The following is a 57,671-nucleotide window of genomic DNA, read 5'->3' as shown; positions in this document are numbered from 1 at the left end:
ATGATCCAGTAAGTTCTTGAAAAATAAGTGATCGTTTTTTGTGTCCAGCTTTTAAAAACAGCTAATATGGCTTTATAGCAATAAAAATCTAAAAGTATAACGAAAAAACAAAGTATAGTAAGCAGTCCGGTACGCCCCATTTCAATTAAATTGATAGCAGATTTAAAAATAAAAACCGAAAATAAACTTAAAGTAACTTATTTTAGTAAGATACTCTGTCATATTGTTGCATAATTTTTTAACAGCCTATATAAAATAAAGTTTTAGATATGAATAAGATCCTTGTTGTTTTGCTTTTGATCACCCTTAAAGTTAGTGCCCAAAGCCCGAAAGATAAAGAAGCTATATTAAATGTGCTTGAACAACAGCGTTTGGCATGGAATAAAGGCGATGTAGAAAAATATATGCAAGGTTATTGGAAAAGCGATAGCCTGCTGTTTGTAGGGAAAAATGGACCAACATATGGCTGGCAAAAAACACTGGATAATTATAAAAAAGGCTACCCTGATAAGGCAGCCATGGGCGTTTTAACTTTCGGCATTAAAAAGGTTGAATTTTTAGCCAAAGACAAGGCCTTTGTATTAGGAAGTTGGCATCTGCAACGCGAAAAAGATGAACCTAAAGGTTATTTTACACTTATTCTTAAGAAGATAGATGGTCTTTGGAAAGTTGTTGTAGATCACTCTTCTTAATCAAAAGATACCTGTACCTGTATTTTCTTGATTTCGCATAAGGCCGCATCCCAAAGATTTATCCTTTCTTGCAGGGCATTTTGGACAGCGGTTAATGCCTCCTTCCAGTAAGCTTCATTAGCAGCACATAATTCAGAAGTCATTTCTAAAGCCAGATGACTATGATGATCCCCGTCAACCTCTATATGCCGATCTAAGTAATATTTAAAAATGGCAACTTGGTTATGATTGTCTGAGTTTAAATCATTAACCATACTGTAGAACATGTTAGGTATAAGATCTTCACGTCCGAAAGTGAAAGCGGCAGCTATATTGTGGATTTTGTTCTGATGAATAATGTTAAATGTCGCATTTACAAATTTCTGCGCGGCAGCAGGTACATCAGCAATTGTATAAGCTTCAGCAAAAGATTTGCCATCCTTTAGAGCTTCTATGAAACTTAATATGGGCTGAGTATTGGCTCCTGCCTGTTCCATGGCTTCTATATAAAGCTCGAAATGGCTTTTTACTTTGCCTTTCTCATCTAAATCAGATTCTTCTCCAGCTACAATTTCATTGATCAATTGTCTGGTTTTGGCTTTGCCCACTGGAAACCAGGGTAAAGAAGTACATGTTAAATTAATCTGTAAAGCTTTAAGTAAAGACATAAAATCCCAAACGGCAAAAACATGATGCTCCATAAAAATTTTAAGTTTATCTAAGCTATTGATCTCTTTATAGATTTCATGGTTTACAATCTGCGATTTTAGATCAGCAGTTAGCTGATTGATCTTTTCTATCTGTATATTCATTTATGTTAAATAAGGATTAAAAACTAGGTATTGCCTGTTGTTTATAATAAAAATCTTTTTCCTCATCTGTTATCGTTCTGATTACCCGGCAGGGGTTACCTGCGGCAAATACATTTTCGGGGATATCTTTTGTAACTATGCTGCCTGTTCCAATAACGCTGCCAGAACCAATAGTTACGCCCGGATTGATACATACATTACCACAGATCCATACATTGTGGCCAATAGTAATAGGTTGTGCCCATTCTACTTGTTGATTGCGCAGGTGATGGTGCATGGGGTGGCCAGCGGTAAATAAACTTACATTAGGTGCAATAAAAACATTATCACCAATGTTTACGGGAGCACAATCTAAAATAGTGAGGTTAAAATTGGCGTAGAAATTTTGGCCGATGGAAATATTATATCCATAATCGCAATTAAACGGCGGCTCTACATAGAACATGGTCTCGGTATGTCCAAACAACTGTTTAATAATAGATTTACGTTGTTTAAAGCTTTTTGGTGGCAGGCGGTTAAATTCATAAATCAGTTCGCGGGCTTTTAACCTGTCGGCAGATAATTGCTTATCAAAGGGATGGTAGGGCAGCCCAGCTATCATTTTCTCTTTTTCGGTTAAAGGAGGTGTTTCCATGTAGAATTTTGAGGCAATTTTAGCAAAATAAAGCTGATGTCAATCTACAAGAGCTATGTTTTTACGATATTATTGCTTTAACGGGAATGTTACAGAACGGGAAATCCTGTAAAGCTATTATATGATGCTGTAGGGATAAGTCTATACAGCTTTTTTAAACATTAATCCTATTCAAGTACCGAACATCATAAAAGGGTTAATTAATTGGCTTTTTCTTACTACTTTTGCCCACCAAGTATTTTATTATTAGTATGAAACAAACCGCATTAACAGAAAAGCATATACAGTTAGGAGCCAAGATGGTTCCGTTTGCAGGTTACAATATGCCTGTACAGTACGAAGGGATTAACGTTGAACATGCAACCGTTAGAAATGCCGTAGGCGTTTTTGATGTGAGCCACATGGGCGAATTCATTTTAAAAGGTGAAAATGCATTAGATTTAATACAACGTGTTACCAGTAACGATGCTTCTAAGTTATATGACGGCAAAATCCAATATTCATGCTTGCCAAATGAAACAGGCGGCATTGTTGACGATTTGTTGGTTTACAAACTGGATGATAAAACCTATATGTTGGTTGTAAATGCTTCGAACATTGAAAAAGATTGGAACTGGATCCAAAAATTCAACACCAATAATGTTGAGATGCATAACATATCTGATCAAACCTCATTATTGGCCATTCAAGGCCCTAAAGCTGCAGATGCTTTGCAGAGCCTTACAGATATGGATCTTGCTTCTATGGAATACTATACCTTTAAGAAAGGTACTTTTGCAGGAGTAGATAATGTATTGGTATCGGCAACAGGCTATACAGGAGCAGGAGGATTTGAGATTTATTTTGAAAATCAGTATGCAGACAAAATTTGGGATGCAATTTTTGAAGCAGGAGCAGAATATGGCATAAAACCTATTGGCCTTGGTGCTCGTGATACACTTCGCTTAGAAATGGGTTTCTGCTTATACGGCAATGATATAGATGATACCACATCACCGATAGAAGCAGGTTTAGGATGGATTACCAAATTTACGAAGCCCTTTACCAATTCTGAAGCTCTACAAGCACAGAAAGAAGCAGGCGTTAGCCGTAAGTTGATCGGCTTTGAAATGATCGATAGAGGTATTCCTCGTCATGATTATATTGTGGTAGATGCAGAAGGTAATGCGATTGGTAAAGTAACCTCTGGTACGCAATCTCCATCTTTACAAAAAGCGATAGGAATAGCTTATGTAGCTAAAGAATTTGCCAAAGAAGGTACTGAAATCTATATTGATATCAGAAACAACAAGGTAAAAGCCAAAGTTGTTAAATTCCCTTTTTACAAATAAGAATTTATAAAAGGGTGCCTAATTTCTGTGCTCTTTGCATGAACTTATTCAGGCACCCTTTTAATCATAATTATCATATATGCCTAAAATAGAAGTTTGTTTAACCCCTGCATTACTACATCTTTATGATATAGAAAACAGTATTGTTGTGGTAATCGATATCTTAAGAGCAACATCTTCTATTACGTATGGTTTTGAGAACGGCGCTACCGCTATTATCCCGGTAATGGATGTAGAAGACTGTGAAACCTATAGAGATTTAGGTTATCTGTTGGCCGCAGAGCGAAATGGTGAAGTGGTAACAGGTTTTGATTTTGGTAACTCGCCTTTCTCCTACACAAAAGAAAAGGTAGAAAACCAAACGATTGTATTGACCACAACCAATGGTACAAAAGCCATGCGTATGGCACAAGAACGAGCATATGAAGTAATTGTAGGTTCTTTCTTGAACATAACGGCAGTATGCAATTATTTGAAACAGCAAAATAAAGATGTTTTATTATTGTGTGCCGGATGGAAAGATAATTTTAACCTAGAAGATACTTTGTTTGCCGGAGCAGTGGTAGCTCAGCTTACAGATGGTTTTGCCTTGGCTGATGATGCAGGCGTGGCTGCTTTAGATATGTATGAGCAGGCCAAAACAGATTTGCGTGGCTATCTTAGAAAATCTTCACATAGTCACAGGTTAATTAAATTAAATATCGAAGAGGATGTGCAGTTTTGCCTAAAACCCGATCTGTGCACAGCTATACCCGTACTGAGAAACGAAAAACTGGTTCGTTTAACTTAATGCTTTCTCAATTCACTTAGCAATTCCTGTAAACTTTCACTTTCTTTCATAGCCCGTAAAGTACTGTCAAAGGCAAGCCAATAAATGGTTTCAGCTTTTTTGGTATCAAAAGTACTGATATCGCCCAAGCCTTTAGGCTCTATAAGCAAGTTGCATAATTTAGCCTTACGTTCCATGTCGTGGTTAATAGACATAAGTCCGGCTCTCTGCATCAGCTTTGAAATGCTGTGTATTTCTTCAGCTCTATTTAAATGGTTGCACGAAGAACCGATGATATAATCGCAGTTGTTTAGTAAAGGTTCTATCGGGAAATTGTTCAATACACCACCATCAACATACATTTCATCGTTGATCATGATGGGTTTAAAAATACCTGGAATACAGCTTGATGCTAATACAGCTGGTGTTAATGGCCCTTCGGTAAAATAGCTGATGTGCCCCTCACTAAAATTGGTTGCACAAATAGTTAATTCTACAGGTAGATCCTCTATGTTTTGGTAAGGGATATATTGTTCAAATATGGTTTTGGTGTGTTCAATACTAATCAGACCTAAAGAACCTAAAGCCGGTCTTACAAATTTAAGCAATCGCGTTCTGAGAAAAATATTTAGCCCTTCTTCAGGATCAATACCGGCACAATAGAAAGCTCCGGCAATAGAACCTGCACTGGTTCCACATACATGTGTAAATTTAATTCCCGCATCGTCAAAGGCTTTTAAAACACCCAAATGCGCAATGCCTCTTACACCTCCGCCACTTAGTACAATTCCTATTTTCATGTTCAGTAATTTTATCAGGTTATCAATGTTAGCCTTTAGGTTTATACTTAGAATCGCTCAGTATTTTTTGCGCATCTTTTTCGGCCATTAACTGGTTCAACGTTACATCCGGATGTTGTTTCATGTATTGTTTTACGATCTGCCATCCAATCCATACCCCTAATTTAGGTGCAGATTCACGTTTTTCTCCAATGCCCGGTGTAAATGGACCATCGCTCAGATAAACTTGGATCTTACTGTAATCGGTATTATACAACAGGTTGTTTTCCATAAAATAGGCCCAAACTTCGGGTTCAAAGGTTTTACACCAAGCTAATTGTTGCGTGGTATATCCAATTTTAACACTATCTGGAGTAGTTTCGGGCAGAACCTGTTCCATAAAATATAAGATTTTGCCATTATAGATCATTTTAGAGAGGAGAGACCTGTCCTGATCCTGTTCTTTGATCAGGTTTTCGCGTACATAATATTCGCTAACCCGGGGCACAATATAATCAGGTGTAAATTTTCTGGTAAGGTACTGCGGAAGGCTTTCTATCAATGCCCCGTAGAATTTACTGTCTTTACCCAAAAACATATCTAGACCAATACCTAAATAATTATCGCCAATAGGGGTTTGATAAGCAAAGCCCGAAACAAAAGCAATGAAACGTGGAATTTCTGCTTTAGGATAATAATATTTTATGTATTTGAAAGTTTGGGTAAGTTCCTCATTAACTTTATTCAGGTTCGGAAATACGCTGTCAACCTCCTGTGTAAGATCTGTATAAGCTTTATTTTTATACAAGCTTTCAAGTACTGTCGGGCCGGTGTACGATGAATTGCCTACCATCTGGTGAATAAAATCATCATAAAAAGAGCCATATTTTTTTTCTAAAAAAGCATTGGTCGCTAAGATATCTTTCTCTTTCCCAGCATAGAGGTCGCGGTCAAACCTTTCTACCTTAATAGCTAATTGTATGTTGTTTACATCGGGCTTTTTGTTGTTTTTGCATGAAAAAAAAACGATAGCACAAAGAAAAAATAAATAACTTTGCCAGTTAATAGACTTTTTTATTATCATAAAACAAAGATAAAAACAACTCACATGAAAAAAATAGTATTTGCATTTCTACTGACAATCGCTTCTGTTGCAACTTATGCGCAATCATTTAGGTTAGGTTTAACCGCGCATCCAAATTTTGGTTTCTTAAAAGCAGAAAATGGTAAAGGTGATGGATTAACTGTAGGCTTCTCTTATGGTTTAATGGGCGATTTTGAATTTGCAGAAAATTACTGCTTTGCTACAGGTTTAACCGTAACCAGTATCAATGGTGCTGCTAAAATTCTAAATTTTCAGCCTTATTATGCGTCAGTTAGCAGTAGCGGTTCTAAAGAATACAATGTAAAATACAAAATGCAATATATAGAAGTACCTCTCTCACTTAAACTGAAAACAGACGAGCTGAAAGGTTTAAAATGGTACGGACAATTTGGTTTATCTAATGATTTTGCCATAAGAGCCAAGCAAGATGTATCTTCTAACAATACAGTACTGGCCGATGATGCCAAAGCAGATAAACAGACACGTTTTTACAGAGCAGGTATGATCATTGGCGGTGGTGCCGAATATAAAATTGATGGTAAAACCAGCCTTACAGGTGGCTTAACCTATAACAACGGTTTAACCAATATAGCAAAAGGAGACAACGGCAGTGTACGTAACCATTACGTAGCGCTTAACATTGGCGTATTCTTTTAATCTTTTAGCATCTTACATATGAAAATAGCGTTGGCGCAGATCAATTACCACATTGGTAATTTTGAGCTGAATACAAAAAAGATAATCGACCATATTTACCTTTCTAAAGGGAAAGGAGCTGATTTGGTGGTTTTTGCTGAACTTGCTGTATGCGGTTATCCGCCACGCGATTTTCTGGAATTTGAAGACTTTATAGCACTTTGTGAGAGAAGTGCTTTAGAAATTGCTGCACATTGTAAAGATATAGCCTGCATTATCGGGTTGCCTGTAAAGAACGAAGTTTTAGCAGGAAAAGATTTGTTTAATGCGGCTTATTTCATTGCTGATGGGGCAATTAAACAGGTGGTAAAGAAAACCCTGTTGCCCACTTATGATGTGTTTGACGAGTACAGGTATTTTGAACCAAATGCGCAGTTTAACTGTGTGGAGTTTAAAGGGCAGAAAATAGCTTTAACCATTTGCGAGGATCTATGGAACATCAATGATAACCCCATGTACATCTCATGCCCAATGGACGAGTTGATTTTACAACAACCCGATCTAATGATCAACATTGCGGCATCTCCTTTTGATTACCACCATGATGAAGACCGCATCAAAGTACTTTCAGACAATGCCAAAAAATATAAACTGCCACTTTTTTATGTGAACCAGGTAGGGGCACAAACAGAGCTTATCTTTGATGGCGGATCTCTGGTTTTTGATCAGGAAGGCGAACTCAAGGCAGAGATGAAATATTTTGAAGAAGACCTGCAGGTTTTTGAAGTGGGAGAGGTTGAAAATGTAAAAAATAAATATCCGGCTCCAGCCAGAGACAGCGATATTAAACAGATACACGATGCCTTGGTCTTGGGAATCAAAGATTACTTTCAAAAATCTGGTTTTAGCAAAGCGGTTTTAGGTTTGTCTGGAGGAATAGATTCGGCTGTAGTTTGTGCGCTGGCTTGCGAAGCTTTGGGCGCAGAAAATGTAATGGCTGTGCTCATGCCTTCTAAATATTCGAGCGACCATTCGGTTAAAGACGCACTTGATCTTGTAAATAACATAGGCTGTAAGCATGAGATCATTGAAATTAAAGCCGCAACTGAAGCTTTTGACCAGATGCTGGCCAAACCTTTTGAGGGCTTAGCTTTTAACGTTACAGAAGAAAACATTCAGGCCAGATGCAGAGGAATAGTGGTAATGGCCATGTCTAATAAATTTGGTTATATCTTATTAAATACCTCCAATAAAAGCGAGTGCGCGGTAGGTTATGGTACTTTGTACGGCGATATGTGCGGTGCCATGAGCGTATTGGGCGATGTGTATAAAACGCAGGTTTTTGAACTGGCCAGATTTATCAATGCAGAAAGAGAGATCATTCCCGTAAATACCATTGTAAAACCTCCTTCGGCAGAATTAAGGCCTAACCAGAAAGATTCTGATTCTTTGCCAGACTATGGTATCTTAGATCGTATCTTATTTCAGCATATTGAGAAAAAGCAAGGCGCCAAAGCTATTATAGCGCAAGGTTTTGATGAAACCTTAGTAAAGCGTATCTTAAAAATGGTAAATGTTGCAGAGTTTAAACGCTACCAAACACCACCTATTTTAAGAGTTTCGAGCAAAGCTTTTGGTATGGGCAGGCGTATGCCTATAGTAGGCAGGTATATGGATTAAAGTTCAAACCAAAGCAACCAATCAGTTACACAAGGTTTTTTACCCCTTTAAGAAGTTTATTTATGCTATTTTTGTGTCGTTAAGATGTAGTTCATTACATGAGTTTGGCGCAAAATTACATAGCAAGAATTGTTGCACGAGAGACCGATCCAATCAATCAGGCACGTATTCTTATGCTCTTTTACCTGATCATCGCTTATACATTCTTTTCGCTCTGCCTAATTTTTGCCTATGCTTATAATCATCAGAATCTACAGCTAACCAGGGCAAGCATTATATTCTGTTCTGCCATTCTACTTTTGGTGGCAATATATTTTGCCAATATCTGGAAACCGGTAACACATACAATTTTAATTCTACTTACGATTTTAGGCGTATGGGGTAACCTCATGATATTTGTACATGGCGTTAATGTGGCAACCCTGCAATACATTTGGCTGGCGTCGGCATTGGGTTTTTACATGCTAGGATCTAGATGGGGCTGGTTCTATGCAATTGTTAATATCATACCCGTATTGATAGATGGAGCATTTACCAATAAGAGTTATTTCTTTTTGAGCAGCATGCCTCAGGCAGTTACCCGGCCGGTACATATATTTGTAATTACCTTTGATTTTTTCCTGATTATTTTTCTGCATTACTTTTTCTTTAAATCGTTTAAGCGAAATTTCGTTAAACTGAACGATACAAAAAATGAATTGAATGCGGCCAATAAAAAACTGAACCGAACCCTCACAGAAGTAGAGCAGCTTGCTAACGCAAGGATGAATTTTCTTTCAACCATGTCGCATGAGCTGAGAACGCCTTTAAACGGCGTAATTGGTTTAACCAATGCTTTATTATCACAGGATCCCCGTAAAGATCAAGAAGAAACCCTTTCAATTCTGAAATTCTCTGCAGAAAATCTTTTAACGCTGGTTAACGACATCCTTGATTTTAACAAGTTGGATTCAGAAAAGGTGGAACTGGAAAATACACCCTTTAATTTAGCCTGGCTGGTCGAGAATATTTATGCAAGTATTAAAATAAAAGCTTTAGAAAAACAGCTAGACTTTAAACTGGAAATAGCAGAAGATTTAAAGAATAAACGCCTGTATGGAGACCCTACCCGTTTAACCCAGGTCTTGCTCAATCTTTTGAACAATGCCATAAAATTTACGGAAAAAGGCTTCGTAAAGCTAAGTTGTGTTAACTTAGAGCAGAGCAATAATCAGGTAAAAGTAGGTTTTATTATAGAAGATACCGGTATTGGTATAGAAGAAAGCCGCCAGAAAAGTGTTTTTGAGGCCTTTGCACAAGCTTCGGCCAGTATCAACAGAAATTACGGCGGTACGGGCTTAGGATTATCCATTGTAAAGAAAGTACTGGATCTTTATGATACATCCATACAGCTCAAAAGTAATTTAGGTAAGGGTACTACATTTAGTTTTAACATAACATTTCCATTTGAGACTATGGCTTTAGACGATAACAATAATGGCTTACAGCAAGGTTTATCTAAAAATGATCTTTCGGCATTAAAGATATTGGTGGTAGAAGATAATGCCATTAATATACTGGTGATGAGGAAAACCTTAAATAAGCATGGCATAGAGCCCGATGTGGCCGAAAATGGTAAGATTGCATTAGATATGCTTGGCAGAAACCATTACGATGTTATTCTGATGGATTTGCATATGCCCGAAATGGGAGGTTATGAAGCTACGCAACTGATCAGAGCGCTTACCGACCCGATAAAAGCCAATGTGCCAATCATTGCACTTACAGCTACAGTAAGTAACCAGGTAATAGAAGAAGTATTGAGTGTAGGTATGAACGGTTATTTGTCAAAACCTTTTCACCCACAGGATCTGTTTACGGCTTTACAGAAATTTATACAAGAATAAGGCTATAAAGGAAACTCTACGTAAAAGATGGTTCCACCTTTAGGATTGTCTTCAAGCCATATTTTGCCACCGTGACTTTCAATAATCTGTTTACTGATAGATAACCCTATGCCAAAAGGTTGTTCGCCCGCTGTACCTAAACGCTTGGCATCAGTAAACATCTCAAATATCTTTTGCTTGTTCTTTTCTGGTACGCCAATTCCTTGATCTATTACAGCTATACGTACACTGTTGTTTAAGCGCTCTAATACCACATTGATTACAGTTTGAAATGGACTGAATTTGATGGCATTTACGATAAGGTTATTGAACACACGCCAGATCTTCTCTTTGCCCGCTAAAATAGAAACCGGGCCAGAGCTTGTAAACTTAATTTTTTGCTGTTTCTCATCGGCTTTGTATTGCAGTAGCTCACAACATTGATGCAGTAACTGGTTCAGATCTGTATCTTCTTTAACAGTAACCTCGTTCTCTATAGCCAGACCCGAATTTAAGAGCTGGTTCATCATTTCAATAGAATTTTCGCCCGAGCTGGCAATTAAGCCCAACATTTCTTTGTCTTCTTCAGAAAAGTGATCTTCTTCCAATAAAAGTCTGGCAACACCTACAATACCCCCAATCGGGTTTTTCAGGTCGTGCGCCATAACTTTCATCATTTTAGCATAATCCTTGTTGCGCTGCTCCAGGTTTTTCATCGTTTCCTCAAGTGCTTTGCTGTGTGCTGTGGCCGCATTTTGAGCCCTTTTTGCTTGCTTGGCATTGGTTAGCGACAATACAATGATAGGAATGAGCATACAAACAAACATGAGCGCACCTACTAAGTAAAGGCTCTTGCTTTCGTTGGTTTTTTCTAAATATTTTAGGTATTCCTGATTTTGCAGAAATTGAAATTTTTGAGCTACATCTACTTTGTGCACTGCATTGTTGATGCGGTTAAGCGTATCAGAAGCCAGTTTGTAGTTCTGTAGGTTCTCAACCGCTTCTTTGTATTTCTTTTGTACCAATAAAATTTCACTTTTGGCCTGGTAAAATTTAACTTTATTGGCAGAAAGATTTGCGGAATCTGAATTAATGATTTTATAAGCTACATTAAGAATGGAATCGGCCTTGCCAATGTTCCCAGTTCGGGTATAAGTCTTGGCCAGTTTTAAGAAAGCTGTTATTTTAACCGGTTTTAGAGAGCCATTGTTAATATTTACGCATTGCTCAAGGTATTTTACAGCTAAAGGATAATTTCCTTTTTTGAGGTATAAGCCGCCTAAATTATCGAGTGCTACAATTTTAGAGTTGTTATATTGCTGTTCGCCAATAGAGCCAGTTTTTCCCTCTTCTTCTATGTACTTAATGTTCTTTTGATAGAAAAAGAGCGCACTGTCTAACATCTGGGCCTGCTCATAAGAAAAACCTGTATTATTCAAACAACCTTGTATAATATAAAAGCGAGTAGATGGTGTAAGATCCTTAGCATTTAATACCGTTTCATAAGCCTCTTTCTGATACTTTGCAGATAACGCAAATTTGCCCTGCGTATAATAGATTTGGGACATTTTAGAAATAAAATCGCTGTAATTAAAAGGATCTTTTTCTTTATCAGCCAATGATTTGGTTTTGAAATAGAATTCAAGAGCCGTATCATACTGCTTATTTAAAATAAGAATATCACCTTTGAGCATGAGCGCCTTGATAAATTGCGTTTTATATTTTTCCTGCATACGGGGCTGCTGAAAAATGCTTAACAGGCTGTCTGTATAGAGATTAACTGTATTTTTTTTGGTTGAAAGCGCGATGTTGGTTTTATAAATATAATATTGGGTCAGATTATCGATGTCTGAAGAAGCGAAATGAGGCTTTAGCGAATCGAGAATATGATTTACCCGGCTTAAGTCTCCAGACATATAAACGCTGTCCACTCTTTTCATTACTTCTGATACTGAAGCAGGAGTATGATTATCGTCATTGCTGTCTTGAGAATCGCAACTCAAAAAACTGATGCAGATGTTAAAAAGAAAAAATAATTTAGCTAAACTTAATACAAAGCTTTTAGATGAAAAATGAGTTAAAACACCTTCTAAACAGGTAAATCTATACTTTTTCAATAATGTAAAGGTATATTATAAATATTCCCAAAAGTATCAAACTTTTATCAATTAACTTAAGGCGGGAATAAGTAAATATAAATATACAATCTTTAAGAATGTTAAATGGCTTAAGTTTTTTGGTTCTGTAAATAGCATCAATTAAAAAAGGTACCTGAAAGCTCTGTATTTACACAAGAATTAAAGACACATTTACCGAGTCCCTTTCTTGCATAAACATTTTTAGGCTTTCAGCTACCTTTTTATGCTTAAGCTAGATGTTTTTAACGCAGATTATCCTTTACATCTTTTTTAATTTCGTTGTATTCTACTTTAGCCTTGGCCATTTCTAAATTGGCTTTATCTTTAAGTTCAGTAACCTTATCATCAGCTCTGTCTTGCATATCTTCCATTTTATCTTTGGCTTGGTCAGTAAGATGCTGAGACCTGTCTTTGATTTCATCCCATTTGTCTTCAGCTTTATCTTTAAGCTCTTCTAATTTATCTTTAGCCTGATCGGCCAGATCTGCAGTCTTATCTTTTACATCTTCCCATTTATCCTGAACCTGGTCTTTAACCTGTTCAAATTTGTTTTTAAGATTGTCCATAAAACCTTTTTGTGGTTCTTGATTTTGATTTTCCATAATACTTTCTCCTTAATTCTAATGTCTTATAATGAAACAACATCAACCTGGGTAAAGTTGTTTGTGAATTTTCAGTTGTTTGAGGAATAGCTTAAAAATGAATGCTTTATGAAGATTTTTTAATCTGAAGATTTTATTTAAACTTTTTGAAAGTTAATAGGTTTAATAGTTAAAATGTATAAAATCATGAAAAGGTTATTGCTATTTTTGGGTTTGGCTGTCGGACTGGCTTCCTGCTCAAGCTATGAATATTATTCGCTTTCAAATCATGCCGTAAATAATACAAACTATAAAACTTACGCCTGGATACCCGAAACACAGAGCAAGACAACATCTGTATATAACAATGATATTGCAACAGATAAAATTGTACAGGCTGCCAGTGCCGAATTAGATAAACGAGGCTTTGTTTTAGATCATGATAAGCCAGACCTGCTGATCAAATATACGGTTACGGTTAATAAAGAAACTAAAACCATGTATGAACCGGTTTATTATAACCCGCCTGCCAGAATATTACCGCGTATAACTTATTACCAGGGCAGACCACGTTATTATTATACATATATAGATCCGCTTCCTGTTTATGTAGGTACCAGAGCACAAAAAATGCAGGTTAAAGAAGGTAGCATTGTAATAGATATTATAGACAGGAAAACTTCTAAACTGATCTGGCGTGGCTGGGCAGAAGGCGAAGTGAATGATCCTCAAAAAGCCATTAATGATATTCCGGATGTGATCAGCAATATCTTTAAAAAATTGAATTAGACTTGAGCAGGGGTTGTTGCCTTGGGCTTTAACAGGGCTTCTAAAAGCAGCAACCCTATGCCTGTCATAATAGAAACATCGGCCATATTAAAGATTCCCGTTCTAAAGAGCACAAAATCCATATGCATAAAATCTGTAACCGAACCGTAAATAATCCTATCGAACACGTTACCTATACCACCACCTATTAAAAAGCATAGGCCAATCTGCATTAATCTTGACAATTTCTTTTGAGAGAACAGAAAATACAGGCCATACAAAAGCACGGCAATAGGTAGTATGGTTAATAAAATGGTTCGTACAAAATCAGGTAGATTACTTCCAGCACTTAAAAAGGCACCTGTATTTTCAACTTTGGTAAGTATAAACCTGTCTTTGATCAACACGATTTGCTGATAGGTATCTATGTTTTTGCGTACTACTATTTTAGATACCTGATCACAGCCCAGATTTAAGCAGAGCAAAAAGATCAGCGTAAGTAGAGTTAAAGGTTTATGGGCTTTCATGATTTATGCGCAAATCTAGGTTTTTTTATCCACCTAAAGTAAATGATAACCAATGCTAAGGCAAAAGTTAAGATAACTGAAAGTTTAGCAATAAGGTCGCCATTTTTTACGTAGAAAGTAAGATTATCGTTCAGGTTAATATCTTCTTTCAATGCGGCTCTGGTCCACCAGGTGCTTTGTTTAAGCACATCGCCACGTTGGTTAATAAAACCCGATATTCCGGTGTTGGCTGAACGGGCTACATACCTGCGGGTTTCTATGGCCCGTAATTTTGCATATTGAAAATGCTGATCTTTGCCGCTGGTATTGCCCCACCAGCCATCGTTGGTAATAATGGCAATAAACTGTGCGCCATTTTTTACGGCATCTCCAATCCAATTGCCCCATAAAGTTTCATAACAGATTACGGGCGCAACGCCAATACCGCTATAACTGTAAAATACGCCGGGTTCTTCTTGCCATCCCCAGCCCGAAACGCTTCCGCCCAATTTTTCAAATACCGGACCTAAAAAAGCAAATACTTTAGGAAAAGGCATTTTTTCTACACCTGGAACCAGTTTAGATTTATGGTAGAAATCTACGGTGGCAGAATTTTCTACCTGCATAGCGGCATTGTAATTATCGTAAAAACCACCGTTAGGATTTACTTTGGCCGAGAGCGTTTTCTTATCGTTATAAAACTTTACGCTTTCAATACCTGTAATTACCGTACCGTTTTTATACTTTTTAAGGAAATCCTGAATAAACAAAAAATCGCTGTTTGTACGTATGCGGTCTTCATCTGCATAATCTGGTATGGCGGTTTCCGGCCATATAAAATATTCGGTATTTACTTGGCCAACAGAATCCGAAAGATGGGTTAAAATGCGTAACTGATCTCCGGCCGATACCGTTCCATACTTTTCATAAGGGTCTATGTTGGGCTGAACCACCACTACATTTACCGGTACAGATTTCTCTTTATAGCTCTTGTATATATAGAGCGATAAACCCATAGGCACCAAAACCACTGCCAGCCAAGTAATGCTCAATGAGAATTTTTGACTGTTTTTAATTTGACGATAAGCGGCAAAAACCAGGATGTTGCTTAACAATATCCATAAAGAACCGCCATATACACCTGTAAATTCATACCATTGCGCCAACTGGTGCATAGTTGCAAAACCATTGCCCAAGGTCATCCACGGAAAAGCAAGGTCCCAGCTCTGATGTAAAAACTCCATACACATATAAAAGGACACTAAGCCAATGGCAGCTATGGTCCAATTGGTATATCTATACAGCCGATAGGCCAGCCAAAAAGCAGAAGTCATTAAAAAAGCGCCTAGTCCATAAGGAATGAGTGAAACCAAGAAAGAAACCATGGTTCCGGTAAAGCCTTTATTTACAGCATTGATCGCATTAAAAACCCAATAAATTGAAGCTGTATTCCAAACTAAAAAAGTTAAACCGGCGGTTAAAAATACTTTTTTACCTGTTTTGCTATTGCTCGTTGTAATGATCTTATGCAATGCAATAAAAAGCGGCAATAATCCAACTAACAATAAAGGGGCTAAATAAGGATGTGGAGGCCAGGCCAGCCACATTAAAAAAGCACTGAGCAGGGCTGGTAAATAGTTTTCTTTGAAGCTCATTAATATGTTAATCCTGTTTTACGTATATTCAGTTATCAATATGGATAGAAGAATGGATTACAAGCTGTCTAAAATAGCAGCCTTTTTGTTTTCATATTCTTCTAAGGTAATGAGTTGCTTATCGTAAAGTGTTTTTAACTTTCTTAATTTAAGCGTAGCATCGTCTTCTGTTTCGGGTGCCGCACTACTTGTTTCAGGAATTACGATAGCTTCTTCAACAGGAATATCGATAATGTTTTGCGAAGCAGGCATGCTAAATGAAGTAGCAGATGCACGGTTTTCTTCCAGCTTTTGCTGACGAAGCATTTCTTTGTACTGCTCCAATTGCTCATTGGCAGCTTGGTGCAGTTTACGTGCCTGTACTTTTGGAATATATTCTGTAACGATATTTTCGCCAGATGTAGGTACGCAAATAAATTTAGAACCCAGTAAACCTTCTTTAAAAGATACTTCTTTGATATTTTTCCATGAGATATCTTTAAAATTCATGGTTAAGCCCAAATTGCCGGGCTCGCAGTAAAAAATACGTTTATTGGTAATGGCTATGCAATCTGGCAAAAGGTTAACTGCAGGTTTTTTTTGTACAGCCAGGTACAAAATCTCTTCACCGCTGGTTAATAAATCATTTAATTTACCAATTACTTTTTCTACAGCCTTTGGATCCTGCTCGTCGGCTAAAAACCTATCTACGTTTATCATTTTATTTTTCTTTATAGAATTTCTCTTTAACTTTTGGAGTTTCGGGCGCTCCTGTAACACAAATTACGAATTCTCCCTTTAAAATATTGTTTTCAAAATGTGATTTTACATCTAAAACAGTGCCACGTACATTCTCTTCGTACAATTTACTCAACTCTCTGCTTACCGAAATTTGTCTTTCAGCTCCGAAAAACTCAGCAAATTCAGCGAGCGTTTTCAATAACCTGTGCGGACTTTCATAAAAGATCATGGTACGCTCTTCTTCAGCTAATTTTTTCAGTCTTGTTTGGCGGCCTTTTTTTACCGGAAGAAAGCCTTCAAAAACAAACTGATCGCTCGGGAGGCCCGAATTGACCAAAGCGGGCACAAATGCCGTTGCTCCAGGCAGGCAGCATACCTCTATATCGTGCTTTAAAGCTTCTCTAACCAGAAAAAAGCCCGGGTCTGATATAGCTGGCGTTCCTGCATCAGAGATCAAAGCAATTTGTTGTCCTTGCTCTAAAAACTTAATAATTTCAGTACTGGCTTTATGCTCGTTATGCTGATGATGCGCGTAAACTTTTTTGTCGATACCAAAATGTTTAAGCAAAGGAGCACTGGTGCGGGTATCTTCTGCTAAAATAAGATCAACCTCTTTTAGCACATTAATGGCCCTAAAAGTCATATCCTCCAAATTGCCAATGGGGGTGGGGACAAGATAAAGCTTACCGGTTGTTTTCATATTTTGGATTTTGAACTATAAAGCGACGGGCAAAGTTATCAAGTTAATATGATGAAATCTATAATCGTCAGTCGTATAATTGTAAATCAATTTTATCTTTGTAAAAAATTAATAAATAATGTTGCAAGTTAACTATATCCGCGAAAACAGAGAGAAAGTTTTAGAACGATTAAGCGTTCGTAATTTCAAACAACTTGAGTTGGTAGACCAGATCATTTCAGTAGATGAGGAGCGTCGCCAAACTCAGAATTCGTTGGATAACCTGTCCGCCGAGGCCAATGCGGCCGCTAAGCAGATAGGAGAGTTGATGCGAAATGGCAAAAAGGAAGAAGCTGAAGCGATTAAGCAACAAACCAGTACCAATAAAGATAAGATCAAAGAGCTTACAGAAAAGCTAAATGCATTAGAAGAGCAGCAGCATAATTTAATTGTGCAGTTGCCAAACTTACCTTATCATTTGGTTAAGGCCGGCACATCTGCAGATGATAATGAAGTGGTGTTAACACACGGAGCACCTTCTGAGCTTCCTGCAAATGCTTTACCGCATTGGGAGCTTGCCGCCAAATATGATATCATCGATTTTGAATTGGGAACAAAAATTACGGGAGCAGGTTTTCCGGTGTATAAAGGAAAGGGCGCACGTTTACAAAGAGCGTTAATCAATTTCTTTTTAGATAAAGCCATTGCTGCCGGATACAGGGAAATGCAAGTGCCTCACTTGGTAAATGCAGCTTCTGGTTTTGGTACAGGTCAATTGCCAGATAAAGAAGGGCAGATGTATCATGTAGGTGTTGATGATTTATATCTGATACCTACGGCAGAAGTTCCGGTAACCAATTTGTACCGTGATGTTATTTTAAAAGAAGAAGACCTTCCGATTAAAAATACAGGTTATACGCCATGTTTTAGACGTGAAGCGGGTTCTTACGGATCGCATGTACGTGGCTTAAATCGTTTGCACCAGTTTGATAAAGTTGAGCTTGTGCAGATTACACATCCTGAGAAATCTTATGATACTTTGGAAGACATGAGTAACTATGTACAATCTCTATTACAGGAACTCGGTTTACATTACCGTGTTTTACGTTTATGTGGCGGTGATATGGGCTTTACATCGGCCATGACTTACGATATGGAAGTATGGAGCGCAGCGCAGCAACGCTGGTTAGAGGTGTCTTCGGTTTCAAACTTTGAGACTTACCAGAGCAACCGTTTAAAACTTCGCTTTAAAGGTAAAGAAGGTAAAACGCAATTGGCACATACTTTAAACGGAAGTGCTTTGGCCCTTCCACGTATCGTGGCTTCAATTTTAGAAAATTACCAAACGGAGGATGGTATCAAAATACCTGAAGCATTGGTTAAATATACAGGATTTGATAGGATCGATTAAAGACTAATCAATCATTTCTTATAAATAAAAAAAGCCGGATTTCCGGCTTTTTTTATTTTCTGCTTTCTTATAAAATAAGAATCAATAATAATATAATGATGATAATGGCACCCACAGAAAGATAAACACCTCCACTCATTGCGGCAGCTTTCTTTTTCATTTCTTTCAACTCTTTGCGCAACGCTTTTCTTTCATCTTTGCTTAAATTGGATTTATCCATTGCTTTAATTTCAGCTACTCGGGATGTGATTCTTTCCAACTCAGCTTTTTGCTCAGTACTGAGCTCTGTATTGACTTTAGGTTTATCGCTGGCAAAAACTGTGTTTACCGTTAATGACAAGGTCATCATTAAGATCAAAGAATAAATTAACTTTTTCATACTTACTTCCTGATTTTAGTTAACTATTTAATATGGATTAAGGATAAAACAAAAAAGCTGCATATATGTTCTATGCAGCTTTTATTTATTTTAAAAACGGTTGAAATTTTAGATCACTTCAAAGATTACATTTACGCTGAAGCTTAATTTTATCTTTTTAAAATCGATTTCAGGTTCTGCACCGCCCATATCCATTGCAGCCGATTTCAAGGCGAAATTTCTGTACACAGGTTGAGGATAATTATCTCCGCCGTCTTGAATTTCAAGTGCTTTTCCCAATTTATCTCCTAAAGCTTCTACCATGTAGGCTGCTTTTTCTTTAGCGGCTAATAAAGCTTTAATTTTCAGTTCTTTTTTTAAGCTTTCTATTTTGCTGTAATCGTAGCTTTCTATATTGGTGCTGGCAATTCCTTTGGCATCAATAGCATCAATGATCTGGTTAAATTTATTCAGATCAGCAACTTTTAATCTGTATTGTTTACTGGCCAGAAAATCAGGATTTTTCTTTTTCTCTGTAGCGTAATTCCAACTGCTCAGGTTGCTGATGGTTAAATTTTCTTTGCTGATACCTGCTTTTTCTACCGCATTGTAAAGTTGCTTTTCAAGATCGCTGATCTCTACTTTTTTGCGGTTATCTTTTAAATACTCTTTAAGCGATATGCTGATGTAAATGATATCAGGCGTAACTTCTGTTTCGGCTGTGCCGCTAACGTTTATTTTTCTTCTCAGATCTGTCTGTTGAGCCATAGCACCTATACTTAATAACGATACTAAAGCCAGTGTGAATAATTTTTTCATATACTTATTTTTTTGTGTGTTTGTAATTTAGATGAAAGTTCTAAGCCAATTCCATACCAGTTAAAAAAAGAATGAAAAGAAAAATAGGTAAGCCTCAAGAAATCAGGCCTATATTTTTTTGAAAATTCTTAATCGTTGTGCTGTACTCTGAGTAAAAAGTACAAAGACCCTGAAACGAGTTCAGCGCTTGTCCCGACTTGTTCGGGGGTGACGCAGAAACTGTTTTATATTTAGTGCCCTTAAAGTAGATTGCACCAATTCTCTAACTACAATATTTGCATTATATCGCCATCTATACCCACTACCGTCATGCTGAACTTTCAGAAGTGAATTCGAAGCAAGTTGTTTCAGGCATCTTCAATAGAATAGACCAAAAATGAGATTTATTTACTGAATTTTGAGATATGCTTAAGTTTAAGCGTTTTAAACTCTACTTCGGCTCCCTCTGCCTGTATCGCAATTTTTCCTTGGCTGGCTGTACAGTCGTAACCATCATTTACCAGATCGCCATTAACCCAAACCTTAATCTTATTATCCAAACATTCTATAATCATCTTGTTCCATTGGCCTAATGGTTTTTCTGAGCTATCTGTAAGATTTTTGATCCTGCGCAATTTACCTGCAGTTGTACCCCATTTACTTTTATCTCCACGTCGCTCTTCCATATCAGGTACTGAAATATCTTCACCTATGCACCAGAAATCGCCGGCATCGAGATGCTGCATTTGTACTTCTATTGATTTTGGGAACATGTTATAAAGCACACGTGGCTGAGATACATGAACCAGAATACCACAGTTACCAGGTTTGCCGGGAAAGCGATAAGTTGCTTCTATACGGTAGTTTGAAAAGCTCTCGTTGGTAATTAAATGGCCTCTTGGATCGCCCATACTTACCAGTTTTTGATCTCTTACAATAAAAGAAGGTGCTATATGCGAATCGGGTACATCAGCATACCAACCGTCGAGATTTTTGCCATTAAATAAATTAATGGTTTGTGCATAGCTGTAATGAATTGCAGATATTAAAATGAACAAGGTCAAAAGACGTGCTTTCATGTTTGAGATTTTAATGCAAATTACATAAAAAAAGCACTGCAATTTTGCAGTGCTTAAAATTTTTAAATAGGTAATAGCCTAAACTATTCCTCTACGGTTTCGTTATTAATGCCCACCTCGTCCTTAAATTCCTCTTTAAAATAAGTTTTCTGGAAAATAAGAATACAGATTACGCCTACAGAAATTGCTGCATCTGCAAGGTTAAATACAGGTCTAAAAAACTCGTATTCCTGTCCGCCCCAAATTGGAAACCAGTTTGGGAAATAGCCTTTTATAATAGGGAAGTACAGCATATCTACCACTCTTCCGTGGAAAAGGGTTTCGTATTTATAGATGATCCCATAAAACACCGAATCGATAATATTACCCAATGCTCCGGCAAAAATCAAGGCCACATTGAGAATTAAACCTCTGTGGTATTTACGTTTAATGAGGTAATGCAAACCATATCCAATTCCGGCAACGGCTATGATCCTAAAAAGGGATAAGGCAAGCTTACCAAATTCGCCACCAAACTCAAGCCCAAAAGCCATCCCGTTATTTTCGGTAAAATGGATAATGAACCAGTTGCCAAGAACTTTAAATTCCTGCCCCAGGTACATATTGGTTTTTACCCAGGTTTTACTTAGCTGATCTACCAGTAAAACCAGAAATATTAATACTAACGGTTTTGTATAACCTTTCATTAGCCTTGTTTAAGTTTTGCTTCCATACTTAATGTAGCATGAGGTACAGCTCTTAAACGCTCTTTAGGTATAAGTTTACCGGTTTCTCTGCAAACACCGTAAGTTTTATTTTCAATACGTACCAAAGCAGCCTCAAGATTATCTATAAATTTCTTTTGACGTGCTGCCAATTGGTTGGTTTGTTCTTTTTCGAGCGTAGCAGAACCATCTTCTAAGGTTTTATAAGCGCCAGAAGTATCTTCTGTTCCATTAGAATTTGGATTACTTAAAGTAGAGGTTAACGACAATAATTCTTCTCTTGAAGTTCTTAGTTTCTCTAAAATGATTTCTTTGAATTCTTGTAGCTCACTGTCAGAATAACGTGTCTTTTCAGTTTTTTCCATAATGTTATTTTTTTGCAATCACAATTTCAAGTTCAATGTCTTCTATTACAATTTTGGTACCATCTAAAGGTGCTGATGTTAAAACAATATCATCTGCTAAAATTTCGCTGCAAATGTAGGCTTTGTTTTTAAGCACCGCAGGTGATACAGTGTTATCTTCTTGTAAACTTACGGTAATCCTGTCTGTAACTTCAAAAGCCATTTCTTTACGAAGATTTTGTACGCGGTTAATTAACTCACGTGACAGACCTTCATCTTTAAGCTCAGGCGTTATGTTTACATCTAAAGCAACAGTTAAACTGCCCATGTTGGTTACCTGCCATCCCGGAATGTCTTCGGCAATAATTTCAACATCACTTAAAAGAATGGTGTACGGCGTATTTTTTATAGCCAAAGTACCTTCTTTTTCAAATGATGCAAGTTCTTCCTGACTGATGTTCTGGATGGCCTCGGTTACAAGCTTCATATCCTTACCCACTTTAGCCCCTAAAGATTTAAAGTTTGGTTTTACCTTTTTCTTAATGAAACCGGCAGTGTCGGTAATATATGAAATTTCTTTGATATTGGTTTCTGATAGGATCAAATCTTTAACCAATTCAATTTTGCTTTCAAAACTGTTATCCAAAATAGGAATAAGTACTTTAGCTAAAGGCTGGCGTACATTGATGCCCATTTTTTTACGCAACGATAAAATCATTGATGATATATTCTGAGCAAGTTCCATGCGTTCATTTAGCGCAAGATCTATAATGCTCTTATCAGCTTCAGGTAAGAAAGTTAAATGTACTGATTCTGCCTTTTCCGCAAGACTTTCGGTCATATTTTTATATAACCAGTCTGAGAAGAACGGTGCAACCGGAGACATTAACTGTGCTATGCTGGTTAAGCAGGTATGTAAAGTTTCATATGCTGCTTTTTTATCGGCAGTCATTTCACCTTTCCAAAAACGGCGGCGTGATAAACGGATGTACCAGTTACTTAAATGCTCGTCAACAAAGTTCTGTATGGCACGGGCAGCTTTAGTTGGCTCGTAAGTGTTATAGCTTTCATCTACCTCAGCAATAAGGGTTTGTAAAAGCGATAAGATCCAACGATCTAACTCACTGCGTTCTGCAACAGGAGTCTGGTTGTTGATATCGATTACAAACTTGTCTATGTTGGCATAAAGTGCAAAGAAAGAATAGGTATTATAAAGCGTACCGAAGAATTTACGACGTACTTCATCTAATCCTTCCAAGTTAAATTTAAGATTGTCCCAAGGTGATGCGTTACTGATCATGTACCAGCGGGTAGCATCAGCACTGTAGGTATCAATTGTGCTGAACGGATCAACAGCATTGCCTAAACGTTTAGACATTTTGTTGCCGTTTTTATCTAATACCAAACCGTTTGATACCACATTTTTAAATGCAATACCAGGATTGTTTACTCTCTCATTAATGGCTTTGATCTCATCGCTGCTTTCACTTAGCATTACTGCTATAGCATGTAAGGTAAAGAACCAGCCGCGAGTTTGGTCAACACCTTCTGCAATGAAATCGGCAGGATAAGCGTTTTCAAACTCTTCTTTGTTTTCAAATGGAAAATGCCATTGAGCATAAGGCATGGCGCCGCTGTCAAACCAAACATCAATAAGGTCTGTTTCACGCAACATTTTCTTGCCACTTTGAGAAACCAGAATTACATCATCAACGTATGGACGGTGCATGTCTTTCAGTTCAAAGCCTGCTTCCATATAACCGGCCTCAACAGCTTTTTGTATTTCGGCATTGAGTTCTGCAATAGAACCGATACATTTTTCTTCAGTTCCATCTTCAGTTCTCCAGATTGGAAGCGGTGTACCCCAATAGCGTGAACGAGATAAATTCCAATCAACCAGATTTTCTAACCAGTTGCCAAAACGACCTGTTCCGGTAGCTTCTGGTTTCCAGTTGATGGTTTTGTTCAATGTTGCCATTTTATCTTTTAAGGCAGTGGTTTTAATAAACCAACTGTCTAAAGGATAGTATAGAACAGGTTTGTCGGTACGCCAGCAATGTGGGTAGCTGTGTACGTATTTCTCAACTTTAAAAGCTTTATTCTCTTCTTTTAACCGGATGGCAATTTCTACATCAACAGATTTTTCAGGCGCTTGTCCATCGGTGTAGTATTCGTTTTTAACGTATTTACCGCCCAGATTACCACCTAAGCTGTCAATGAATTTACCTTGCAGGTTTACCAGAGGGACAGGGTTATCCTTTTCATCTAAAACCAGCATTGGAGGTACTTCAGGCATTGCTAATTTAGCAACACGGGCATCGTCTGCACCAAAAGTAGGGGCAGTATGTACAATACCTGTACCATCTTCGGTTGTTACAAAATCACCCGAAATTACACGGAATGCATTTTCAGGATTTTGGTATGGTAAAGCCAGTGGTAATAATTGTTCGTATTTAATGCCTACTAAGTCTGCTCCTGCAAATTCTTTTACAATAAAGTAAGGGATTTTCTTATCTTCTGCCTTGTAGTTTTCTAAATCTGCTGCGTTTTCTGCTGCAAAGTATTTGCCACTAAACTGTTTGCCTACTAAAGCTTTGGCCAGGATAACCTGTATAGGCTCAAAAGTATATTGGTTAAAGGTTTTAACCAGCACATAATCTATTTTAGGGCCAACAGTTAAAGCTGTATTGCTTGGTAGGGTCCATGGAGTAGTTGTCCAAGCTAAAAAATGCATGGTGCCTAATCCTTGTAAGAAATGAGGTAAAGTGCTGTTAACAGCTTTAAATTGCGCAACAATTGTGGTATCGCTTACATCGCGGTAAGTTCCCGGCTGGTTCAATTCGTGAGAGCTTAAACCTGTGCCGGCAGCAGGTGAGTAAGGTTGTATAGTATAACCTTTGTACAGTAAACCTTTGTTATAAAGCTGTTGTAAGATCCACCATAAGGTCTCTATGTATTCGTTATGATAAGTTACATAAGGATTTTCAAGGTCAACCCAGTAACCCATTTTTTCGGTCAGGTCATTCCAAACATCGGTATAGCGCATTACCTCTTCTTTGCAGGCGGCGTTATAAGCATCAACAGAGATCTTTTTACCGATATCTTCTTTGGTGATCCCTAATTTTTTTTCAACGGCCAATTCTATAGGTAAACCATGTGTGTCCCAGCCACCTTTACGTTTTACCTGATAACCTTTAAGGGTTTTATAACGACAAAAAATATCTTTAATAGCACGAGCCATTACGTGGTGAATACCAGGCATTCCGTTTGCCGATGGTGGACCCTCGTAAAAAGTAAAAGGTTTAGACTTAGGGCGTGAGCTAATACTTTTTTCAAATATGTTTTGAGCCTTCCAGAAATCTAATATCTCTTTGCCTATTTTGGCCAGTTCTAATTGTTTATATTCCCTGTACATCAATAAAGTATCGTAAAAAATTAAAGGTTGCAAAGTTAAGCTTTTATACTTAATAATGGTAGCTTTGGGCTGATTTTGTTATGGATAAATTATTTAAAATTGGTGTAGGGCTTATGGCCGCAGCAGTGCTTTTATTTCCCGTTAAGCTTTTTGCTGAACCTGCTCTTGGTAATTTTATTTTGTTTTTTTGTTTCGGCGCAGAACTTATTGGTTTATTACTTGTTTTAATAAGTGTAGTTAAGCGTAACAAACAGCAAAATGATCAGGAAACTAAGATTAAATAAAGCAGTATGGTTATTAATTCTGGGCGTAATTATGATGGTAATTGCCGTCAATCATACCAAAGGGAGCAAAACCTTGCTGGCGGTTGCAGGGATTTTGTTTATAGCAGGAGCTTTTATGTTAATTTATCCGGTTTTATTTGCCCGAAAAATTGAAGAGAAAGGCAAAGATATTGTAGAGTTAACACCTGTTGGTGATAACCCTACATCAACTGAAAATACCTCTAAAGTAGATTAATGGTCGAAATCCAGATTGTTTTTAGCCATTTCTTCGTCCGAAATAAGTTTTCGTTTCTTGTTTTTATCTAACCACAATACCAAAGAAGGTAGCAGGGTAAGATTAAATACCAGCGCAATGATCAGTGTTATAGATAGTAATAAACCTAATATGACTGTTCCGCCAAAAGTTGAGGCTGTAAAAATGCCGAAACCGAAAAATAAGATCAGCGCAATGTGTGTCATGCTCACACCGGTTTCTGTAATGGTATCGGTAATAACTTTGCTTACGCTATAATTGGTAAAGTTCAATTCCTGCTGATATCTGGTTAGGAAATAAATGGTCTGATCAGAAGCCAGTCCAAACGCAATGGTAAAAATCAGTATGGTAGAAGGCTTTAAAGGGATATTGAAGAAGCCCATTAAACCCGCAGTAATAATCAGCGGAACCACGTTTGGTAACAATGAAATGAACATAATTCCCATGCTTCTGAATTGTGCCAAGCGCAACAATGAAATCAGTACAATAGCCAGAGAAATACTCTCAAATAAATGGCGCAACATATAGTCCGTGCCTTTTGAAAATATGATGCTGGAACCTGTTAAGGTTACATTAAAGCGTTTAGGGGGTAAAATGGAATCTATTCTTGGCTTAAGTTCTTCTAACAGGTGGTCTAATCTTTTAGATCCTATATCAGCCATCTGGAAACTGATACGCGTGGTTTGCTTATCCTTATCTACAAAATTAGTGAGCATATTGCCATTGCCTTTGCCCGAACTGGCAATGTACATTAAGATAAACGCACGTTCAAAATCTGTAGGTAGGCGGTAATAAGAAGTATCATTATCATAAAATACCTGAGTGGCATATTTTAACCCCCGGTTTAAAGAAATGGAGCGGGAAAACTCAGGGTATGAACTGATCATGTTTTCCATTTCATCAATTTTGTTCAGTGTAGCCAGATTAAGTACGCCGTTCTTTCTCTTGGTGTCAATACTGATTTCGAGAGGTAAAATGCCCTCAAAGTTTTTTTCAAAGAATTTCAGGTCGGTTAAAATACGAGAGCTTTTGGGCAAATCGTCAACCACATATCCATTTACATTGATACGGTAAACTCCAACCAATGAAATGAGAGAAACAATAAGCGTTGCTAAATAGATGAGCTTACTTTTATGCTGAACGATAAAATCGGTTTTAATCAAAAGTCTATCTAAGAAATTAGCTTTATGCGCTGCATTGATTTTATTTTTTGGAGCAGGTAAAAAGCTAAATACAGCGGGTATAAGGCATAAGCTTAGCAGCCAGGTAAACATTACATTTAAAGCGGCCACACTTCCAAATTGCATCAACAGTTCGCTTCCTGTAAAATACAATACGCCAAAGCCAATGGCAGCGGTAATATTGGCGATTAAAGTGGTTACAGATATGCGTTCAATGGTAATTTGCCAAGCTTTATGTTTATCGCCATGTTTTTTTAATTCATTATGGTATTTGTTCAGCAACAATATGCTGTTTGGAATGCCTATGATTACGATGAGCGGTGGAATGAGTCCTGTTAAGATGGTGATTTCATAGCCGAATAGAACTAAAGTTCCTACGCTCCATATTACTCCCATAATCACAATTAGGATCGGGTAGAAAACAGCAGCAAAACTTCTGAAGAATATAATCAGAATGATGGCGGAAACCAGGATAGATAAACCTAAAAATAAAACAAACTCATTAGAGATAAGCTTACTGGTAGCAGTTCTGATATAGGGTAATCCTGATAGGTGGATATCTGTTTGTGAGCTTTTACCAAAAGCCAATGCTTTTTCTTCAATCTCTTTTAAAATAGGATTACGGGCTGCGGTATTCAATATTTTCTGATCGAAGGAAACCGCCATCAAAGTAGCATTGGTTTGCCTGTTGATCAATAAACCTTCGTAAAATGGCAGTTGTGCCAAAGTATGTTTGAGCGAATCCATCTGCGCATCGGTTTTGATGATGCCTCCGGGTAATATGCGTGCGGTAAACCTTTGGTGTACACTGTCTTTCTCTAACTGAAATAGTTTACCTATAGAAAGTACGCCTTTTATTCCTTTTAGTGTGCTAATATCTTCAGATAACTTTGCCCATTGATTGTAAGTGTCTTTTTCGTAAATTTTTGGCGTTTGAATGCCAATCACAACCATGCTGCCATCTTCACCAAATTGCTTTTTAAAAGCAGTGTATTTAACAAATGCAGAGTCGGTTAAGGGTAAGATCTTACTTCCGGCATAAGAGAGCTTAATGTTTTGAGCCTTAAAGGCCATAAACACAGTAATTGCTAGGAAAAAGATGATTAGAAAAATCCGGTTTTTTAAGATGAATTCAGAAAGTTTGCTCCACATATCTTGTTAAAAAAGGTAAAGAACGCAATTATTATGCTGCATTACAAAAACGAATTGATAAATTTTTATGATAAATTTACCTTAACAAACGGCACATAGAGGTAAATAGTTTTAGATGCCGGTAAATTTATGGCAAAGTTTCTTAAAGGATTTATTTATGCAGGTAAAGGCATTGCCTATGCGTTGCAAACACAACTTAATTTTAAGTTGCAGCTTATCGCAGCTTTGATTGTGGTACTGTTAGGCCTGTTTTTAAAATTATCTGTTTTGGAATGGGTTGCAGTATTAGTTTGCATGGGCTTGGTAATGGCTTTAGAGTTGATAAATACTTCAATAGAATTACTGGTCGATAAAATTTCTCCTGAATACGATCCGGTAGCAGGGAAAATAAAAGATGTTGCAGCCGGAGCCGTTTTAATTGCGGCAATAGTATCTTTCATTGTTGCATTGCTTATTTTTGTGCCAAAGTTTTTTTAGATGTTGCATAAGACTCGTGGAGTTGTTTTAAAAATTACACAGTATAGTGAAACCAGTTTGATCGCTCAGGTTTTTACGGAGAAATTTGGTGTGCAGTCTTACCTGATAAATGGTGTAAGAAAACCCAAGGCTAAAATACCCATGAGTGTTTTGCAGTCCTTGCATACATTGGATTTGGTGGTTTACCATAAGCCAAACACTCAACTTCAACGCATTTCGGAAGCAAAATTGTCGCCTGTTTTTAGAACTATACCTTACGATCTGCAGAAAAATACGATTATACAGTTTTTAAATGAAGTCTTGTATAAATGCATCAGACAGCACCATATAGACGAAAAGTTGTTCGATTTCATTTATACTTCTCTTTGCTGGTTTGATGAAACAGAAGATGTAAATGTGAATTTTCACCTTAACTTTTTAATGAAGTTGAGTAAGTTCTTAGGTTTTGGTCCGCAGGCAGCACAAAGAACTGATCAGAAATATTTTGATTTACAGGAAGGTGTTTTTACTTCATTAGCTCCTGTACATCCTTATTTCATTGATGCCAACGAAGCGCAATACCTTATTTTACTGTCAAACGTTTCTTTTGAGAACTCTGCAGATGTAAAACTCACCAATGCGTTGAGAAGATTGCTTTTGGATAAAGTGTTGATTTACTTTTCTTTACATACACCTTCTTTTGGACAAATCAGTTCGCATCAAATATTGGAAGAAGTTTTAACATAAAATTTTTAGTTTTTTTTGTGAAATTAAATAAACGCTCTATATTTGCAGTCCCAAAACAAAGGATTTTGTTTTTTTATAATGGAAGCTTAGCTCAGCTGGTTCAGAGCACCTCGTTTACACCGAGGGGGTCGGGGGTTCGAATCCCTCAGCTTCCACAAAAAAATTACAGGACTGTAAATGAAATTGAAATAATGGAAGCTTAGCTCAGCTGGTTCAGAGCATCCCGATTAATATCGGGAGGGTCGGATCAAAGGGTTAATTAGAATTGAAATAATGGAAGCTTAGCTCAGCTGGTTCAGAGCACCTCGTTTACACCGAGGGGGTCGGGGGTTCGAATCCCTCAGCTTCCACCAAAGCCTTGTTAGTTCGCTAGCGAGGCTTTTTTGTTTTAGGAATATCCTAAATTTAGGGTATGTTTTTTACCTACATCCTTTATTCCTATTCCAGAAATCGATATTATATTGGGTCTACCTCAGATCTTGAAAAACGTTTAGCCAAACATAACACTAACCATAAAGGATTTACTGGCGGGGCTGGTGACTGGAAGATTGTTTATTTTGAAGGATTTGGGACAAGAGAGGCATCATTAGCCCGAGAGCAACAGATAAAATCCTGGAAAAGCCGTAAGATGATAGAGAAACTGCTTGAAGCAGCTGGCTCATAGCATCGGGGGTTCGAATCCCTCAGCTTCCACCAAAGCCTTGTTAGTTCGCTAGCGAGGCTTTTTTGTTTTAGGAATATCCTAAATTTAGGGTATGTTTTTTACCTATATCCTTTATTCCTCTTCCAGAAATCTATATTATTTTACTTATTATTGAAATACTTATATTAAATTAAAGTCTTTGCAATAAACAATGAATAGTCAGGTACAGATAAGTGAATATAATATTGAATTGCTGTTTCGCAAACACTATCGCTATTTATGCCTGATTGCTATGAATTATGTGCACGACAAAGATATTGCCGAGGATTTAGTGCAGGAATTTTTTATTAAATACTGGGAACAGCATGCAGACCGCCCTGATCCAGATAACTTTAAATCTTACGCAGCAAGAGCAACTAAAAATATCAGCATAGACTTTATACGTAAGAGAACTGTTCAGCAGAAACGTGAGGATTGGTTGCCTGATCTTCCAGAGGCTTTTGATCCTCAGAAAGACCAAGACGATCTTGACCAGCGGCACGCTAGATTGGTACGCATTTTTGAATTGATAGATGATCTTCCCCAAGGGCAAAAGCAAATACTTAAACTTCATGCCCTTGAAAAGTTGACCTATGCACAGATAGCAGAAAGGCAAGGGATATCCATCAATACGGTACGTACTCAACTTACACGTGCATATCGTTCTCTACGTAAATCAGCCACTGGCTTAATCCTACTTTCGTTGTTGAAACATTTGTAGTTGATTTACAGTTGGTTATAATCTGTTGTTAAAATAAATTAACTTTTTTGTCACATTTCCTTAACATTTTAACGACATCCTATTAAAATGCTTGTGAAATAATTTTATGTCGATAGATAAAAATTGGGAAATGTTGCTGGATTATCTGGAATCCAATCAAGAAAAAGGAAATGTATTGTCCAACGAAGAGCTTCAGCGCCTAGCTGAGCTCAGGGCACTGGTGGATGAGACTTCGGATGCATTTGAATTATACCAATCTTTTAATATTGAGCAAAAGTGGATAGAGCTCAGGGCTCTAGGAGTTTCACGGGGTTTTACGCAACCAAGTCCAATCGTTAAACAGAATACTTTTAAACCATGGCTTCGTATTGCGGCTGCCGCTGCAATTGTGGTTATGCTTTTTGGTGCCGGACTGTTTTATTTCAATCTGAATAACAAACAAAAGAAACATGACCAGCTTGCTTACAAAAATGATGTATCTCCTGGAAAGCTAGGTGCAACTTTAACTTTGGCAAATGGAAAAAAAATAAAACTGGCCGATGCTGCCAATGGAGAGATTGCAACTGATGGAGGTATTAGTATGAGTAAAACAGCGGATGGCCAGCTTGTTTACCTTATCAAGGGAAGCACAGAAAGTGAACATATCAATACCCTTTCAACCGCTAAAGGAGAAACCTATGTACTAATCTTACCGGATAAATCTAAGGTCTGGTTAAACGCTGCTTCGAGCTTAACTTATTCTACTAACCTTAATGAACGTAAAACACGAAGGGTAAAGCTTGAGGGGGAAGGATATTTCGAAATCGCAAAAGATAGGTCACGTCCTTTTGTGGTGGAAAGCAAAGGCCAGGAGGTCGAAGTGCTAGGTACCCATTTTAATATAAATGCCTATAGCGATGGGCCAGCCATTGCAACAACCTTACTAGAAGGTTCGGTTAAAGTTAGCTTGGAAACAAACCTCTCTAAAATTATAAAGCCGGGTGAGCAGGCATTAAATAATGATCATGGCATTGATGTGGTTAATGTAGACGTTGAAAGAATTACCGCTTGGAAGGATGGTGGTTTTGCGCTTAGTGGAAAAAATTTGAAAACGGCGATGAGGGAAATTGCCAGATGGTATAATGTGGAAGTAGTTTATGACCCTTCAATTTCTGATGAATTGGAAACCGGAGGCTGGATTTCCCGAAGTAATAAACTCTCTACAGTATTAAAGCTTATAGAATCAAGCGGGCAAGTGCGTTTTAAAATTGAAGGTAAAAAAGTCTATGTTTCAAAATAACCTACATCTGCTTTTATGAACAACAGATCCAACTAACAGAATTATTTAACACTTTAAATCAAGAGATGAGAAAAAAAATACAACAGCAGAACTAAAGCTAAAAAAACGAACCAGGAATGCTTGGAACACCCCTGGTTTCAGTTTGGAATAATTAACTAAATAATCAATATCAGCAAAGAGCCTCAACCGTGGAAAGTACAGGCAAATGCTAACCAAACCAAACCAAATGTACGAAATTAATACCAGGAAAAAGGGTATAGCTTGGCTATGCCATAAAACATTGCTAGTTATGCGATTAACCACCGTAATATTAATAGCATCCTTAATGCAGGTCAGCGCTGCCGGATTTGCGCAGCGCATCAATATTAACAAAAGAAACCTCAGATTAGAAACAGCACTGAATGAAATCAGAAAGCAAAGCGGATATGATTTTTACTATGATGGTAAAATTATACCAAGAAATAAGTCACTGGATATTTCTCTTAATGATGCAAGCGTTGATGTTGCTCTGCAAACCGTGCTAAAGGATCTGGCATTAACTTATAAAATAGATGGCCGGTCAGTAGTGATCAAACCGAAAGAAGAGATTTCTATGTTCGACTACATCATTTCCCCGTTTCAGCGTATCGATGTTAGGGGCAGAGTTCTTGACCAACAGAAAAATCCTTTGGCAGGGGCAACTATCAAGGTAAAAGGAACGAACCAGTCTGTTATAACTGATGAAACAGGACAATTCCTTTTAAGAAATGTAGATGAAAAAGCAGTTCTGATAATTGCTTATATGGGATATACTACACGAGAGATAAACGTAAGTAACAACCTGGGAGATATCGTAATGTTGCTAGCCGACAATAAGCTTGAAGAAGTAAATGTTACGGTTAGTACCGGTTACCAGAGTCTGCCTAAAGAGAGGGCTACAGGTGCTTTTGGCTCTGTAAGCAGGGCTACGCTAGACCATCGTCCTGTTTCTAATCTTTCTTCTGCGCTTCAGGGAATGGTTGCGGGTATGCAGGCTAAAGAAAAAGAAGATGGTAGTGTAGATTTCCTGATCAGAGGAAACAGTTCATTGTATGCAGAAGCAAGGCCACTGATTGTAGTGGATGGTTTTCCGGTATCAGGAAGTGATTTCTCCGATATCAATCCCAATGACATAGAATCTATCACGGTGTTGAAAGATGCGGCTGCTGCTTCCATCTGGGGTGCACGCTCTGCAAATGGGGTGATTGTTATTGTAACCAAAAAACTAAAAGGCACTAGCAAGTTAAATGTAGAAGGGAGTGCTTTTACGAGAATAGCAGGCAAACCGGATCTTGATCAGTTACTAACTACAGCCAATTCGGCCGATCATGTGGCTTATGAACGTAAAGCCTTTGAAAACAAATGGGAATTTAATCCTATTACAAACTCGTTCTTTGATGTTTTTAAGCCACTTACCCTGGCACAGGAACTGATGTATGCCAATAAATACGGGAAAATAAGTACTGCAGATATGAATGCAGAGCTTGATCGCCTGAGTATGATTGATAACCGCCAGCAGATCAGAGACCTGCTCTTGCAAAGAGCAATACTGAACCAATACAATGTAAACATTCAAACAGGCACAGAACGTTCCAAAACCTATGCTTCAATGATGTACGAAAAGAACAAGACTGGTTATATAAAGAGTGGTTACGACCGTTTTAATCTGAACTTCAACAATGATTTTAAAATTACCCGGTACTTGAATTTTAACCTTTCGGCCAACCTGCAATACAAGAAGCAGGAAACGAGCGGGGCAACTGTAGCCGAGCTACAGGAACTATCGCCATATGAGGTATTGCTGAATGACGATGGCAGTTATGGCGTAAATTTAAAAGGCTATAATAGAGATCAGCTTTCGCAGATGCCCTTGAATAAATTTACCTATTCTGATGTATCTTATAACCTTTTGCGCGAAATAAGAGGAAGAAGCCGTAAGAATGAAGTACTCAGCAGCAGGGTGCAGGCAGGTTTAAACCTAACTATTCTTAAAGGCCTTACCTTCGATACCAGATTCCAATATGAGCGCTCCAAAACAAATTACGAAGAGATTTATGATGAAAGTACCTTTTATGTAAGGGATCTGTCTACTATGTTGACCGATTATAACTATAATACTAAAGTAGTCGTAAAATCTTATATCCCTAAAGGAGGTATTTTAAAAGGTAAAGCATCTACCAGGTCAAATGGATTACCTTACGATGTAAGTGTTGCGGATCTTGAAAGTTTCCTAGTGCGTAATCAGTTTAATTATGACAAACTGATTGCTCAAAAGCACCAGATCTCCGCAATTGCCGGGATGGAAATTTCAAAATACACAACCTCTTCAAGAGCTAATCCTTATGTATATGGATACGATCCGGATAAACTGCAGGCCACAACGCCTCCCTATGGTTATGGCAGTGCCGTTGATCCAATTTTGGATTTCACAGGTGGTGCATTTTACAATGCTATTCCGGGCGGCGATACCATATTTGACTGGCTCAGGAATAAATATGTTTCGTTCTACGGAAACGCTTCTTATACCTACGACAATAAATATACCCTTAGTGGAAGTATAAGAAGTGATGCATCAAATTTTATTACAGATAACCCCCAATTACGCTGGTCGCCACTATGGTCTGTGGGCGCAAAGTGGAATGTGATGAACGAAGACTTCATGCCGAAGAAAGGCTTGTTTAACCGACTTGAACTTCGTTTAACTTATGGAAAGAACGGAAATGTTGAAGGTTCTACTTCTACCAAAGCATTGTTAAGTGTAGGGACCAGCCCAAGTGTTACTACAGGAACAATTGTAGCTTCCATAGCAGATAATGGTAATCCATCTCTACGTTGGGAAAAAACAACAAGCACAAATCTAGGGATTGATTTTGCCTTGCTCGACCATAAACTTTTTGGTACAATAGATTTATACAATAAAAAAGGTAAAGACATTACCGGTAACATTGCCTTGGCCGCAGCAACAGGAACTACTCAGCAGAAATTTAACAATGCAGAAATTACCAATCGTGGTATTGAGCTGACTTTAGGAACAAACCTTACCATTCCAAATACAAAAATTGGTTACAGCACCTCATTTAACTATGCTTACAACCACAATAATGTTGACAAGTTGTATAAACCAACTTTACTGCCATACCAGCTTCTGGGAAATGTTTTTGTAGAAGGAAGACCAGTAAACCCTATATATACCTATACCTATATTGGAATGAAAGATGGCGTGCCACAGGTAGCGGGGCCAAATGGCAGTTTGCAAAGTTTTAATGACCTTACATTTTACAATACAGGTAACGGACTGCAGTTCTTAAACTATGAAGGTACAGGAACCCCAACGCATACATTGGGATGGACAAATAACATCAGGGTGCAGAATTTTAACCTGACGGCTATTTTTATTGGAAAAATGGGTGGAGTTTACCGCAATCCTACCTTTGCCTATGCAACTACCGTTGGTTCATCCAAAACACAGGTAGATCGTTTTGTGAGTGATGTGCTGGCTGGTGATCCGAACCTGCCTGGTTTCGCAAATCCTGGCGAACCTCAGCTTTACAGATGGAACCGTTATGCACCTGTACTGAATACACTAATAGAAAGCTCATCTTATATCGAACTTAAGGAATTGACACTAGAGTATAACCTGCCTAAAAAAATTGCCGAGCAGATTAAGGTAAACAATGTTAAATTCTTTGCTCAAACACGCGATGTAGGCCTGATTTGGCAAGCCAATAGCAAAGGCTATAATCCCGACTGGCTTCCAGGAACCAACAGGCCTTTACAAACCTATACTTTTGGCATTAACCTTCAATTTTAAGAATAACGACCATGAAACTATTAAAATATTCAATTATAAGCGTATTTCTTCTTGCAGGATGCAAAAAATACCTTTCGGAAGAACCTAAAAAACAAGCCAGCATCAAAACAGTTGCACAACTGGAGGCTTTGGTAGATAACGCTACTGCTTTTTCTTATGAAGTGAATTATACAGCGACCTACTCTACAGACGACACGGAAATCAGCAAGCTCTTTTACCAGAATTACAGGACACAATCTGCTGTTTCTGTTGACAGGGTTCAATATTACGTATGGGATGTGAATGGACTGGTAAACCAAGTTTCTGACCCGCTGTGGAATGGAGAATTTAAAAAGATATTCACAGCTAACTTGATCCTGACAAATATTGACCAGGTGAGCGGTGATGAGGCTGCAAGGCAAAGGGTAAAGGCAGATGCCCACTTCATCAGGGCCTATTCGTACTGGGTTCTTGCGAACCATTATTGTGCCCCTTACTCTGCAGCCAATATGAATAGCCTAGGTTTGCCCATTAAAAAAACCGTTGAGTACACAGAGTCTTTAAAACGGGCTACGTTAAAAGAAACCTATGATTTTATTTTGTCAGATATCGCTGAAGCCCAGAAGGTAACGGTTGATGATGTAGAATCTCTGAAGCCATGGCGTGTAAGTAAAAAAACGCTTGCCGCTTTTATGAGCCGTTTCTATCTTTTTACAGGGGATCTTGACAACAGTATTGCCCAGGCTAATGTCGCATTGGCCAGCACGAATGTCAAACTGGTTGATTTCAAGACTTTAAAGCCTGGGAATTCGGAAAATTATACCAATCCCTCTGCAGTGCTGACCTACGTAGAACTGAATGACTGGGCACCAGTTAAATTCTTATACTGGCCTGAGGCTTATTATACCCGTTATGTTTCTACAGCAGCCCAATGGCATATTCCATCTGCGTCTTTGATTGCGTTGTACGATACGCAAAATGATTTAAGATACAAGGATTTCATAATTCAGAACGGAGGAAGAAGGTTTTCGGTTATCAACCCAGCTACAGCCAGGTATACTGTATTTAGTGATGGCCGTTATATTCCGGCTGGCTTTACCATTGCAGAAGTACTTTTGAACAAGGCAGAAGTGTTGGCCAGAAAAGGCGATGTTGCAGGAGCTATGGATGCGGTAAATGCATTGCGCTTAAAAAGAATGAGCACTTATATTGCATTAACAGCGGCCAATAAGGACGACGCTATTAAAAAAGTATTGGAAGAAAGGAGAAGGGAACTGCCATTTGTTATGCGCTGGTATGATATCCGTAGGTTCAGTGTAAATGATTATCCTGCAGATAATGTTGTGCTAACACGTGATTTCTTTGAAGTAAACTCCACAGGAGTAAACATCAACAACCCTAAAACGTATACTTTGGATGCCAAACGTTTGCTGGTACCTATCAATAATATTGAAATAGATGCCAGTCAGGGCCAGATTGTTCAAAATTCATATTGAGTATCCCGGTAAAAGATAGATCACAAAATAATGAAAAAACTATTATTATATAGCCTGGTAGCCTTTTTAAGTCTGCCAGGCTTTGCACAAAAACCATTGGGTTCTGATTTTACAATTAATGGGAAGATCAATGGCATGGAAACAGGATATATATACCTGTCTTATCAGGTAGGTGAAGCCATGCAAATGGATAGTGCCGCCATTACGAAAGGGAGCTTTGTGTTTAAAGGCAAACTTTCAGAACCAGTTATGGTTAGTATTGCCGCTGCCAGAAACATCAGAAGTATAGAGGATCCCAATATTACCTCCGTTTTTATCGAACCAGCTGTGATGGATATGTCCGTAAGTTATGGCACCTTCAAACAACTGACTCTAAAAGGCTCCAATAGCAACGATGAACTGGAAGAATTAAATCGGCAGAAAGCACCGATACTTAAAGAAATGGAGCCAGCGCAGGCAGCTTATCGGAGTGAGAAAGACTATAGTAAAAAACCCGCCTTATACGAAAAGTTAGGTCCCTTTAAAGCAAGAATGAATAAAGTTGACCTTGCTTATATTAGCGCACATCCGGATTCGTATGTTTCGGCCTACCTCATGAAATCTAAAATGAATTTACTAAAGCTCGATGAAGTGAAAGCCCTTTATCATTCCTTTACGCCAAGGATAAAAGCTAGCGAAGATGGTAAATATGTCTACAAGGAAATGCTCGAGCTGGAAAGTGGATCACCCGGAAGTTTGGCAAGGGTATTTTCTACCATAGATATCAACGGAGAAAAGCTTGATTTGGCTGATTTTAAAGGAAAGAAGTATGTGCTGATCGATTTTTGGGCAAGCTGGTGTCTGCCTTGTAGGAAAGGAAATCCACACCTGTTGTCTTTATATAGTAAGTATAAGGACAAAGGTCTCGAAATTATCGGGATGGCCTATGATGATGGCAATTCTATTGGTTGGAAAAAAGCAGTTGAAGAGGACAAGATTGGGGTTTGGAAACATGTACTAAGAGGGCTTAAGATATCGGCTAGGAGTGTTGATGCCACCAATGATTTAAGCAAAGGTTATGGTGTTCACGTGTTGCCTACTAAAATCTTAATCGATAAAAATGGAATAATCATAGGTCGTTATGGGGGTGGTGGAGAAGATGATGAAGCGCTGGATAAGAAACTTGCAGAGATTTTTGTAAACATTCCGTAGCTCTTTTCAAACAAAAGCATGCAAACAGCCCAAACGCATATTTTGGCTGCCAAACCTTTGCTGGCTTTTTAACAATGTTGAATGGATTCCAGTCAAGACTAAATTGTTCAAAATTAATTATTTAATAACATGGTAAAAAATATTAAAATCTGGTATGCCATTGTATGGAGTGCATTGGTATTTCCTGCTGTTATTTTTGCACAGCAAGGCCAACCCGATGTGGTTACCAATAAATTGCAGCTTGCTAAATTAAGAGCTGCTGTAGAAGCAAGCCCTGATAGCCTCAATGTTCACATGGCCTATACTAAGGCTATAGGCACAGAAAGTCCTGAACTGGAAAAACAATATGCTGCGTGGACAACTAAGTTTCCCAAATCGGCTATAGTCCCTTATGCTATCGGAAAGGCCTATCTTGACGAGGAGAATCCTAAAGCCAAGCCTTACCTTTTAAAAGCAGTTGCTATTAATCCTAACTTTACTGAGGCCTGGGGTGGCTTATGGCAGGATGCAGAACGATGGGGCGATTCCAAAATTTCGCAGGCTTATCTGGAAAAAGCTGCGCTATCTAATCCATCCAATGCAGATTATGCATTTTATTATGCGAGTTCATTTCGAGGTGCTGATAAAGTAAAATGGGTGCAAATGAGTTTAGAGGTAGCCAAACACTTTCCAAATCACGAAAGAGGGGCGCAGGCTTTGTATTGGTTGGCTGTAAGATCAAAAGAAGTAGCTGAAAAATTGAAATATTTTGAATTGTTGCACCGGAGCTATGCACCTGATAAATTCGGCTGGTCGGCAAGCGGTATGTCTGCTTATTTTAACGTGCTTCTTTGGGAAAATGCGGAAAAGGCTCTGGAACTGGCACAGGAAATGGCCCAAACCGAAAAAAAAGAGAAAAAGCAATGGCCTAAACTCGTATCACAGGCACAGGTTATGATCAAAACGAGAACATTGCTCAGTCAAAGAAAGGAAACCGAAGCGTTGGACGAATTAAAAAAGATACAATTGTCGAAATATTCAGAGCTTAAGACAAGACTTGAATTGTTAAAGGCACAGATATATGATTTAGCCGGTAATACTAGAGCTGCGTATGATAGCCTGATCGTAGTTTTTGCAAAGAGCCCCTCTGTACAGATAAGAACTGCAATAGCGGGTTATGGCAACAAGCTTAGTAAAGATAGCTTACAAACCGATGCTGATATTTGGGCAAGCCTGAATGCTATTGCACAGGTAGCAACACCATTTAATGGTTTAAAACGTTACCTTACCCCGGGCACTGCATCATTATCTGATTATAAAGGCAAAGTAATACTGCTAACTTATTGGTTCCCGGGCTGTGGGCCTTGCAGGGCAGAGTTTCCTCATTTTGAGAATGTCGTTAAAAAGTTTAAAGGGAACAATCTAGAATATCTGGGCATCAATATTCTGTCCAAACAAAATGATTATGTGGTTCCGTTTTTGAAAGGTACCGGTTATAGTTTTACTCCATTAGAAGATGTAAGGGAAAGGGTGAAAGGAAATCTGGACAACCATGATCTTGCACCGATGAACTTTCTGATTGACAAAGAAGGCCGTCTGATCTTCTCTAGTTTCAGTATAGATGGAGACAATGAGGATGACCTGGAGCTAATGATTCAAATGCTGATGGACAGCAAAAATGCTAATTAAAGAGCTTCGAGAAAAATTGTGAAAATAATAAATATAGGTTGTTAATAAAGCAGAGAGTGCCAGGTGCTGAAAAGCATCTGCCTCTTTTGCTTAAACCGATAATATCATAAAATTCACGAAGCGAACACGAGCTCTGAAAAAGACTAAATGTAACATCACAAAATAACCATATTGTAATTTCTTGATGTATATCAACAATTTACTGCCGATACTGTTATAAGTTTGTTTAAACTAAAAACAAAATCATGGAAGTACAACAATTTAACAGAGAACATAAAGGCTTTTTCAAAGCGGTAGATAACGATCAGGAAGCCGGATTAATGACTTATACCTGGGCTGGGCCTGAAAAAATGATTATAGATCACACCGAAGTAAACGAAAACTTTTCGGGCAAAGGAGTGGGAAGGCAGTTGGTAGAAGCAGCCGTAAAATATGCAAGAGAACAGCATATTAAAATTATACCACTTTGCCCTTATGCCAAATCAGTTTTTGATAAAACACCAGATTATGCTGATGTATTAGCTTAATTACTTTTTATGAGTTCTAATGTTAGGTAAAAAAGCAGTTAATAATCCGATTAAAGGCAGGTAAGCACAGATAGAAAATACATGGCTTATGCTGGTTTTATCAATCAGGTTACCAATTAAGGCAGAGCCTAAGCCACCCATGCCAAAGGCAAAACCAAAAAACAGACCTGCCACTAACCCTACTTTGCCCGGGATAAGTTCTTGGGCATAAACCAGAATTGCTGAAAAAGCCGAAGCCAGGATCATTCCTATAGGTACAATTAAAATACCTGTCCAGAATAAGTTGGCATGCGGTAATAAAAGTGCAAAAGGCGCAGCGCCTAATATGGAGAACCAGATTACGTACTTTCTTCCGATGCGGTCACCAATAGGGCCGCCTAATAAAGTTCCGGCAGCGATTGAAAATAAGAATACAAATAGATAAATCTGTGAGGTTTGAACCGATACCTGAAATTTATCTATCAGGTAAAAAGTAAAATAACTCGTAAGACTGGCCATGTAAAAATACTTGGAAAAAATCAGGATCAGCAAGATAGATACAGCCATGATCACTTTAGATTTAGGAAGATGATGCTCAGAGGAGTTTAATCTTCCTTTTTTTGAAAGATGATGTGCTAATACATAATTCTTATACCAGTTGCCAACATATCTTAATACCACAATGGCAATTAAGGCAATTGCAGAAAACCAGATAATACTATGTTGTCCTTTAGGTGCAATGATCCATGCGGCAAGTAATGGGCCTAATGAACTTCCGGCATTTCCACCTAATTGGAAAACAGATTGCGCTAGCCCTCTTTTTCCGCCCGAGGCTGCATGTGCCATTCTTGATGCTTCGGGATGAAAAACCGAAGAACCTGTTCCGATCAGCGCTACAGAAAGTAAGATCAGGTAAAAATTATTCGCAAAAGATAAGGTAATCAGTCCGGTAAGCGTAAAAGCCATTCCTACAGCCAAAGAATAAGGCTGCGGCTTTTTGTCTGTATATAAACCTACAAAAGGTTGAAACAGCGAAGCTGCCAATTGAAAAGTTAAAGTAATTAATCCAATCTGAGAGAAACTCAGGTGGTAACTGGTTTTTACAATCGGGTAAATGGCAGGTATCAACGATTGTATGGTATCATTTAATAAATGAGAAAAGCTTAATGCAAATAAAATAGGATATACGGTAGAGCTAAGGTCCTGTGTTGATGTTGTGGTTTTTTCCATTTTCCAAAGTAAAGCACAAATCTACAATTGCTTTTTTGTAATCATAAAATAAAAAAATAACAAAGTTTACAGTTCATGATGTAAATCAGAGATTAAATAGAGAAAAACCACAAAAAAATAATTTTAATCTTTTGATATAAATAAAATTTTTACATAAATTTGTTATGCAAGCATAATAAATTTTATGAAGCAGAAAGAAACAGTAGATTATTTTTTAAAGATAGTTTGGCAAAATATTTCAAACACCTACAACCAGATAGCGTCGGGGTTTGGTATTACGCAAGCTATAGGTTATGTGCTTATTAATATTGAAGCAACCGGCACTAAAGTATCAGCTTTAGCAGCCTTACTGGGAGTTAAATCTACATCTTTATCTCGGATGTTAAACAGTATGGAGCAAATGGGCCTTATTTACAGAGAAACAGATGTTGAAGATAAACGTTCGGTTAAGATTTTTTTAACCCCTTTTGGAGTGGAAAAGCGAAAACTGGCCCGCGACGTGGTTGTTTCATTTAATGAGTATCTCAACGATAAGCTGTCGATAAAAGAAAAAGAACAGTTAATAGCAACTTTAGAAAAAGTTAATAAGCTAACATTACATTATTCGGCATTAAAAGATGGTTATGAACAGAAATATAAGTAAGGTAGCGGTACTGGGCTCAGGCATTATGGGTTCGCGTATTGCCTGTCATTTTGCAAATATAGGTGTGGAAGTTCTGCTGCTTGATATTGCGCCAAAAGAGCTTTTACCTGAAGAGCAGGCAAAAGGGCTTACACTTGAAAGCGATGTGGTTAAGAACAGGATTGTGAATGCAGCACTGCAAAATACCTTGAAAAGCAATCCTTCACCTGTATATTCAAAATCAGTAGTTCATAAGATTACTACAGGTAATTTTACTACAGATATGTCTAAGATAGCACAATGCGACTGGGTGATAGAAGTAGTTGTGGAAAATCTAGAGGTTAAAAAAACGGTTTTCGAACAGGTAGAAAAATACCGTAGACCCGGAACACTGATTACTTCAAACACTTCGGGCATTCCTATTCATATGATGGAAGAAGGACGTTCAGAAGATTTCAAAGCACATTTTTGTGGTACGCACTTTTTTAATCCACCAAGATATCTGCGTCTGTTAGAAATCATCCCAACAAAAGATACCAAAAAAGAAGTGGTAGATTTTCTGATGGAATATGGAGATAAATTCCTGGGGAAAACTACTGTACTTTGTAAAGATACTCCGGCATTTATTGCCAACCGCGTAGGCGTTTATTCTATCATGGCCCTGCTTCATTCCGTTGAAAAACTAAATCTTACCGTTGAAGAAGTGGATAAATATACCGGACCAGCCTTAGGTCGTCCTAAATCTGCAACTTTCCGTACTTCTGATGTGGTAGGCCTTGATACCATGATCAAAGTGGCTAAAGGCCTGTATGATAATTGCCCTGAAGATAAAGCACATGACCTGTTTAAACTGCCTACTTATGTTGAGAAAATGGCAGAAAACAACTGGTTGGGCGATAAAACCAAGCAGGGATTTTATAAAAAAATAAAAAATGCCGAAGGTAAAAGCGAAATATTGGCTTTAGATCTGAAAACATTAGAGTACAAACCTCAGCAAAAGGTTAAATCTGCTACTTTGGAAATGACAAAAACCATTGATAAAGTCGCAGACAGAATGAAGGTTTTTGCGGCAGCTAAAGACAAAGCCGGAGAACTGTTCAGAACTTCTTTTTTTGGCTTGTTTGAGTATGTATCAGACCGTATTCCAGAAATATCAGATGAATTGTACCGTATAGATGATGCAATGCGTGCAGGTTTTGCCTGGGAACTGGGGCCTTTTGAGGTTTGGGATGCTGTGGGTGTAAAGGAAGCGATAGAAGGCATGAAAGCCTATGGACATGAAGCTGCGGCATGGGTACATGAAATGTTAGATGCAGGATTTACTACTTTTTACCGAATAGAAAATGGAGTAAGTCAGTATTATGATATTCCTTCTAAATCTTATAAAAATGTTCCGGGAGCAGAAGATCTGATTATACTGGATCATTTGAGAGCAACCAAAACCATTTACAAAAATGCAGGTGCATCTATTATCGACCTAGGAGATGGTATTTTAAATGTAGAATTTCATTCTAAGATGAATACCATTGGGGGAGATACACTGCAAGCAATCAATAAAGCTATTGATCTGGCTGAAAAAGAATACCGCGGAGTGGTAATTGGTAATGACGGTGGAAACTTCTCGGCAGGCGCAAACGTTGGAATGATTTTTATGATGGCCGTAGAACAGGAATGGTATGAGTTGAATATGGCGATCAGAATGTTCCAGAATACCTCAATGCGCATTCGTTATTCAGCCGTTCCGGTGGTTGTGGCCCCGTTTAATTTAACATTGGGCGGTGGTTGTGAATTTAGTTTACATGCCGATCACGTTCAGATGAGTGCCGAAACTTACATGGGGCTGGTAGAGTTTGGCGTAGGTGTAATACCTGGTGGCGGTGGTACCAAAGAATTTGCTTTAAGAGCAGGAGATGAGCTGAAAGATGATCAGATAGCACAAAATACATTAAAAGAACGCTTCTTGACCATTGGTACAGCTAAAGTTTCAACATCAGCACAAGAAGCTATAGAGTTAGGTTACATACAAAAAGAAAAAGCAGGCATTACCATGAACAGGTCGCGTTTACTGGCCGATGCAAAAGCGAAAGCTATAGAATTGGCCGACGCAGGTTATACAAAACCAGTTCAGAGAAAAGATATTAAGGTTTTAGGCAATCATGGCTTAGGTATTGTTTATGCAGGCGCAAACAGTATGCATGCAGGTAATTACATTTCTGAACATGATCAAAAAATCTCTGAAAAGTTAGGTTACGTAATGTGTGGCGGAGATTTATCTGCACCTACAGAAGTGTCTGAACAATATTTACTAGATCTGGAGCGTGAAGCGTTTCTGCAATTATGTACGGAGCGAAAAACATTAGAGCGTATCCAGTCTATTATTACAAAAGGTAAGCCGTTGAGAAATTAAGAGTAGTTAGGTAGGAGATATGAGAAATTAGATTTGAGATGTTTGAAAATGAGGTTTAAGATAGTTGAAGCATGCATAATTTAAAAGAATTAAAAATTTGGAACAAAGCTGTTGATTTGGCAGTTGAAGTTTACAAAGTTACAGCCAACTATCCCTTAGATGAACGTTTTGGATTAATTAATCAATCTCGCAGAGCAGTTGTATCTATCTCATCAAATATTGCAGAAGGTGCAGGACGAAATTCAGAGAAAGAGTTCTGTAATTTTTTGGGAATAGCAAATGGCTCATGTTTTGAATTGCAAACTCAATTGGTAATAGCTAACAGATTGATTCTGATTAAAGAAGAAGAACTCAATTCTTTGCTGGCTCAGATAGACGAATTACAAAAAATGACCTATGGGCTACAGCAAAGACTTAAAAATAAGATTAGTAAATAAACAGTTAACAAGATTTGGTATTTAGATTTAAGGCTAATCCTCAAATCTCAAATCTCAAATCTCAAATCAAAAAACAATGCAAGAAGCATATATCATTGCAGGTCTTAGATCAGCGGTAGGAAAAGCACCAAGAGGTGTGTTCCGCTTTACAAGAGCAGACGATTTAGCAGCAGATGTGATTAAACAACTGATTGCATCTGTACCTAATTTAAATAAAGAAGAAATTGATGATGTTATTGTGGGTAATGCAACCCCGGAGGCTGAACAAGGACTAAATGTAGCCCGTATGATCAGTCTGATGTCTTTAGATACCGATAAAGTGCCAGGTGTAACGATGAATAGGTATTGTGCTTCAGGTTTGGAAACCATTGCTACGGCAGTAGCAAAAATAAAAGCAGGTATGGCCGATTGTATCATTGCCGGAGGGGTAGAAGTGATGAGTGGTATGCCATTTGGCGGCTGGAAATTGGTTCCTAATCCTGTAGTTGCTAAAAATCATCCCGATTGGTATTGGGGAATGGGCTTAACTGCAGAAGCAGTGGCTAAAGAATTTAATGTAAGTCGTGAAGATCAGGATATCTTTTCTTTCAATTCACATCAAAAAGCTATCAATGCAATAAAAAATGGGCATTTAAAATCGGGGGTTGCTCCAATAACGGTGAACGAAACTTACCTGGATGAAAACCTGAAAAAGAAAACCCGTTCATATGTAGTAGATACTGATGAAGGGCCAAGAGCAGATACCACCATTGAAAAGTTAGCAAAACTGAAACCTGTTTTTGCTGCTGGTGGATGTATTACGGCAGGTAACTCTTCGCAAACATCAGATGGCGCTGCTTTTGTAATTGTGGTTTCAGAAAAAAAACTGAAAGAATTAGGCGTAGAGCCTATTGCAAGATTAGTAAGTTACGGAGTTGCCGGAGTTCCTCCACGTATTATGGGCATAGGACCTATAGAGGCTATTCCGAAAGCTTTAAAGCAAGCTGGTTTAAAACAAGACGATATTGATTTGATAGAACTCAATGAAGCTTTTGCATCGCAATCTTTGGCTATTATCAGAAACTTAAATCTAAATACAGATAAGCTGAATGTAAATGGAGGTGCAATTGCATTAGGACACCCGCTTGGTTGTACAGGAGCAAAATTAACCGTACAAATCTTGAACGAACTTAAAGCAAGAAAACAAAAATATGGTATGGTTACTATGTGCGTAGGTACAGGGCAGGGAGCTGCCGGTATTTTTGAATTGCTTTAACATAATAAAAGAGTATTGCTTAAGCTATAGAGAATAAAATTTAACCTAGGGAACATTGTCATTTATCCTTGTTCCTTCATCCTTAATCTAAAACAAAAATGGAAAATACAGATAAAAAGATAATCAAAGGCGGAGAATTCTTAATCAAAGAAACATCTTATCAGGATATATTTATTCCAGAAGAATTTGACGAAGAACAGCAAATGATTGCCCAAACCTGCCGTGATTTTTTAGCAGCAGAAGTTTTTCCTAATCTTGAAAAAATCGATAAGCAAGAAGACCCTGAATTTATGCCTAATTTGTTAACAAAAGCAGGCGAATTAGGGATTTTAGGTGTATCTGTTCCCGAAGAATATGGAGGTTTTGGTAAGAATTTTAACACTTCTATGTTAGTGGCAGATGTTGTGGGAGCGGGACATTCTTTTGCGGTAGCTTTATCTGCCCATACAGGTATTGGTACACTGCCTATTTTGTATTATGGTAATGAAGAGCAAAAGGCAAAATATATTCCTAAGTTAGGAACGGGTGAGTGGAAAGCGGCTTATTGTTTAACTGAACCGAATTCGGGTTCTGATGCAAATTCGGGTAAGACCAAAGCGAAATTAAGCGAAGATGGTAAACATTACATCATTAATGGGCAGAAAATGTGGATCACTAATGGAGGTTTTGCTGATATCTTCATTGTATTTGCTAAAATTGATGAAGATGAGAACTTAACTGCATTCATTGTTGAACGTGATTTTGGTGGAATAACCATGAACCCTGAAGAACATAAAATGGGTATCAAAGGTTCTTCTACCAGACAAATCTTTTTTAACGATTGCCCTGTTCCGGTAGAAAATATGCTTTCTGAAAGACAGAACGGTTTTAAAATCGCGGTAAATATTCTTAACATTGGACGTATCAAATTATCGGCTGCTGCTATAGGTGCATCAAAACAAACCATAAGCACAGCTGTAAATTATGCAAATGAACGTCTGCAATTTGGCCGTCAGATTTCTAAGTATGGCGCCATCCGCTATAAATTAGCTGAAATGGCTTCTAAGGTATATGCTGTTGACGCAGCTAATTATCGTGCCGGACAAAATATTGATGATACCTACGATGCGCTGGTGGCAGGGGGTATGGAGCCTTCTAAAGCAAAACTAAAATCGGTGGAACAATTTGCCGTAGAATGTGCTATCCTGAAAGTTTGGGGTTCTGAGGCTTTAGATTATGTGGTAGATGAAGGTGTGCAGATTTACGGCGGTATGGGTTTTAGTGCAGATGCACCTATGGACAGAGCTTATCGTGATGCCCGTATCAACAGAATTTTTGAAGGTACCAACGAGATCAATCGTTTATTAACCGTTGATATGATGCTGAAAAGAGCCATGAAAGGCGAGTTAGATCTGATGACTCCGGCCACAGCAGTAGCAAACGAGCTGATGGCTATTCCTGAATTTGGCGAAGAAGATGATACTTTATTTGCAACTGAGAAAAAAGTACTGGCTAATCTTAAGAAAGCTACTTTGATGGTTGCAGGGGCTGCTGTGCAGAAATTAATGATGAGCCTGAGCAAAGAACAGGAAATCTTGATGAATATTGCAGATATGGCAGGTTATGTATATGTATTGGAATCGACAATATTAAGGACAGAAAAATTGGTAAGCCTAAAAGGCGAAGAAGCTTGTAAAGGCCAGCTGGATTTAATGCGCATTTATCTGGTAGAAGCTGTTGATGGAGTTGCAAAGGCCGGTAAGGAGGCATTATGGGCTTTTGCTGAAGGTGATGAATTGCGTATGATGTTGGTAGGTTTACGTAGATTTACCAAAGTTGAACCCTTTAATGTTAAAGAAGCCCGTCAGAATGTGGCAAAACAGATTATAGAAGCGAATAAATATTGCTTCTAACAATATCCTCCTACAAAGAGGCTGTTTAAAATTTCTTCGTCATCCCGAATTTATTTTAGGACCTTTAAAAAGGTCATTTGCCTGAAAAGATTCCATATCGGATACCGAATGACTTTTAATTTTTTGAACAGCCTCTTTTTCATTTGTTAAAATTGGTTAAAAATTGTAGTAACCATTCTAAAAGATTATTTTTGCTGCATGAAGTTTCAAGCCAAACTATTATTGGTGTTTTTTGTAGTTGCCGGATTAATTACAGGATGCAGTAAAGATAAATATGATGCCGAGAAGCAGGCCGGTATTGATGATGGTCTGATTGTTGATTTTATAAAGAAGAATAATCTCAGCGCCACAAAGCATAGTTCTGGATTATATTATCAGATCATTACACCAGGTACGGGAGATTATAACATTAATGCGTCTTCTACAGTAACAGTAAATTATGAAGGTAAACTGTTAGATGGAAGTGTGTTTGATAAATCAAAACAGGCAATTACTTTTTCATTATCACAGGTAATTAAAGGTTGGACTATCGGAATTCCTTTGATACAACCAGGGGGGAGAATAAGACTGTTGATCCCATCAACTTTAGCTTATGGAAACGAATCGCCGGGTCCGGGGATACCCAAAAATTCAGTTTTAGATTTTACAGTAGATTTAATAAGCGTAAAATAAATGCGTAAAATATTTTTATATACAGCCATATTGCTGGTTTCTTTTGTAGTGTTTAACTCGTGTACAAAAGAGTACGAAAGCATAGAAAGCGTTGATAAAGCCAAGATCGAAGCTTATATCAAGAAAAATAACCTCTTAATGAAAGATACGTTGGGGTTTTATTATCAGATTATTGATGAAGGTACAGGTAATTTTCTTAAGAATACTGATTCCGTATTGTATGATTTTGATATTAAATCTTTAGATGGACAGGTATATCAGAGTAATGATGTTTACTCAAATAATGGTACCTATGTAGGTTATGTTACTTCGCCAGGGGCTTTCAGAACCGTAATGTATAAATTAAAACGTGGTGGACACGCTAAAATTATTATTCCATCTTATTTAGCTTTTGGTAAGAATGGTAATGGAAACATTCCATCTAACGAGGTAATTGTAACTGATCTGAAAATCTTTAAAGAAGCTTCTCAGATTGAATTAGATGAAAACAGGATTAAAGCGTTTTTAACAGCTAACAATATTACGAATGCAGTTAGACATTCATCAGGTATTTATTATCAGGTGATTACGCCGGGTACAGGAACAGATGTTATAGATGATTATTCTACGCTTGAAGTTAAATATATAGGCAAATTGTTAAATGGAACAACTTTCGATTCAAGTGATTCTTTTAGTACTACATTAAATGGAGTGATTTCGGGCTGGAGAACCATTTTACCTTTATTTACATCAGGAGCAAAGGTACGTATCTTCCTACCTTCAAAATATGGATATGGAAGTGCATCAACAGGAGCCATAACACCTAATTCGGTATTGGATTTTACTATAGATATTACGAAAGTAACTAACGAATAAGAAGTTTATTCATCAAAAATAATATGAAGCGTTACAGAAATCCTTGTAACGCTTTTTTTGTGCCTAATTAAAGCAATATATCTGTTAGTGCAGCTTGAAGCTTATCAAACTTAAACTTAAAACCTGCTTGTTCGAGCTTCTGATTGCTTGTATGGGTGCTCATTAAAGGTAAAATACTCATCTTACCCATTAATAAACGAAGTATAAAGCTAGGTACATGAAGTGGCAGAACAGGCTTCTTTAAAATTTGGGCAACTTCAATGGTAAGGATTTTATTGGTAACAGGGTTTGAAGCACAGGCATTATAAACACCCGTTACATGATGATCGCTAATGGCTTTTAAATAAATCGCGGTTAAATCATTTAAATGTATCCATGGAATGATCTGTTTACCCGAACCCAGAGGAGCTCCTAAATACCATCTGATCATTTTGGTTATAGGACTTAAAGCTCCGCCCTGATCAGATAAAACAAAACCTGTTCTTATTTTCACTACATCTATGCCCAGAGTGCTGAATTGGTCAGCAGCATTTTCCCATAGTTTACAGCAAAGAGGTAAGAAACCTTTGCCTAACCTGCTATTTTCGGTCAAAATTTCTGCTCCTCTATCGCCATAAATGCCCACTGCCGATGCCGATATGAATTTTTGTAGAGGTATCCGGTGTTTTTTAACAGTTTCAAAAAGCAAGTCGGCAGAGTTTACGCGACTGTTAATAATTTCTTTCTTTTGTTTTTTTGTCCATCTTTTGGCTGCAATGCTTTCTCCTGCCAAGTGCACAAGAACATCTATGTTTTCAAAAACTTTAACATCGATCTGGTTGTTAGCAATATCCCACAGATAAACATCAACTCCTGAAATAGCGGTAGCATGTCTGCTAAGAATAGAAACTTTATATCCCTGTTGTAAAAGAAGTTGAACTAATTCTTTGCCGATCAGCCCGCTTGCACCTGTAATTAAAACGCGTTTACCCATGTCGAATGCTTATTTTAAAACATCCAGTACATTGAAAAGTTTACGACTGATACCTGATCCGTAATAATTGTTAACGTTGATCACAACAATGTACTTATTTCCTTTTTTATCAGTATGGTAACCTGCATAGGCTGTAACATCACTTATGTTCCCACTTTTAATTTTCATGCCGTTGTATTCGGGTAATGAGTTATAATAATCGCCAAACCAGTTTTCTTTCTGAACCTGAAATAATATCGAAGCCATGGCAAAAGTTGTTACCCTGTCGCCAGGAGAAAGGCCACTACCATCAATAATATTAAGTGCTTTCTTATCTATTCCTTTTGAGCCCCAAAAATTAATTAAAGTATTGGCTCCGCTTCTTGTGGTGCCGGGTTTGTTCTGTTGGTAAGCAATGGTTTTTAAAAGTTGCTCGCCGTATAGATTAATGCTTTTTTTGTTAAACCAGTAAACAATCTCGCTCAAACTAGGCGAAAGATAAGAATGCAATTGATGTTTATTCGTTGTATCTAATGTTTTCTTCGCTAGTGATAATAAGCGTGAAGTAGCAGCTTGTTCAACTACGTTGATACCTAAACGACTTAAGGTATCCTGTAGCCTGTAGGCCGCATCAAAAGCACCATCGGGCAGAGCTAATGAAATTCCTTTTTTGCTGATATCAAGGCCCCATGTACCGCGCATATAGGCAACATTGGTGTAAGGGGGTAAAAAGCCATAAGCATTATCTCCAGACCCTCTGTTACCGGTTTTCAATTCATTAACAAGAGTTAGATAAGGCATAACAGGAGAGACAGAGTTAATACCCACATCTTCTCCAACATTTTTTCCCGGATTAAGGTTTACATCGAATTGGTTTTCGCGCCAGCAGATAGAACCCCCACCTGCACCATAATAATTACCCATATCTTGCCAGGTCCATCCTTCAGGCATGGTCTGAGTGCCAAAGGCAGAATCATCAGCGATTACCGAGCCATCAATTTTTTTAATACCTGCATTTCTGATTGCGCTAACCCATTGGTTAAGTATATTATTTTCTTTTGTTTGTTCGTAACGCCATGAACCCAAAGTAGGATCTCCTGAACCTTTGATAATGATATTTCCTTTTAAAGTACCGTTATGATCAATAACACCTGTATAGCTTAACGTGGTTTCGTATTTGAAATCTTTTCCTAAAAGATAAAAGGCCGTTGCAGAAGTAATGGTTTTTAACGTAGAAGCAGTAGCCAGTCCGGTATTTTCATTCTTTGCATAGATTATTTTTCCGGTATTGGCATCTAATACACATAACGAAGACGTGGCATATTTGTTCTGCTCATCATTCTCAAAGTTTTTAAATGCTGCTTCAAGTTTTTGAGCAACAGATTGCGCAAAACTGATTTGGCAAATGGCAATGAAAAGAAAAAATAGTTTCAGGGATTTCATATGGTTTGGGTTTGGCAAATAAAGAGGTTGTCTAAGGAGCTTGCGTCATTCTGTACTTGGTAAAGAAATCTTTATGGTATAGATCCTGAAACGAGTTCAGGATGACGGCGAACTTTATCTTAAACAACCTCTATCAATTTTATACTAAGGCCTTTTCTACTAAATACTCGGCAATTTGTACAGCATTTGTGGCAGCACCTTTACGCAGGTTATCGGCCACGATCCACATATTTAAAGTATTAGGCTGCGATTCGTCTCTGCGTAAACGACCTACAAAAACCTCATCTCTTTGATGTGCATCTTTTGGCATTGGGTATTTGAGATTGGCCACATCATCAACTACAATAATACCGGGAGCATTTTCTAGAATGCTGCGTAATTCGCTTAAGTCAAAATCATTTTCAAACTCCACATTTACAGACTCTGAGTGACCACCCATTACCGGAATACGTACTGTAGTAGCGGTTACTTTGATATGGTCATCGCCCATAATCTTGTTGGTTTCTTTGATCATTTTCATTTCCTCTTTGGTGTATCCGTTATCCTGAAAAACATCAATGTGAGGAAGTACATTTAAATCTATTTCATAAGGATAAGCTTTTGGCCCCTCAATTCCCTTACGTTCGTTCATTAACTGGTCAACAGCTTTAACCCCGGTTCCGGTAACAGACTGATAAGTAGAAACCACAACACGTTTAATTTTATATTTCTCATGCAAAGGTTGTAAAGCTACTACCATTTGTATGGTTGAACAGTTAGGGTTGGCAATGATCTTATCTTCTTTGGTTAAAACTTTGGCATTAACTTCAGGAACCACTAATTTTTTGGTTTCATCCATTCTCCATGCCGATGAATTATCAATAACCGTTGTGCCTACTGCGGCAAATTTAGGTGCGCTCTCTAAAGAAGTACTTCCACCTGCAGAAAATAAAGCAATATCAGGACGTAATTGTATGGCAGTTTCCATGCTAACAATTGGAAATTCCTTACCCTTATACATAATCTTCTTACCAACGCTCTTTTCTGAGGCTACGGGAATTAATTCTGTCATCGGGAAATTTCTCTCTTCCAATACTTTTAACATAACGGTACCCACTAAGCCAGTGGCACCTACTACTGCAACTTTCATTTTTTCTTGATTTATTTACTATATTTAATATTAAGGATGTTGAATTCTCAAATATGAGAAAAACTTTACTTTTATTTCTAATAATATGCTCTAAACTAGTTTCTGCTCAGCTAATTGATGATTTTTCTGACGGAGATTTTACTTCCAGCCCTAAATGGTCTGGAACTGTAAACTATTTTAGGGTTAGCAATGGCTATCTTCAATCTAATGGGCCACAAGCTTCTTCAACGCTTTACTTAAGCACATCTAATACTTTGGCGGCTGCTGCGGTGTGGGAGTTTTATTTAAAATTGAGCTTTGACCCCAGTACCACAAACTATCCACGTATTTACTTGGTTTCCAATAAAGAAGACCTGAGTTCAACTTCGGACATGCAGGCCTATTACTTGCAATTGGGTTCTCCATCTAATGCGGAGAATTTCTTTCTGGTTAAACAGAATGGAACCACATCAACAACATTACTTAACTTACCCGATAAACCCAGATCAAATGCCAATGCCGTAACAGTAAGGGTTAGAGTAGAAAGAGATCTTAATGGACACTGGGATATCTATACTGATTTTACAGGTGGCAGAAACTTTACTTTTGATGGTTCGGTAATAGATAATACTTTTATTTCTACCTCATATTTTGGGGTGTATTGCAGGTATTCAACAGGGAACAGGTTTAATCAGTTCTATTTTACGGATTTTAAAATTGAAAGTTATGTAGCCGCCCCTCCACAGTTGCTGGAAGTGAAATCGCTTGATGACCAAACTTTTGAAGTTACTTTTGATAAAGCTGTAAACGCTTCAGCTTTACAAAGCTCGAATTATGGGCTTTCAGGTTTGGGCTCTCCTCAAAAGGCAGAAGCAGGTATCAATCCTGCTAAGATTAAACTGAGTTATGCAGATGCGGTTCCTTCAGGAAATTATACTTTGACGGTTAGCCATATAGCCGATTTAAGGAACAATGTTATGCCTGTTCCACAGGTTAAAAGCTTTTTACATATCAAAAAATATATAGCGAAGAAGGGCGATGTAATCATCAATGAAATTATGGCTAATCCTAAAGGGGTAAAAGGTTTGCCTGAAACAGAGTATATAGAGCTTTGGAATAAATCAGATGAATACATTATTGTAAGCGGCTGGAAATACAGTAAAGATGCAGCAACAAAACCAGTTGTACTTACTGCCGATACACTTGCACCCAAACAATACCTTATTTTATGTGCCAATGCTAATGCACCGTTGTTAAAACCCTTTGGCAAAGCAATGGGTTTGGCCTCATGGCCAGCTTTAACCAATACCAAGGCAAACCTCAAAATATATGATATGCATGATAACCTGATAGATGAGGTAAGTTATACTGATACATGGTATCAGGATGCGAAGAAAAAATCGGGTGGATTTTCACTTGAACTGATTAATCCTTACGGCAATTGTACAGGCGGCGCAAACTGGATAGCCTCAATTGCCGAATACGGCGGTACGCCGGGAAGTAAAAATTCAGTTTATAATGATGAGAAAGATACGCAAGGACCTCAGATTATTTTAACAACGATTATAAATCCTCGTGTTATCCAGATAGATTTTGATAAAAAGCTAGCAGCTCATACTGCGATAAATATTTCTAATTATGTGATGAATAATGGTGTGGGTACACCAGTTTCTATAGAATTGGTTGAACCCCTTTACAAAACCGTTATGCTGACCTTTGAGAAGGATTTAACCAAAGGAATTGAATATACTTTAACCTGTAGTAATTTGACCAATTGCTCAGGAGCAGAAATGCAGCAGGGAAGAAATGCATCGAAGTTTTTTTATGCTAAAGATATATTGCCCAACAGCATTCTCATTAGTGAGGTATTGTTTAACCCTAAAGTAAGAGGGGCGGAATTTGTAGAAATTTATAACAATACAGAGCATATTCTAGATCTGAAAGATTTGAAAATAGGCAATGCCGATAGGAAAAATGATAAGATTATCAGCAACGTTTCGTTGTTTATTCAGCCTAAAACCTATTGGGTATTGAGCGCCAACATTGAACATTTAAAAGAAACCTACTCCGTTAAATATCCTGATCAAATGGTAAAGATGCCTAATATGCCGGCTTACAATAATGATAAAGGAATGGTGGCGTTATATGTTGATGATAAAATCATAGACAGTTTTTCTTATCATGAAAAAATGCATCATGCATTGCTGAAAAATTATAAAGGCGTATCTCTTGAAAGGGTATCTTTTAACAGGCATACAAATGAAAGTACAAATTGGCAATCAGCAGCAGTCATAGCGGGTTATGCTACACCTACTTCAGAAAATTCACAACAGGAAAATGGAATCCTAAAGAATGAGGTAGTTTTGGTAAGTAAAACTTTCTCACCAGATCAGGATGGTTTTGAAGATACTTTACAAATTAATTATCGTTTTAAGCAAAACGGAAATCTGGCAACAATCAATATTTATACAGATAAAGGCTTGCTTGTAAGAAATCTGATCAGGAACAATTCTATGCCCACACAGGGAAGTTTGGAGTGGGATGGATTGGATAATAACGGGAAACTATGTAAAGTAGGCGTTTATGTTATTAAATTTGAAACTTTTACTGCGGAAGGTGAGGTTGAACGTTTTACCAAAACCTGTGTACTGGCCGCTAAACTGAACTGATCATGTCGTTTATCTTTTCTAAATTATTGGTAGTAGCCATTAGACCTCTTACTTGGATTATCGTATTGTTGCTGATGGCACTTTTCTCTAAGCGGATGCAGTGCAGAAAATATTATTTGATTGCAACAATATGCACTCTACTTTTCTTTACGAACCAATTTATTGCCTCAAGCGTAGCTAAGCTTTATGAAGCTGAATATCCTGCTTTAAAGACCTACGACTATGGTATTTTGTTGGGCGGTTTTTCTGGCAAAAATCTTAGAAATAACGAAATTGAATTTCATGATTCTGCCGATCGTTTCCTGCAAACCTACAGGTTGTATAAAGAGGGTGCGATTGCTAAAATATTGATCAGTAGCGGCAGCGCAAACTTGTTTGTGAAAGGACCAAAAGAGGCCGATGATGTTGCTACTTATTTACGAAAAACAGGTGTGCCTGACAGTGCTGTTCTAGTAGAAAGCAATAGCCGGAATACGAGAGAGAATTTGTTGTATAGCTTTAAGCTGATCAATAATAAAGATGCCAGGATACTCATTATCACAAGCGCCTGGCATATTCCACGTACAAAGCTTTTATTAAAAGAAATGGGTTACAGTAATGTTGATTTTTACCCTACAAATTTCCTTTCTAACTCAGATTACCAATGGAACGATTATTTAATTCCTGATGTTCAGGCTTTAGATAAATGGACCTTGCTGATCAAAGAATGGGTTGGTTGTATAGCTATAAAAATAGGGGTAAATTAATGTGAATTGGGGATAGGCTATATTGTATTTAAACCTAAATTAGGTTTCTTAAATTATCGCCTCATTGGCCGGCGGGGCCTAGTCCTTTTTATGAAAAAAGGACCAAAAACCACCGACTGCGCCTGCTGCTAAAAAATATCTGCTTTGGCTAATTATTGCAAACCGCACCAGCCAAGGTCGGTTTTTAAGTTTAACGGAAGGGATTTACGGCTATCGCCTCAGTAAAAATGGATTGCTTAAACTGAACTAACATTAAATCAGCTTGCTTTTAATATAAGTGCAACTTGTTTTAATCGAATCGTAAATGGTAGGCGCATAGTTATTTTCCTGCTCTACAAAGAAGTGCTCCATGCCAGAAGCAGCAGCCTTTTTAAAGATCGGTTTAAAGTCTATGGTACCATTACCCACTTCGGTATTATCGTTGCGGTTTAATTTGTTCATGTCTTTTACATGCCACATTTTAAACCTGCCCGGGTATTTTACAAACAAATCTAAAGGATGGTTTTGTGCATGTTCTGCCC

At 37.8% G+C, this 57,671-nt stretch carries 52 protein-coding genes and 2 tRNA genes (2 of these 54 cut by a window edge); 31 read left to right on the top strand and 23 right to left on the bottom strand.

Features of this window, described 5'->3' with window-relative positions; genetic code table 11:
- Positions 1–140 carry the start of a metallophosphoesterase gene (locus MMF97_RS00790; RefSeq protein ID WP_243357603.1) on the bottom strand. The gene continues 1,108 nt to the left of window position 1, outside the view, so only the first 140 of its 1,248 coding nucleotides appear in the window; it begins with the start codon at positions 138–140; its stop codon lies off the left edge, out of view.
- Between the two features lie 129 nt (positions 141–269).
- On the opposite strand from MMF97_RS00790, the gene MMF97_RS00785 reads away from it, so the two are divergent.
- On the top strand, positions 270–692 hold the full coding sequence (locus tag MMF97_RS00785) for a YybH family protein (protein WP_243357601.1): 423 nt from the start codon (positions 270–272) through the stop codon (positions 690–692).
- Here the strand turns inward: MMF97_RS00785 and MMF97_RS00780 are convergent.
- Both MMF97_RS00780 and MMF97_RS00775 read right to left on the bottom strand, forming a co-directional pair.
- Positions 689–1,483 carry a DUF3050 domain-containing protein gene (locus MMF97_RS00780; protein WP_243357599.1) on the bottom strand — a complete coding sequence of 265 codons (795 nt, stop codon included), beginning with the start codon at positions 1,481–1,483 and terminating at the stop codon, positions 689–691. The genes MMF97_RS00785 and MMF97_RS00780 overlap by 4 nt on opposite strands.
- 16 nt (positions 1,484–1,499) lie before the next feature.
- Entirely contained in the window at positions 1,500–2,117 is a 618-nt protein-coding gene (locus MMF97_RS00775) for a sugar O-acetyltransferase (RefSeq protein WP_243357597.1), read from the bottom strand.
- Between the two features lie 251 nt (positions 2,118–2,368).
- Between MMF97_RS00775 and gcvT the strand changes: the two genes are divergently transcribed.
- Together gcvT and MMF97_RS00765 are read left to right on the top strand one after the other, a co-directional pair.
- Positions 2,369–3,448 (top strand): glycine cleavage system aminomethyltransferase GcvT, encoded by a 1,080-nt coding sequence (gcvT, locus tag MMF97_RS00770; RefSeq protein ID WP_243357595.1) that lies wholly within the window; start codon positions 2,369–2,371, stop codon positions 3,446–3,448.
- 79 nt (positions 3,449–3,527) lie between these two features.
- On the top strand, positions 3,528–4,238 hold the full coding sequence (locus tag MMF97_RS00765; RefSeq protein ID WP_243357593.1) for a 2-phosphosulfolactate phosphatase: 711 nt from the start codon (positions 3,528–3,530) through the stop codon (positions 4,236–4,238).
- Here the strand turns inward: MMF97_RS00765 and MMF97_RS00760 are convergent.
- Together MMF97_RS00760 and gldB are read right to left on the bottom strand one after the other, a co-directional pair.
- Positions 4,235–5,017: a patatin-like phospholipase family protein gene (locus MMF97_RS00760; RefSeq protein ID WP_243357591.1), complete on the bottom strand. Its 783-nt coding sequence runs from the start codon at positions 5,015–5,017 to the stop codon at positions 4,235–4,237. The genes MMF97_RS00765 and MMF97_RS00760 overlap by 4 nt on opposite strands.
- 28 nt (positions 5,018–5,045) lie before the next feature.
- Positions 5,046–6,080, bottom strand: coding sequence for a gliding motility lipoprotein GldB (gene gldB, locus MMF97_RS00755; RefSeq protein ID WP_243357589.1), 1,035 nt, complete (start codon positions 6,078–6,080; stop codon positions 5,046–5,048).
- A 24-nt stretch (positions 6,081–6,104) separates the two neighbouring features.
- Between gldB and MMF97_RS00750 the strand changes: the two genes are divergently transcribed.
- The 3 genes from MMF97_RS00750 (at position 6,105) to MMF97_RS00740 (ending at position 10,303) form a co-directional block, all read left to right on the top strand.
- Positions 6,105–6,758 (top strand): porin family protein, encoded by a 654-nt coding sequence (locus tag MMF97_RS00750; protein WP_243357587.1) that lies wholly within the window; start codon positions 6,105–6,107, stop codon positions 6,756–6,758.
- Between the two features lie 18 nt (positions 6,759–6,776).
- On the top strand, positions 6,777–8,417 hold the full coding sequence (locus MMF97_RS00745; RefSeq protein ID WP_243357585.1) for an NAD+ synthase: 1,641 nt from the start codon (positions 6,777–6,779) through the stop codon (positions 8,415–8,417).
- A gap of 98 nt (positions 8,418–8,515) precedes the next feature.
- Positions 8,516–10,303 carry a response regulator gene (locus tag MMF97_RS00740; RefSeq protein WP_243357583.1) on the top strand — a complete coding sequence of 596 codons (1,788 nt, stop codon included), beginning with the start codon at positions 8,516–8,518 and terminating at the stop codon, positions 10,301–10,303.
- Between the two features lie 2 nt (positions 10,304–10,305).
- Here MMF97_RS00740 and MMF97_RS00735 read toward each other — a convergent pair whose 3' ends face one another.
- Both MMF97_RS00735 and MMF97_RS00730 read right to left on the bottom strand, forming a co-directional pair.
- Positions 10,306–12,399 (bottom strand): tetratricopeptide repeat-containing sensor histidine kinase, encoded by a 2,094-nt coding sequence (locus tag MMF97_RS00735; RefSeq protein ID WP_243357581.1) that lies wholly within the window; start codon positions 12,397–12,399, stop codon positions 10,306–10,308.
- A gap of 263 nt (positions 12,400–12,662) precedes the next feature.
- Positions 12,663–13,022: a DUF883 family protein gene (locus MMF97_RS00730; protein ID WP_243357579.1), complete on the bottom strand. Its 360-nt coding sequence runs from the start codon at positions 13,020–13,022 to the stop codon at positions 12,663–12,665.
- 186 nt (positions 13,023–13,208) lie between these two features.
- Between MMF97_RS00730 and MMF97_RS00725 the strand changes: the two genes are divergently transcribed.
- Positions 13,209–13,790 carry a DUF4136 domain-containing protein gene (locus MMF97_RS00725; RefSeq protein ID WP_243357577.1) on the top strand — a complete coding sequence of 194 codons (582 nt, stop codon included), beginning with the start codon at positions 13,209–13,211 and terminating at the stop codon, positions 13,788–13,790.
- On the opposite strand, the gene lspA is transcribed toward MMF97_RS00725, so the two are convergent.
- Genes lspA through rsmI form a run of 4 tightly spaced genes read right to left on the bottom strand, consistent with a single transcriptional unit; the run spans position 13,787 to position 17,350 of the window.
- The gene (gene lspA / locus MMF97_RS00720) at positions 13,787–14,296 is read right to left on the bottom strand and encodes a signal peptidase II (RefSeq protein ID WP_243357575.1); all 510 of its coding nucleotides are present in this window, start codon (positions 14,294–14,296) and stop codon (positions 13,787–13,789) included. The genes MMF97_RS00725 and lspA overlap by 4 nt on opposite strands.
- Entirely contained in the window at positions 14,293–15,930 is a 1,638-nt protein-coding gene (lnt, locus tag MMF97_RS00715) for an apolipoprotein N-acyltransferase (RefSeq protein WP_243357572.1), read from the bottom strand. The genes lspA and lnt overlap by 4 nt, the downstream gene beginning before the upstream one ends.
- Positions 15,931–15,987: 57 nt before the next feature.
- Complete coding sequence (locus MMF97_RS00710; protein WP_243357570.1) at positions 15,988–16,629, bottom strand: PH domain-containing protein; 642 nt, start codon at positions 16,627–16,629, stop codon at positions 15,988–15,990.
- Between the two features lies 1 nt (position 16,630).
- Positions 16,631–17,350 (bottom strand): 16S rRNA (cytidine(1402)-2'-O)-methyltransferase, encoded by a 720-nt coding sequence (gene rsmI / locus MMF97_RS00705; RefSeq protein WP_243357569.1) that lies wholly within the window; start codon positions 17,348–17,350, stop codon positions 16,631–16,633.
- Positions 17,351–17,468: 118 nt separating this feature from the next.
- Here rsmI and serS point away from each other — a divergent pair, with 118 nt between their 5' ends.
- Positions 17,469–18,740 carry a serine--tRNA ligase gene (serS, locus tag MMF97_RS00700; RefSeq protein WP_243357568.1) on the top strand — a complete coding sequence of 424 codons (1,272 nt, stop codon included), beginning with the start codon at positions 17,469–17,471 and terminating at the stop codon, positions 18,738–18,740.
- A gap of 67 nt (positions 18,741–18,807) precedes the next feature.
- On the opposite strand, the gene MMF97_RS00695 is transcribed toward serS, so the two are convergent.
- From MMF97_RS00695 to ileS, 6 genes are all read right to left on the bottom strand, one after another.
- A complete protein-coding gene (locus tag MMF97_RS00695) occupies positions 18,808–19,119 on the bottom strand; it encodes a hypothetical protein (protein WP_243357567.1) in 312 nt (103 codons plus the stop codon).
- Between the two features lie 108 nt (positions 19,120–19,227).
- Positions 19,228–19,917, bottom strand: coding sequence for an SIMPL domain-containing protein (locus MMF97_RS00690; protein ID WP_243357566.1), 690 nt, complete (start codon positions 19,915–19,917; stop codon positions 19,228–19,230).
- A 383-nt stretch (positions 19,918–20,300) separates the two neighbouring features.
- Positions 20,301–20,975 (bottom strand): 3-keto-disaccharide hydrolase, encoded by a 675-nt coding sequence (locus MMF97_RS00685; RefSeq protein ID WP_243357565.1) that lies wholly within the window; start codon positions 20,973–20,975, stop codon positions 20,301–20,303.
- Positions 20,976–21,058: 83 nt separating this feature from the next.
- On the bottom strand, positions 21,059–21,661 hold the full coding sequence (locus MMF97_RS00680) for a lipoprotein signal peptidase (RefSeq protein ID WP_243357564.1): 603 nt from the start codon (positions 21,659–21,661) through the stop codon (positions 21,059–21,061).
- Positions 21,661–22,044 (bottom strand): TraR/DksA family transcriptional regulator, encoded by a 384-nt coding sequence (locus tag MMF97_RS00675; protein WP_243357563.1) that lies wholly within the window; start codon positions 22,042–22,044, stop codon positions 21,661–21,663. The genes MMF97_RS00680 and MMF97_RS00675 overlap by 1 nt, the downstream gene beginning before the upstream one ends.
- A gap of 4 nt (positions 22,045–22,048) precedes the next feature.
- Positions 22,049–25,438 carry an isoleucine--tRNA ligase gene (gene ileS, locus MMF97_RS00670; RefSeq protein WP_243361138.1) on the bottom strand — a complete coding sequence of 1,130 codons (3,390 nt, stop codon included), beginning with the start codon at positions 25,436–25,438 and terminating at the stop codon, positions 22,049–22,051.
- Positions 25,439–25,518: 80 nt separating this feature from the next.
- Between ileS and MMF97_RS00665 the strand changes: the two genes are divergently transcribed.
- Together MMF97_RS00665 and MMF97_RS00660 are read left to right on the top strand one after the other, a co-directional pair.
- Positions 25,519–25,722, top strand: a complete 204-nt coding sequence (locus tag MMF97_RS00665) for a hypothetical protein (RefSeq protein WP_243357562.1) — start codon at positions 25,519–25,521, stop codon at positions 25,720–25,722.
- The gene (locus MMF97_RS00660; protein WP_243357561.1) at positions 25,697–25,957 is read left to right on the top strand and encodes an isoleucyl-tRNA synthetase; all 261 of its coding nucleotides are present in this window, start codon (positions 25,697–25,699) and stop codon (positions 25,955–25,957) included. Before MMF97_RS00665 ends, MMF97_RS00660 begins: the two co-directional genes overlap by 26 nt.
- Here MMF97_RS00660 and MMF97_RS00655 read toward each other — a convergent pair.
- Positions 25,954–28,230 (bottom strand): efflux RND transporter permease subunit, encoded by a 2,277-nt coding sequence (locus MMF97_RS00655; protein ID WP_243357560.1) that lies wholly within the window; start codon positions 28,228–28,230, stop codon positions 25,954–25,956. The genes MMF97_RS00660 and MMF97_RS00655 overlap by 4 nt on opposite strands.
- A gap of 207 nt (positions 28,231–28,437) precedes the next feature.
- Between MMF97_RS00655 and MMF97_RS00650 the strand changes: the two genes are divergently transcribed.
- The 12 genes from MMF97_RS00650 to MMF97_RS00595 all read left to right on the top strand — a co-directional run bounded on the left by MMF97_RS00650 (position 28,438) and on the right by MMF97_RS00595 (position 40,883).
- Positions 28,438–28,785 carry a diacylglycerol kinase family protein gene (locus tag MMF97_RS00650; RefSeq protein ID WP_243357559.1) on the top strand — a complete coding sequence of 116 codons (348 nt, stop codon included), beginning with the start codon at positions 28,438–28,440 and terminating at the stop codon, positions 28,783–28,785.
- The gene (gene recO, locus MMF97_RS00645; protein WP_243357558.1) at positions 28,786–29,511 is read left to right on the top strand and encodes a DNA repair protein RecO; all 726 of its coding nucleotides are present in this window, start codon (positions 28,786–28,788) and stop codon (positions 29,509–29,511) included.
- Positions 29,512–29,591: 80 nt separating this feature from the next.
- A tRNA-Val gene (locus tag MMF97_RS00640) sits at positions 29,592–29,666 on the top strand.
- Between the two features lie 120 nt (positions 29,667–29,786).
- Positions 29,787–29,864, top strand: a tRNA-Val gene (locus MMF97_RS00635).
- A 59-nt stretch (positions 29,865–29,923) separates the two neighbouring features.
- Positions 29,924–30,175 (top strand): GIY-YIG nuclease family protein, encoded by a 252-nt coding sequence (locus MMF97_RS00630; protein ID WP_243357557.1) that lies wholly within the window; start codon positions 29,924–29,926, stop codon positions 30,173–30,175.
- A gap of 190 nt (positions 30,176–30,365) precedes the next feature.
- Positions 30,366–30,914 (top strand): RNA polymerase sigma-70 factor, encoded by a 549-nt coding sequence (locus tag MMF97_RS00625; RefSeq protein ID WP_262916080.1) that lies wholly within the window; start codon positions 30,366–30,368, stop codon positions 30,912–30,914.
- 106 nt (positions 30,915–31,020) lie between these two features.
- On the top strand, positions 31,021–32,193 hold the full coding sequence (locus MMF97_RS00620; RefSeq protein ID WP_243357555.1) for a FecR family protein: 1,173 nt from the start codon (positions 31,021–31,023) through the stop codon (positions 32,191–32,193).
- A 289-nt stretch (positions 32,194–32,482) separates the two neighbouring features.
- Positions 32,483–36,022 carry a SusC/RagA family TonB-linked outer membrane protein gene (locus MMF97_RS00615; protein ID WP_243357554.1) on the top strand — a complete coding sequence of 1,180 codons (3,540 nt, stop codon included), beginning with the start codon at positions 32,483–32,485 and terminating at the stop codon, positions 36,020–36,022.
- Between the two features lie 11 nt (positions 36,023–36,033).
- Positions 36,034–37,497 (top strand): RagB/SusD family nutrient uptake outer membrane protein, encoded by a 1,464-nt coding sequence (locus MMF97_RS00610; RefSeq protein WP_243357553.1) that lies wholly within the window; start codon positions 36,034–36,036, stop codon positions 37,495–37,497.
- Positions 37,498–37,527: 30 nt separating this feature from the next.
- Entirely contained in the window at positions 37,528–38,688 is a 1,161-nt protein-coding gene (locus MMF97_RS00605) for an AhpC/TSA family protein (protein WP_243357552.1), read from the top strand.
- Between the two features lie 129 nt (positions 38,689–38,817).
- Positions 38,818–40,356, top strand: a complete 1,539-nt coding sequence (locus MMF97_RS00600) for a redoxin domain-containing protein (protein WP_243357551.1) — start codon at positions 38,818–38,820, stop codon at positions 40,354–40,356.
- Positions 40,357–40,601: 245 nt separating this feature from the next.
- Positions 40,602–40,883: a GNAT family N-acetyltransferase gene (locus MMF97_RS00595; RefSeq protein WP_243357550.1), complete on the top strand. Its 282-nt coding sequence runs from the start codon at positions 40,602–40,604 to the stop codon at positions 40,881–40,883.
- Here MMF97_RS00595 and MMF97_RS00590 read toward each other — a convergent pair whose 3' ends face one another.
- Positions 40,884–42,092, bottom strand: a complete 1,209-nt coding sequence (locus tag MMF97_RS00590) for an MFS transporter (RefSeq protein ID WP_243357549.1) — start codon at positions 42,090–42,092, stop codon at positions 40,884–40,886.
- Between the two features lie 184 nt (positions 42,093–42,276).
- On the opposite strand from MMF97_RS00590, the gene MMF97_RS00585 reads away from it, so the two are divergent.
- From MMF97_RS00585 to MMF97_RS00555, 7 genes are all read left to right on the top strand, one after another.
- A complete protein-coding gene (locus MMF97_RS00585) occupies positions 42,277–42,735 on the top strand; it encodes a MarR family winged helix-turn-helix transcriptional regulator (RefSeq protein WP_243357548.1) in 459 nt (152 codons plus the stop codon).
- A complete protein-coding gene (locus tag MMF97_RS00580; RefSeq protein WP_243357547.1) occupies positions 42,716–45,121 on the top strand; it encodes a 3-hydroxyacyl-CoA dehydrogenase/enoyl-CoA hydratase family protein in 2,406 nt (801 codons plus the stop codon). The genes MMF97_RS00585 and MMF97_RS00580 overlap by 20 nt, the downstream gene beginning before the upstream one ends.
- A 71-nt stretch (positions 45,122–45,192) precedes the next feature.
- Entirely contained in the window at positions 45,193–45,558 is a 366-nt protein-coding gene (locus tag MMF97_RS00575; RefSeq protein ID WP_243357546.1) for a four helix bundle protein, read from the top strand.
- Between the two features lie 76 nt (positions 45,559–45,634).
- Positions 45,635–46,813 (top strand): acetyl-CoA C-acyltransferase, encoded by a 1,179-nt coding sequence (locus tag MMF97_RS00570; RefSeq protein ID WP_243357545.1) that lies wholly within the window; start codon positions 45,635–45,637, stop codon positions 46,811–46,813.
- Between the two features lie 98 nt (positions 46,814–46,911).
- Complete coding sequence (locus MMF97_RS00565; RefSeq protein WP_243357544.1) at positions 46,912–48,705, top strand: acyl-CoA dehydrogenase family protein; 1,794 nt, start codon at positions 46,912–46,914, stop codon at positions 48,703–48,705.
- Positions 48,706–48,903: 198 nt separating this feature from the next.
- On the top strand, positions 48,904–49,377 hold the full coding sequence (locus MMF97_RS00560) for an FKBP-type peptidyl-prolyl cis-trans isomerase (RefSeq protein ID WP_243357543.1): 474 nt from the start codon (positions 48,904–48,906) through the stop codon (positions 49,375–49,377).
- Entirely contained in the window at positions 49,378–50,232 is an 855-nt protein-coding gene (locus MMF97_RS00555; RefSeq protein ID WP_243357542.1) for an FKBP-type peptidyl-prolyl cis-trans isomerase, read from the top strand.
- 67 nt (positions 50,233–50,299) lie between these two features.
- Here MMF97_RS00555 and MMF97_RS00550 read toward each other — a convergent pair whose 3' ends face one another.
- The 3 genes from MMF97_RS00550 to MMF97_RS00540 form a co-directional block, all read right to left on the bottom strand.
- A complete protein-coding gene (locus MMF97_RS00550; RefSeq protein WP_243357541.1) occupies positions 50,300–51,205 on the bottom strand; it encodes a TIGR01777 family oxidoreductase in 906 nt (301 codons plus the stop codon).
- A 9-nt stretch (positions 51,206–51,214) separates the two neighbouring features.
- Positions 51,215–52,627 (bottom strand): D-alanyl-D-alanine carboxypeptidase/D-alanyl-D-alanine endopeptidase, encoded by a 1,413-nt coding sequence (gene dacB, locus MMF97_RS00545; protein ID WP_243357540.1) that lies wholly within the window; start codon positions 52,625–52,627, stop codon positions 51,215–51,217.
- Positions 52,628–52,766: 139 nt separating this feature from the next.
- Positions 52,767–53,756: an aspartate-semialdehyde dehydrogenase gene (locus tag MMF97_RS00540; RefSeq protein ID WP_243357539.1), complete on the bottom strand. Its 990-nt coding sequence runs from the start codon at positions 53,754–53,756 to the stop codon at positions 52,767–52,769.
- Positions 53,757–53,809: 53 nt separating this feature from the next.
- Between MMF97_RS00540 and MMF97_RS00535 the strand changes: the two genes are divergently transcribed.
- Positions 53,810–56,404, top strand: coding sequence for a lamin tail domain-containing protein (locus tag MMF97_RS00535; RefSeq protein WP_243357538.1), 2,595 nt, complete (start codon positions 53,810–53,812; stop codon positions 56,402–56,404).
- Positions 56,405–56,406: 2 nt separating this feature from the next.
- A complete protein-coding gene (locus MMF97_RS00530) occupies positions 56,407–57,150 on the top strand; it encodes a YdcF family protein (RefSeq protein WP_243357537.1) in 744 nt (247 codons plus the stop codon).
- A gap of 252 nt (positions 57,151–57,402) precedes the next feature.
- Here the strand turns inward: MMF97_RS00530 and MMF97_RS00525 are convergent, their stop codons facing one another.
- On the bottom strand, positions 57,403–57,671 hold the 3' portion of the coding sequence (locus MMF97_RS00525) for a sugar phosphate isomerase/epimerase family protein (RefSeq protein WP_243357536.1). It continues 613 nt past the right edge of the window; only the last 269 of its 882 coding nucleotides appear in the window; its start codon lies beyond the right edge, outside the window; it ends in the stop codon at positions 57,403–57,405.

It is taken from the genome of Pedobacter montanisoli, from assembly GCF_022809115.1.
Classification (GTDB): Bacteria; Bacteroidota; Bacteroidia; order Sphingobacteriales; family Sphingobacteriaceae; genus Pedobacter; species Pedobacter montanisoli.
This window is presented reverse-complemented; position numbering and strand designations above follow the sequence as displayed.

Bases quoted from the DNA above. Each gene is read 5' to 3' on its own strand.
- MMF97_RS00730 (WP_243357579.1), bottom strand. From the start codon at position 13,022: ATGGAAAATCAAAATCAAGAACCACAAAAAGGTTTTATGGACAATCTT.
- MMF97_RS00595 (WP_243357550.1), top strand. From the start codon at position 40,602: ATGGAAGTACAACAATTTAACAGAGAACATAAAGGCTTTTTCAAAGCG.
- MMF97_RS00765 (WP_243357593.1), top strand. From the start codon at position 3,528: ATGCCTAAAATAGAAGTTTGTTTAACCCCTGCATTACTACATCTTTAT.
- MMF97_RS00610 (WP_243357553.1), top strand. From the start codon at position 36,034: ATGAAACTATTAAAATATTCAATTATAAGCGTATTTCTTCTTGCAGGA.
- MMF97_RS00665 (WP_243357562.1), top strand. From the start codon at position 25,519: ATGGATAAATTATTTAAAATTGGTGTAGGGCTTATGGCCGCAGCAGTG.
- MMF97_RS00710 (WP_243357570.1), bottom strand. From the start codon at position 16,629: ATGATAAACGTAGATAGGTTTTTAGCCGACGAGCAGGATCCAAAGGCT.
- MMF97_RS00585 (WP_243357548.1), top strand. From the start codon at position 42,277: ATGAAGCAGAAAGAAACAGTAGATTATTTTTTAAAGATAGTTTGGCAA.
- MMF97_RS00540 (WP_243357539.1), bottom strand. From the start codon at position 53,756: ATGAAAGTTGCAGTAGTAGGTGCCACTGGCTTAGTGGGTACCGTTATG.
- lspA (WP_243357575.1), bottom strand. From the start codon at position 14,296: ATGAAAGCCCATAAACCTTTAACTCTACTTACGCTGATCTTTTTGCTC.
- gldB (WP_243357589.1), bottom strand. From the start codon at position 6,080: ATGATAATAAAAAAGTCTATTAACTGGCAAAGTTATTTATTTTTTCTT.
- serS (WP_243357568.1), top strand. From the start codon at position 17,469: ATGTTGCAAGTTAACTATATCCGCGAAAACAGAGAGAAAGTTTTAGAA.
- MMF97_RS00615 (WP_243357554.1), top strand. From the start codon at position 32,483: ATGCGATTAACCACCGTAATATTAATAGCATCCTTAATGCAGGTCAGC.
- recO (WP_243357558.1), top strand. From the start codon at position 28,786: ATGTTGCATAAGACTCGTGGAGTTGTTTTAAAAATTACACAGTATAGT.
- MMF97_RS00580 (WP_243357547.1), top strand. From the start codon at position 42,716: ATGAACAGAAATATAAGTAAGGTAGCGGTACTGGGCTCAGGCATTATG.
- MMF97_RS00660 (WP_243357561.1), top strand. From the start codon at position 25,697: ATGATCAGGAAACTAAGATTAAATAAAGCAGTATGGTTATTAATTCTG.
- MMF97_RS00655 (WP_243357560.1), bottom strand. From the start codon at position 28,230: ATGGCCTTTAAGGCTCAAAACATTAAGCTCTCTTATGCCGGAAGTAAG.
- gcvT (WP_243357595.1), top strand. From the start codon at position 2,369: ATGAAACAAACCGCATTAACAGAAAAGCATATACAGTTAGGAGCCAAG.
- MMF97_RS00690 (WP_243357566.1), bottom strand. From the start codon at position 19,917: ATGAAAAAATTATTCACACTGGCTTTAGTATCGTTATTAAGTATAGGT.
- MMF97_RS00630 (WP_243357557.1), top strand. From the start codon at position 29,924: ATGTTTTTTACCTACATCCTTTATTCCTATTCCAGAAATCGATATTAT.
- MMF97_RS00780 (WP_243357599.1), bottom strand. From the start codon at position 1,483: ATGAATATACAGATAGAAAAGATCAATCAGCTAACTGCTGATCTAAAA.
- MMF97_RS00600 (WP_243357551.1), top strand. From the start codon at position 38,818: ATGGTAAAAAATATTAAAATCTGGTATGCCATTGTATGGAGTGCATTG.
- MMF97_RS00750 (WP_243357587.1), top strand. From the start codon at position 6,105: ATGAAAAAAATAGTATTTGCATTTCTACTGACAATCGCTTCTGTTGCA.
- MMF97_RS00550 (WP_243357541.1), bottom strand. From the start codon at position 51,205: ATGGGTAAACGCGTTTTAATTACAGGTGCAAGCGGGCTGATCGGCAAA.
- MMF97_RS00650 (WP_243357559.1), top strand. From the start codon at position 28,438: ATGGCAAAGTTTCTTAAAGGATTTATTTATGCAGGTAAAGGCATTGCC.
- dacB (WP_243357540.1), bottom strand. From the start codon at position 52,627: ATGAAATCCCTGAAACTATTTTTTCTTTTCATTGCCATTTGCCAAATC.
- MMF97_RS00775 (WP_243357597.1), bottom strand. From the start codon at position 2,117: ATGGAAACACCTCCTTTAACCGAAAAAGAGAAAATGATAGCTGGGCTG.
- MMF97_RS00685 (WP_243357565.1), bottom strand. From the start codon at position 20,975: ATGAAAGCACGTCTTTTGACCTTGTTCATTTTAATATCTGCAATTCAT.
- lnt (WP_243357572.1), bottom strand. From the start codon at position 15,930: ATGAGCTTCAAAGAAAACTATTTACCAGCCCTGCTCAGTGCTTTTTTA.
- MMF97_RS00625 (WP_262916080.1), top strand. From the start codon at position 30,366: ATGAATAGTCAGGTACAGATAAGTGAATATAATATTGAATTGCTGTTT.
- MMF97_RS00675 (WP_243357563.1), bottom strand. From the start codon at position 22,044: ATGGAAAAAACTGAAAAGACACGTTATTCTGACAGTGAGCTACAAGAA.
- MMF97_RS00785 (WP_243357601.1), top strand. From the start codon at position 270: ATGAATAAGATCCTTGTTGTTTTGCTTTTGATCACCCTTAAAGTTAGT.
- MMF97_RS00605 (WP_243357552.1), top strand. From the start codon at position 37,528: ATGAAAAAACTATTATTATATAGCCTGGTAGCCTTTTTAAGTCTGCCA.
- MMF97_RS00680 (WP_243357564.1), bottom strand. From the start codon at position 21,661: ATGAAAGGTTATACAAAACCGTTAGTATTAATATTTCTGGTTTTACTG.
- rsmI (WP_243357569.1), bottom strand. From the start codon at position 17,350: ATGAAAACAACCGGTAAGCTTTATCTTGTCCCCACCCCCATTGGCAAT.
- MMF97_RS00620 (WP_243357555.1), top strand. From the start codon at position 31,021: ATGTCGATAGATAAAAATTGGGAAATGTTGCTGGATTATCTGGAATCC.
- MMF97_RS00535 (WP_243357538.1), top strand. From the start codon at position 53,810: ATGAGAAAAACTTTACTTTTATTTCTAATAATATGCTCTAAACTAGTT.
- MMF97_RS00570 (WP_243357545.1), top strand. From the start codon at position 45,635: ATGCAAGAAGCATATATCATTGCAGGTCTTAGATCAGCGGTAGGAAAA.
- MMF97_RS00555 (WP_243357542.1), top strand. From the start codon at position 49,378: ATGCGTAAAATATTTTTATATACAGCCATATTGCTGGTTTCTTTTGTA.
- MMF97_RS00725 (WP_243357577.1), top strand. From the start codon at position 13,209: ATGAAAAGGTTATTGCTATTTTTGGGTTTGGCTGTCGGACTGGCTTCC.
- MMF97_RS00590 (WP_243357549.1), bottom strand. From the start codon at position 42,092: ATGGAAAAAACCACAACATCAACACAGGACCTTAGCTCTACCGTATAT.
- ileS (WP_243361138.1), bottom strand. From the start codon at position 25,438: ATGTACAGGGAATATAAACAATTAGAACTGGCCAAAATAGGCAAAGAG.
- MMF97_RS00740 (WP_243357583.1), top strand. From the start codon at position 8,516: ATGAGTTTGGCGCAAAATTACATAGCAAGAATTGTTGCACGAGAGACC.
- MMF97_RS00530 (WP_243357537.1), top strand. From the start codon at position 56,407: ATGTCGTTTATCTTTTCTAAATTATTGGTAGTAGCCATTAGACCTCTT.
- MMF97_RS00565 (WP_243357544.1), top strand. From the start codon at position 46,912: ATGGAAAATACAGATAAAAAGATAATCAAAGGCGGAGAATTCTTAATC.
- MMF97_RS00760 (WP_243357591.1), bottom strand. From the start codon at position 5,017: ATGAAAATAGGAATTGTACTAAGTGGCGGAGGTGTAAGAGGCATTGCG.
- MMF97_RS00745 (WP_243357585.1), top strand. From the start codon at position 6,777: ATGAAAATAGCGTTGGCGCAGATCAATTACCACATTGGTAATTTTGAG.
- MMF97_RS00560 (WP_243357543.1), top strand. From the start codon at position 48,904: ATGAAGTTTCAAGCCAAACTATTATTGGTGTTTTTTGTAGTTGCCGGA.
- MMF97_RS00575 (WP_243357546.1), top strand. From the start codon at position 45,193: ATGCATAATTTAAAAGAATTAAAAATTTGGAACAAAGCTGTTGATTTG.
- MMF97_RS00695 (WP_243357567.1), bottom strand. From the start codon at position 19,119: ATGAAAAAGTTAATTTATTCTTTGATCTTAATGATGACCTTGTCATTA.